Source organism: Rhizobium sp. CSW-27 (assembly GCF_018760785.1).
Taxonomy (GTDB): domain Bacteria; phylum Pseudomonadota; class Alphaproteobacteria; order Rhizobiales; family Rhizobiaceae; genus Neorhizobium.
The window spans coordinates 223,606-281,276 of the sequence record NZ_JAHHZO010000005.1 but is presented as its reverse complement, the minus strand read 5'-3'; the positions used below and the strand labels follow the sequence as shown (position 1 = coordinate 281,276).

The following is a 57,671-nucleotide window of genomic DNA, read 5'->3' as shown; positions in this document are numbered from 1 at the left end:
CGCATCGGAATAGATGATGAGGCCGGGAATCTTGGCCCCCAGCGTGCCGAGCGTCGCCCAGTTGGACATGTAGCCGGAATTGAAGATGAGGGCGGAATCCTTGCCGTGCAGATCGGCAAGTTCCTGCTCCAGAAGCACGTGGTAGTGGTTGGTGCCAGAAATATTCCGGGTGCCTCCCGCACCCGCGCCACAGTGATCGATCGCCTCATGCATGGCGGCAACCACGGCCGGATGCTGGCCCATGCCGAGATAATCGTTGGAACACCAGACGGTGACGTCGCGTTTGCCTTCCGGGGTGTGGCGGGTCGCGCGGGGAAAATTGCCGCGATGCCGCTCGAGATCGGCGAACACGCGATAGCGACCTTCCTGATGAAGGCTGTCCAGTTCGCCTTTGAAAAATGCCTCGAAATCCATTCTCACACTCCAGAACCTGCGCCTTTTGTGGGTCGCAGCTGCTTTGGCGTCAACCCCGACGGGTGCAAATCACAGTCCCTGCGGCATTTGGCCCATTTTTTTGAACAATTCCAATTTGAATTTATGACAGCATCGATAAGAGAAAGTTGATTCACATCAAGACCACGGCGAAAAGAGCAAAAAGGGGGCGGCCGAAGCCGCCCCAGTTGCTCGCCTTGGAACTTTCAGAGCGATGCCAGCACCGCCCGCTTGGCCATGACCCGCACCAGATTGGCGCGATACTCGGCCGTGGCATGCAGATCCGACATCAGCATCGCGGGATCGACGGAGACGCCCGCGACTGATTCGGGCGACCAGGCGGCGGAAAGCGCCGCCTCCATCTCCGCCACCCGGAAGACGCCGCTCGAACCGGCACCGGTGACGGCAACACGCGCGCCATCCGCTGTCTTCGCCACGAAGACGCCGGTGATGGCATAGCGGGAGGCCGGGTTCGGGAACTTGGCATAGCCCGCCTTTTCCGGCGCCTCGAAACGGATGGCGGTGATCATTTCCGCCTCCTCCAGCGCCGTGTCGAACATGCCGAGGAAGAAATCGTCGGCCGCGATCTCCCGCCGGTCGGTCACCACGGTGGCGTTCAGCGCCAGCACGGCGGAAGGATAATCCGCCGCCGGATCGTTGTTGGCGACCGAACCGCCGATCGTTCCCATGTTGCGCACATGCGGATCGCCGATCATGCCGGCGAGCTGGCAGATCGCCGGACAGACAGCGCGAAGCGCCGCCGACGCGGCGACATCCGCATGGGGTGTCGCGGCACCGATCCTGACGGAACGCCCCTCGACGGAAACGCCCTTCATATCCGCGATGTGGCGCAGGTCGATCAGGTCCGACGGGGCGGCAAGACGCTGCTTCATCGTGGCGATCAGCGTCATGCCGCCGGACACATAGCGTCCCTCGTCATGCGAGGCGCGCAGATTGACCGCTTCGCCGACGGAGGATGCACGGTGATAGCTGGTAGCATACATGATGGTCTCCTCCTCTTTGCTATTCGGCGGCCATCGGCATGGCGGCGCCCTGCAGGGCGCTCCACACCTTCAGCGGCGTTGCCGGCATGGTCAGGTCATTGGTGCCGATGGCATCGGTGATCGCATTCATGAGCGCCGGCGGCGAACCGATGGCCCCCGCCTCGCCGCAGCCCTTGATGCCGAGCGGATTGCCGGGGCATGGCGTATTCTGGTGCGAGAGCGTGAAGGACGGCAGGTCATCGGCACGCGGCATGGCATAATCCATGTAGCTTGCCGTCAGGATCTGGCCCGTCGCCTCGTCATAGCGCACCTCTTCCAAAAGCGCCTGGCCGATGCCCTGGGCAAGGCCGCCATGCACCTGGCCCTCGACGATCAGCGGGTTGATGATATTGCCGAAATCATCCGCCGCGACGAACTGGATGATCTCCGTCTTGCCGGTTTCCGGATCGACCTCGACCTCCGCAATGTAGCAGCCAGCCGGGAAGGTGAAGTTGGACGGATCGTAGAAGGCGCTTTCCTTGAGGCCCGGCTCCATGCCGGCCGGCAGGTTGTGGGCGGTATAGGCGGCCAGTGCCACCTGGAACCAGGGCAGCACCTTGTCCGTGCCTGCCACCTTCAGCTCGCCGTTCTCGATGACGATGTCGCTCTCGTCGGCCTCCATCAGGTGGGCGGCGATCTTCTTTGCCTTCATCTCCACCTTGTCGAGCGCCTTGACGATGGCCGACATGCCGACGGCACCGGAGCGGGAACCATAGGTGCCCATGCCCATCTGCACCTTGTCGGTATCGCCATGCACGATATTGACGCTGGAAATCGGCACGCCGAGGCGATCGGCCACCAGCTGGGCAAAGGTGGTTTCATGGCCCTGGCCATGACTGTGCGAGCCGGTGAGCACTTCGATGGTGCCGACCGCATTGACCCGGACTTCTGCCGACTCCCACAGGCCGACACCGGCGCCGAGCGAACCGACGGCTTGAGACGGCGCGATGCCGCAGGCCTCGATGTAGCAGCTCATGCCGATGCCGCGTTTCTTGCCGCGCGCTTCCGATTGCGCCCGGCGCGCCGGGAAACCGTCCCAATCCGCCGCCTGCATGGCAGCCGACAGCGAGGCTTCGTAATCGCCGGCATCGTAATTCATGATGACAGGTGTCTGATAGGGGAAGGAGCGGATGAAGTTCTTGCGGCGAAGCTCCGCCGGCGAAATGCCGAGTTCGCGTGCCGCCGTTTCCATCGTCCGTTCCAGGAGATAGGTCGCTTCCGGCCGCCCGGCGCCGCGATAGGCATCGACCGGCACCGTATTGGTGTAGACAGTGCGGACATTGGCGTGGATGGCCGGGATGGCATACTGGCCAGACAGCAGCGTCGCATAGAGATAGGTCGGCACCGCCGACGAGAAGAGCGACATGTAGGCGCCGAGATTGGCGATCGTATCGACCTTCAGGCCGATGATGCGGTGGTCCTTGTCGAAGGCCATCTTCACCTTCGACACATGGTCGCGACCATGCGCATCGGTGAGGAAGGCTTCGGTGCGGTCCGAGGTCCACTTGACCGGCACGCCGGTCTTCTTGGACGCCCAGAGACAGACGATCTCTTCCGGATAGATGTAGATCTTCGAGCCGAAGCCGCCGCCGACATCCGGGGCGATGACGCGCAGCTTGTTTTCCGGCGCGACATTATAGAAGGCGCTCATGACGAGGCGCGCCACATGCGGGTTCTGGCTGGTGGTGTAGCAGGTGAAGTGATCCTCGGCGCTGTCATAGATGCCAAGCGTGGCGCGCGGCTCCATCGGGTTCGGCGACAGGCGATTGTTGTGGATCTCGATCTCGGTGACATGCGCCGCCGCGGCAATCGCCGCGTCGGTTGCGGCACCATCGCCGATCTGCCAGTCGAAGATCAGGTTGCCCGGCGCTTCCGGGTGGATCTGCGGCGCGCCGTCCTGAAGGGCGGCAATCGAGGTCGTCACGGCGGGCAGTTCATCATAATCGACGATGACGGCTTCCGCCGCATCGCGCGCTTCGGCAGCGGAATCCGCCACGACGATTGCCACCGCATCGCCGACATAGCGCACGGTGTCGACGGCGAGCGGCCGCCAGGCGCCCATCTTCATCGGCGAGCCGTCCTTCGAGTGGATCATCCAGCCGCAGATCAGATTGCCGATGCCATCGGCTTGCAGCTGCCTGCCATCCAGCACGTCGATGACACCCGGCATGGCCTTCGCCGCCTCGGCATCAATGCCGGTGATTCTTGCATGTGCATGGGGGCTGCGGACGAAATACGCGAACTTCATGCCCGGAACGACCATGTCGTCGGTGTAGCGGCCCTTGCCGGTGAGGAAGCGCTTGTCTTCCTTGCGGGCCACGCGTGCACCAATACCTTCCATTCCCATTATCGTCTCCTCCAGAAACGAGCGAATAGTGAGTAGCGAATAGCGAATAGGGGAGTGAGAACGCGACGGGCCACGTAGCGGCCAACTATTCGCTATTCGCTACATCCTATTCGCTTCTGTCTATTCGGCGGCCTGCCTTGCGGCGCCGTGCATCTCTTCATTGGCGGCAAGCACCGCCCTGACGATGTTGTGGTAGCCGGTGCACCGACAGATATTGCCTTCCAGCTCGTGGCGCACCGTCGCCTCGTCGAGCGCACCGCCGTGGCGGGCGATCATGTCGACGGCGGTCATCACCATGCCCGGCGTGCAGAAGCCGCATTGCAGGCCGTGATGCTGGTTGAAGGCCGCCTGCACCGGATGCAGTTCGCCCTGTGCGGCGATGCCCTCGATCGTCGTGACGGTGGAGCCGGAGGCCTGCACCGCCAGGATGGAACAGCTTTTGACAGATCTGCCATCCATGTGCACGACACAGGCGCCGCACTGGGTGGTGTCACACCCCACATGCGTGCCGGTCAGCCCCAGCTTCTCGCGGATGAAGTGCACGAGCAGGGTGCGATCGTCGCACTCGCCCGACATCGTCCGGCCATTCACCGTCAACGTCACTTTCGCCATATTGTCCTCCTCCTGCCCCTGTCGACAGGGGCGCGTGTCTCCTCAAACACAGTGCCCATCATTTGCCTTTTTTGGCGGGGGATCAACAGTTACTTTCCGGGCAATTCCCATTTGTCAGGGCACGAGATTGCCATTTTGTTAAGCGAAAGCTGAAAGATGCGTCTGGACTTACGGTTTTCGAATCTTATCCTCCCTTGGAAGCGGGGTTACCTCAGGTGGCCGCAAATCGGGAGCGACCAGTTTCGGAACGGCCAACGCGCACAGCAAAATGGAGAGAGAATGATGAAAAAGGCTTTGGTACTTCTGGTGATGGGCCTCACCGTGGCTGGCTGCACGCAGACGGAAAAGGGCGCGGGCATCGGCGCGGGCACCGGCGCCATCATCGGTGGCCTGGCAACCGGCAATGTGCGCGGTGCAGCCGTGGGTGCGGCCGTCGGCGGCGTGTCCGGCGCGCTGATCGGTTCTGTGTCGGAACAGCCCGGCCAGTGCTACTACCGCGACCGCTACGGCAACCGTTACGTCGACCGTTGCCCGAACTGATCGACGCTCCCTGCCCGGGCGGATCCCGCGGGCACAATAACGGGCCCCGGAGGCAACTCCGGGGTCTTTTCATCGGACCGTGGCAGGATTCCGATATTCAATCGCTGAATACACTGGTAAATTAGCGGGATATCAATCGGGCAATGAACGCCCGCAGGGTGGGAACGCCAACACTGAATACGCGTAACGACATGCAGGGGCCGCCGGGCGCGCGCGCGCTTCGAAGAGCCGCAGTCGCAGCTTTCCTTGCAGCGGGCCTTCTGTCGTGGCCCGGATTCGTGGCGCAGGCGCACGCCTTCAAGCTGTTCGGAATCACCCTTTTCGGCAGCGAGGAGGAGGAGACGGAAGTGATCGATCCCGTTTCCTACAGCGCAACCCTCAGCGCACCGGGCGCAGGCAAGGAACTGGCCGAGCGGCTGGAAAACACCGCAACGCTGGTGCAGGACGCGGAAGAGCCGGTCTCCGGCGATCTCGGCCTGGTGGTGAAGGCACGCGAGGACCGCGAGCGGCTGGTGGCGGTCCTTTACGAGGAAGCCCGTTATGGCGGCGTGGTGCGCATTGCCCTTGCCGGCACAGATCTCGATGAGCTGCCGCCCATCCCACGCTTCGACCACAGCCGGCCGGTTTCCGTTACCATCACCGTCGAGCCCGGTCCCGTCTTCACGCTGGGCTCCGTGCGGCTGGAAGGCGATGCGGCCCGGCTCGATCCGGCAACCTATGGCCTGGTGCCGGGCGGTGCGGCGGGTTCGGTGCGTATCATCCAGGCCGGCGAGCGCATCGTGCGCGACCTGAAGGCGGAAGGGCGACCGCTTTCAAGGCTGACGACGCGTGACGTGGTGGCCGACCATGCCACCCGCACCGTCTCCGTGACGCTTGCCGCCGAAAGCGGCCCGGTCGCCTCGCTCGGCACGGTCAGCGTCAAGGGTGCCCGCGCCGTCTCCTCCGATTTCATCCGCCGCTATTCGCGGCTCGATGACGGCCAGCCCTATTCCCCGGAGCAGTTGAAGAAGGCGGCAGAACGGCTGCGGGCGCTGAGCGCCCTGTCCAGCGTCACCGTGCGCGAGGCCGATCATCTGGCACCCGACGGGTCGCTGCCGCTGACCATCGAGGTTTCGGAGGGCAAGTTCCGCTATTTCGGCGCGGGTGCCGAATATTCCTCGATCGACGGAGCCGGACTTTCCGGCTACTGGGGTCACCGCAACCTGTTCGGCGAGGCCGAAACGCTGCGCATCGAGGGAAAGGTTTCCGGGCTCGGAGCCACCACCGACTACACATCCTTCGACTATACGGCCGGCATCTATTTCACCAAGCCCGGAGCGCTTCTGCCGCGCATCACCTGGGATGCAAGCCTGGTCGCCAAGCGTGAGACGCCCGATACCTATACCGCCAACTCGCTGACGGCGCTTTCCAAGCTGTCCTATGAACTGAACGACCGCGACACCGTGAGCGGCGGGGCCGAGATCGCCTTCAGCGAAAGCGAGGATGCGTTCGGCACCAATACCTATCTCACCTTCGCGCTGCCCTTCACCTTCGAACGCGACGCCCGCGACAACAAGCTGGACCCGATCGAGGGCTTTCGCCTGACCGCTGCCGTCACCCCCAGCTACGAGGCCCTTGGCGGCACCGTCTTCTCCTCCTTCGAGGGTTCGGCCTCGGGCTATGTCGGGCTTGGCGCCGATGACCGGCTGGTGCTGGCGGCCCACCTGGCGGCAGGCTCCGTTGTCGGCGGCGACGGCCTGGAGGACATCCCGACCACCCGGCGCTTCTTTGCCGGCGGCGGCGGCTCGGTGCGCGGCTATGCCTATCAGGAGATTTCGCCCTACAACAATCAGAACGAGGCAACGGGAGGCAGATCCTACACGGTGGGATCTCTTGAAGCGCGTTTCAAAGTGAACGAAAAGATCGGCATCGTTCCGTTTTTCGACGTCGGAACCGTCTCGACCGAAATCGTGCCCGATTTCTCGGATATTCGTATGGGCGCCGGCCTTGGCCTGCGCTATGCGACGCCGTTCGGCCCTCTCCGGCTGGATGTCGCGTTGCCGCTGAACCGCTTTGATGGCGGCAGCCGATACGGTATCTATGCGGGCATCGGACAGTCATTCTGATGTCGCGCGCAAACGAAGATCAGGATAAGCAGAGCCAAGAGGCATCCAAGAGTGAACCCGCGTCCATGACGTCACCATCCCGCACCAGGAGAGGGATCTTCCGCATCGCGCTCGGCGCGGTGACGGTCCTGCTCGTCCTGCTGCTGGCGGCGGTGCTGTTTCTCGGCTTCGTGCCGGCCGGCAACCGGCTGGCGGGACAGGCGATCTCCTCGCTGATCTCCTCGCCGTCGCAGACGATCGAGCTGTCGGCGCCGAAGGGCCTGCTGACCGGCAGGCTGCGCATCGAGAGCGTGCGCCTTTCCGACCGCGACGGCCTGTTTGCCACGGCCGAAGGCATCGCAGTGGACTGGTCGCCGCTGGCGCTTCTCTCCGGCACCTTCCATGCCGACCTCATCGCGATCGACCGGCTGGCGCTGGAGCGGCCGCCGGTGCCCCCGCAGACGCAGCAGAGCAGCCAGACCGCCTCCGGCAGCCGTTTCTCGCTGCCGGTCGCCATTGACATCGACAGCCTGCAGCTGCCCGACATCAGCATCGAGCCCGCCGTGACGGGCCGGCAGTTCGAACTGGCCGCGACCGGGGCGCTGAATGCGACCGACGAGCGCGTCGCGCTGGCGCTGACCGCCCATCGCAAGGACACGCCGAACGCCATTGCCAAGGCAGACATCCTGTTTGCCCCGGCCCAGAACGAACTGAAGCTCGAGGCGCTGGTTTCCGAACCGCAGGGCGGGCTTCTGGCGCGCCTGCTGCATCTGCCGGGCGCCCCCGCCGTGGCGCTGGCGCTCGACGGCTATGGGCCGCTTTCCAACTGGAACGGCCAGCTGCGCGGAACCGTGGACGGCAGGCCGGTGATCAGCATGGACGGCCAGCACATGCTGACCTCCGAGGGCGGTCACCGGGTACAGATCGAAGGCGGCGGCCAGCTGGCCGAACTGATGCCGCCGACGCTTCGCCCGCTGTTTGCCGGGCGCACCGACATCAATCTCGGTGCCGTGATCGGCCGCAACGGCCGCATCGAGATCCGCAAGGGCGAATTCGTGACCGGGGCGATGAAGGTGGCGGCCTCCGGCACCTTCGATCCCTCCGGCGACAACAGCCTGACGGCAAGCGTGACCGCCACGAATGGCGCCGTGGCGATGGAATGGCCGCTGCAGGGCGAACCCCTGCGCTTCGGGCTGGACAACCTCAACTTCACCCTGACGGGGCCTACGGCTTCATCTCGTTTCAACGCAACGGCGGCGCTGCGCTCGGTCTCTGCCTTCGACGCAAGTTTCGGGCAGGTGCGCCTGCAGGCGGAGAGCGAGGATCTCAACCTCTCGGCCTGGAGCGGCAGCATCCGCACCCGTCTCAGCGCCGCACAGGCCCGCTTCGCCAATCCGGATCTCGACCGGCTGATCGACGGACCGATCCGCCTCGACGCGCCGATCCGCCTTGCGCCGCCCGCCATCGGGCTCGACGCGGCCACCTTCGAAAGCGCCAATATTTCCGGGACGATCAGCGGCGCCTACAACCTTTCGCAGAAGACGGTGACCGGCAATCTGCGCATGTCGCTCAATCCGGACGGCCTGCCGGAAATGGTCGGCGACTACGTCAACGGCATGATCGGCTTCGAAGGCTATGTGGATGCCACCATCGGCGGGCGCATGAGCCTCGAAAATCTGGTGGTGAAATCGAGCGTGATCGAGGGCCACGGCAATGTGCTGCTGAAGGACGGAAAGCTGGAGGCCAGTCTTGCCGGCCGCATGCCGGACCTCGCCAAGCTGCGCCCCGATGCCAAGGGAGCCATCGGCTACGACATCCGGATGAACGGGCCGCTCGACGCGCTCACGGCCTCCGCCCAGGTCAATACCGCCGAGGCGCGGCTCAGCGGCCATCTTTTCGAGGCGATCAATCTCAAGCTGCAGGGCGGCATGGCCAATGGCCAGCCGGCCGGCAACGTGACCGCGACCGGCCGCGTCGATGGCAAGCCGATCCATGTGGAAAGCGAGGTTCGCACCGCCGACGGGCTGGTGTCGCTGCCGAAGCTGTTGCTGGAGGCGGGCGGCAACCGGGTGACGGGTGCGCTGTCTTTCTCCGCGGACTACCTGCCCGCCGGCGATCTGCAGTTCCAGCTGCCGGATATCGGCCTTCTGTCGGCGCTGGCGGGCCAGCAGGTGCGCGGCGACCTGACGGGAACGCTGAGGCTTGCCAATGCGGACGGTACGCTTTCCGCGACGCTTGACGCCGGAGGCCAGACCCTGAGCGCCAACGGCATAAGCCTTGCCGCACCGCAGATCGCGCTGAAAAGCGGCGACCTCATGCAGGCACGGATCGCGGGCCGCATCGGTGCCGCGACCGTGGAAGCCGCCGGCCAGCGCGTCGAGGCGCCGCTTCTCACCCTGACCGAGAACGGCGCGACCACCGGCTTTTCCCTTGATGCCCGCTATGCCGAGGCACCGCTTGCAATCGCGGGCGGGCTGACCCGGCAGGACGACGGCATGGCGATCGCGCTTGACCGCTTCACCGCAGCCCCCGCCGGCATTGCGCTGTCGCTCGCCGAGCCCGCCACGATCCGGCTTGACGCAGGGCGGGTGGAGCTTGCCGACCTTGCCTTCACCACCGGCAGCGGACGGGTGGTCATCGATGGCAGCGCCGGCAGCCAGATCAACATCGCGCTGCGCGCCAGCGATGTTCCGGCCGCCATCGCCAACAGCGTTCTGCCCGATCTCGGTGCGGCGGGCGAGATCGGCGGCGCGGTGACGATCGGCGGCACACCGGCCGCACCCGTGCTGCGCTACAGCCTGACGCTGTCGGATGCCTCCGTCGCCGTCCTGCGGCAGCGCGCCATCGCGCCGGTCTCGCTTTCCGCCCGCGGGCGTTTCGAAGATGGCACCGTGACCATCGAGCAGGCCGACCTCGACGGCGAGAACGGGCTCAGCCTCTCCGCCAGCGGCACGATCGGCACCGGCGCACAGCAGCAGATCGTGCTGGGCGTGGATCTCACATCGATCCCGGCAGCCCTTGCCAATGCCCCGCAGCCGGGGCTTGCGGCGCAGGGCACGCTCAGCGGCCGTGCCACGGTGACCGGCACCCTGGCCGCGCCTGTCGCCGATCTTTCGCTTTCGCTCGCCCGCGGCTCGACCGCGCAGACGCGGGCTGCGGGGCTGGGGGCACTGACGGGCAGCGCGAGCGGCCACTTCGAAAACCAGACGCTGCGACTGAATGCGCTGCAGATCGGCGGATCGCGGGGGCTGTCGCTCAGCGCCAGCGGCATGCTCGGCCTGGCGGGCGAGCGTGCCCTTGCCGTCGATGCCCGCTTCTCGGACATTCCGGCCAACCTCCTCGATCTGGTGCGCCCGGATCTCGCGGCCGAAGGCAACCTGTCCGGCACGGCCCGCATCGGCGGCACGCTCGCTTCGCCGACCGCAAGCTTCGACCTGCAGCTCGGCGCGCTCAGCCTTGAACCGACACGTGCGGCGGGTCTTGCCCCGATGCGACTGACGGCGACCGGCCGTTACGGCGAACGGGTTCTCACGCTGGAACAGGCCCGCCTTGCCGGGCAGGACGGGCTTTCGCTCGATGCAGGCGGCACCGTTTCGCTCGGGGAAGCTCCGTCGCTCGACATCTCCGCCCGTTTCGAGGCACTGCCGGCCGCGCTTGCCAATATTGCCCGTCCGGGCCTTGCCGCCAGCGGCACGGCCAGCGGAACGGTTTCCGCCAGGGGCGCCCTCTCCTCGCCGACCGTCGCCTATGACGTCACCGTCAGCGACATCGCCACCAGCCAGAGCCGCGAGGCGGGCTTGCGCGCGCTTGATCTTCGCGCCCGCGGCTCCTTCGAGAACGGTGTGCTGACGCTCGGCGAAACGCGCCTCAGCGATCCGTCCGGCCTGTCCGCCACCGCGGCCGGCCGCATCATCCTCACCGGCCCTCAGGCCCCGGCGCTTGATCTGAACGCCGAGATTGCCGCACTTCCCGCCAATCTCGCCAATGCCGTGCTGCCGGATCTCAATGCCGGCGGCACCGTGTCCGGCACGATCTCCTCGACCGGATCGGCACAGGCGCCGGCGGCACGTTTCGATCTGCGCTGGCGCAATGCCCAGACGCGGCAGACACTGAATGCCGGTCTCGCCGGCCTCACCGTCACGGCGCGCGGCACCCTGCAGGCGGGAACGCTGACGCTCGATGCGGCGGAACTTGCCGGCCCTTCCGGGCTTTCGGCCTCGGCGAAGGGCAGCGTGGCACTGTCGGGCGAGCGGGCGCTGGATCTGACGGCCGCGCTCACCAGCGTTCCGGCCAGCCTGATTTCCGGCTTCGTGCCGAGCCTGGAGGCCGGCGGCACCGTATCCGGCTCGGCGACCATTGCCGGCACGCTCGCGGCACCTGCGCTACGCTACGACCTGCAATGGGCGAACGGTGAAATCCGCCGCCAGGGCGATGCGGGCCTGTCCGGCCTCAACCTGAAGGCCAGCGGCAGCTTTGCCGACGGGCGGCTGACACTCAACCAGACCCGCCTCAGCGGGCCGCAGGGCCTGTCGCTGACGGCGCAGGGCTCCGTGGTGCCCGTCGGCCCGCAGGGACCGGTGCTCGATGTGACGGCCGACATCCACGCCCTGCCGGCGTCGCTGGCCAATGCCTTCGTGCCCGGGCTCGGCGCCACGGGGCGCATTTCCGGCACCGTGACGGCACTGCCGGGCGGCACTGCCAACGGCGCACGCTTCGATCTTTCCTGGGAGGAGGCTTCGCTGGAAAAGACGCGCGCGGCAGGGCTTTCCTCCTTCCGCCTGTCTGCCAGCGGCAGCTATCAGGGTGACCGCCTCACCCTGCAGAAGGCGGAGCTTGGCGGCGCAAGCGGCCTGTCGGTCAGCGCCAGCGGCTCCGTCGGCGTGACGGGCGAGCGGCCGCTTGACGTGAAGGTGTCGGGCGAGGTGCCCTTCGCGCTGCTGGCGGTGCCGCTGGCCGATCAGGGTTTCGTGCTGGAAGGCTCCGCTCGCACCGGCATCACGGTGACCGGCACGGCCACCGCACCGTTGATCGAGGGCAGTCTGACCACCTCCGGCGCCCGGTTGATCGACGTCAAACGCAATCTCGCCATCAACGACATTGCCGGCACGGTGACCTTCAATCGCGACCGGGCGATGATTTCCAGCCTGTCGGGCAACCTGTCGCCGGGCGGTCGCATCGCGCTGCAGGGCTCGGTCGGCATCGGCGGCGATTTCGCGGCCGACCTGCGCCTTGCCCTCAACGAAGCGACCTATGTGGATGGCAACCTGCTGACGGCGACCGTGAACGGCGATCTGACCCTGAAGGGACCGCTGCTTGCAGGCCCGGTGCTCGGCGGACGGCTGACCGTGCTGCGCGCCAACATCACCGTTCCCTCCAGCCTGCCGGCCTCTCTGGCCCAGCTGAATGTGGAGCATGTGCATGCGCCGGCCGATGTGCGCGCACTGCTGGAAAGCATCAGCCCCAAGGACACCAACGGCACCGATGCCGGTATCGGCCTTGACCTGACGCTGGTGGCCCGCAGCAATATCTTCGTGCGCGGGCGCGGCATCGATGCGGAACTCGGCGGATCGCTGACGATTGCCGGCACGGCCGCCCAGCCGAATGTTTCCGGCGCCTTCGAGATGCGGCGCGGCCGCATCGTCATCCTCACCCGCCGGCTCGATTTTTCCACCGGCAAGATCACCTTCGGCGGCAGCCTCATTCCGGTTCTGGATCTTTCCGCCTCCAACACGGTGGACCAGACCACGGTGACCGTTTCGGTGAGCGGGCCGGCCAACGATCCGCAGATCGGCTTCTCCTCCGCGCCGGCGCTTCCGGAAGACGAGGTGCTGGCCCGCCTGATCTTCGGCCAGTCGCTGTCGCGCCTGTCTCCGCTGCAGATCGCGCAGCTGGCGGACGCCGTGACCCAGCTTGCCGGCGGCAGCTCAAGCTCGCTGCTGCAGACCCTGCGCAGCAGCCTCGGCGTCGACGATCTCGACATCAACACCGATGCCAGCGGCCAGACCACGGTTTCCGTCGGCCGCTATCTCAACAACCGTACCTATTTCCAGCTGGAACAGGGCGGCAGTGGCGGCGGCGCGCGGGCCTCGATCAATCTGGATGTCGGGCGCGGCGTGAAGCTGAAGGGCTCGGCCGGCAGCGAAGGCGGTTCCGCCGGCATCTTCTACGAGCGCGAATACTGAGCGGCGAGCCCTGCCCCCTGCCCGCCGCCTGCCAGAAATCGCTGCAAGAACTGAGGCTGAGCGTTCAGCTTTGGGAAACGTTCTTTCATTAGACTTTTCTTCGCGTAAACCCGATGCACGCCCGTCGCATGCCCGGCACGCTCACTCATGGCCAAGGTCGCAAGCGCCAACCGGGGCAGCCAAGGCATCGAAGAACTGGGAAACACATGATGGCTACGACGATCACCACGACAAGCTTCAGCGGCGAGACCCTCGAAATCATCGCGTTCCGGCTGCACGACCAGGAATTCTGCGTGAAGACGACCACGATCCGCGAAATCCGCGGCTGGGCGCCGTCGACGCCGATCCCGCATGCCCCGGCCGACGTAATCGGCGTGATGAACCTGCGCGGCTCCGTCATTCCGATCATCGACCTCGCCTACAAGCTCGGCATGCGCAGCACGGTGGCCAACGAGCGCTCCGCCATCGTGGTCGCAGAGGTGCACAACATGGTGATCGGCATGCTGGTCGATCGGGTATCCGATATCCTGACCATCTCGTCGAGCCAGATCCAGCCGGTGCCGGAAGTCTCCGCCTCCTTCGACAAGTCCTTCTCCGAAGGCATCATCGCCAGCGAGAACGGCATGATCTGCTTCCTGAACCTTTCCAAGATGTTCAAGGGCGCCGACCTGGACGATCTCGCCGCCTGAGCGGCACCGGGAACGGCAGCGACACTGACAGGCAGCGGCAAACACCGCTGCCTTTTCGCATTTCGGCGGACGTGGCGGCGGCGGTTGATCTGGTGGCGGGCTTGTCCTAGGAAGCAGCACCCTGCATGTTACGGAGAGGTCCCATGCGTCTGCTTCTCATCCATACCGGCGGCACTATCGGCATGGCGCCCGGACCGGGCGGCCTTGCGCCGATCAGGGGACTGGTGGAAGGCGCGCTGGCAGAACGGCTGCCGGCCGCGACGACGCTGGAAACCCATGTCTTCGCCCCCCTGCTCGACAGCGCCAATGTCGGCCCGCATCACTGGAACGAAATGCTGTCGGTCATCCGTCAGCATCCCGGCCTGCCGGTGATCATCACCCACGGAACCGACACGATGGCCTTCACCGGTGCCGCGCTGTCGCAGGCGCTGGCGGGCGAGGAACGCCGCGTCATCCTGTGCGGCTCGATGGTGCCGCTTGGCGAAGGTGGCGATGCAGAAGGCAATCTCGACCTGGCGCTCGCGGCCGCCCTGGCGCCGGGGGCGGGCATTCACCTGGCCTTTGCCGGCCGCCTGCTGCCGGCCGCGGGCCTGGTGAAGCACGACAGCCATGCCGCAGACAGTTTTCGCGCCCAGCCGCAGGCGCAGGCTGTTGCGCCTCGCCGGAGCAGCTTCGATGCGGCACGCCGGCTGGCGATCCTGACGCTGTCGCCCGGCATGCCGGCACCGCTTCTGTCTGCCGCGCTGTCGGTTCTGGACGGCGCGGTGCTGCGGGTGTTCGGCTCGGGCACGGCGATGGAGGATGCCGCCATCCTCGCGGCCTTGGGCGAAGGGGTCGCCGCCGGAAAGCGCCTGCGCGCCGTCAGCCAGTGCGAGGCCGGCGGCCTTGCCCCCGGCACCTATGCCGCCGGCGCCGGCCTGTGGAGCACCGGGGTGGAAAATGGCGGCCTGGAGACACCGGAAGCCGCCCTGATCCACCTCTGGCTGAACTGATGTCAGCCCCCTGACATGAGCCGGAAAGGCGAAAGGCGGCCCGAAGACCGCCTTTCCCGTGCAACTCCCCTCGACAGAGAGAGGCGGTCTAGCCGAAAATCGCCAGGCTGTTTCTCAGCGTGACCCACACCCCCCACAGCAACGGCAGACCGACAACCGCCCAGGCCAGTGCGGCCCTGGCATCAAGCCCGCCCTTGCCGATGCCGAAGGAGCCGGTCGGGCCGGCATTGGCTGCAGCGGTCTTTGCCTGCAGGGCCGCGACCTCTGCATCCGACATGAACCACTTGTCCGACAGCGGCTTGACGAAGGCATTGGCGATGAGTCCGACGGCGAGCATGCCGGCGAGGATGTACATCGTGCTGGTATAGAGAGCCGGACCCGGCGCCACACCGGCGGCGATCTGCGCCTCGCGGATATAGTTCACCACGAAGGGACCGGCGATGCCGGCCGTTGCCCAGGCCGTCAGCAGCCGCCCGTGGATCGCGCCGACGAACTGCGTGCCGAAAATATCGGCCAGATAGGCCGGGATGGTGGCAAAGCCACCGCCATACATCGACAGGATGATGCCGAAGGCGAGCACGAACAGCGCCTTGGACCCCATCAGCGCCAGCGTGGGTGCGAGCGCATAGAGCACGATGCCGAGGATGAAGAAGCAGAAATAGGTGTTCTTGCGGCCGAGCTTGTCGGACATCGAGGCCCAGAAGAACCGGCCGCCGATGTTGAACAGCGAGAGCAGACCGGTGAAGCCGGCGGCGATCGCGGCAATCTGCGCCTTCTGGCCTGCATCAAGCTGCGCGAAGGCAACGCCGGGCAGACCGATCAGCGAACCGGCGAAGATCTCCTGCAGCATGGGGGAAGCCATGCCGATGACGCCGATGCCGGCGGACACGTTGAGGCAGAGCACGGCCCAGATCAGCCAGAACTGCGGCGTCTTGTGCGCATCGCGCAGATGCACGTGGCGATGGGTGATCATGGTGCTCTTGGCAACCGGCGGCGTCCAGCCATCCGGGCGCCAGCCGGCGGGCGGGATGCGGTAGCCGAAGGCGCCGCCCATCATGAAGACGAAATAGACGAGCGCCATCACCACGAAGGTCTGCCAGACGCCGACGGAAGTGTCCGTCTTGAACGTGGTCATCAGCAGGTTGGCGAGCGGTGCACCGATCATCGCGCCACCGCCAAAACCCATGATCGCCATGCCGGTTGCCATGCCGCGCCGGTCCGGGAACCACTTGACCAGTGTCGAGACCGGCGAGATATAGCCGAGACCGAGGCCGATGCCACCAATCACCCCAGCGCCGAGCCACATTAGCCACAGTTGGTGCGTCATGACACCCAGTGCCGCAACGAGAATGCCGCCGCACCAGCAGCAGGCGGACACGAAGCCCGCCTTGCGCGGGCCGACCCGCTCCAGCCAGCCGCCCCAGATGGCGGCAGAGCAGCCGAGCAACACGAAGAACAGCGTATAGATCCAGCCGAGATCCGCGACGCGCCAGTTGCAGGCGGTGGTTGTTAGCGCTCCCATCAATGTCAGGCCGGAGCAGCTCGGATCGGTAGCGGGCAATGCCTTGGAAAGCGGCAGCCAGAACACGCTGAAACCATAGGCCATGCCGATGCACAGGTGAATGGCAAGTGCCGCGGGGGGCACCAGCCAGCGATTGAATCCGGGTCTCGCTATGATCCGCTCCCGATCGAGAAGACCGGTACCGGCCAGATCCCCTCCACTTACGCCTGCAATTGCCATTGACGAACTCCTCCCTCTTGGACTGTCAGGACAATGAAATCACCCGCCCGCACACAGGATGCGCGGGGTCAGGCATGACGTGCGACTGACGACCTCTCCGCCACCAGTCCGCTCAGCATGTAATGCATCGACCGGCCTGTCCGGACCTTTCCGGGCCGGAACCGATCACACGACGCCCGCCGGAACGCTTTGTTCCGACAGGGATTCGCCAGCAGCCGGGCCCTTGCCGCCCGGCGCTCCCCTTGCCGCGTCCGCCCCAAGCCCGACCGCATTGGTGGTTGGGTTGCCCGGACGCTTGATCTTGTTCGAGGCCGCAATCACCAGCGGCAGGAAACCGCCGATCCCGGCATCGATCATCTCGAAGAACCGGCGGCGCATCCGTGGCTCCCAGAATTTGTTGATGTGGGTCGCAACACCATCCACCCTGACCGCTTCCGGCTGCGAGGCAAAAAACGTGGCGATCTGGTTTGCCATGCGGACGAGTTTCTCGTCGGTATGATCAAGCGACATGACTGGTCTCTCCCGTCGTCAGACGATCAGGCCTGGTGAACACTTCAAATTCATCGCCGCGGGCAATGCCGATCAGCGTGATGCCGGCCCGTTGCGCGGTTTCGATCGCAAGCGCCGTGGGCGCCGAGATCGCGATCAGATAGGGGCAGCCGAGCAGCGCCGTCTTCTGCACCATCTCCACCGACAGCCGGCTGGTGACGACCACCGCCCCCTCGCCTGCCGTGAGCGAGGCGCGGAGCACCGCACCGACCAGCTTGTCGAGCGCATTGTGGCGGCCGACATCCTCGCGGATTGCAAAAAGACCCTTGCCCGGCCGATAAAAGCCTGCGCCATGCACCGCCCGGGTTTCCCGGTTCAGCACCTGGCCATCGCCGAGAAGCCGGGCGGCTTCCGCCACCATGGCCGGCGTCAGCCGGAAGCGGGCCTCGGACACGCTCGCCACGTCGCGTGCCGCCTGCTCGATCGATTCGATGCCGCAGAGACCACAGCCGACGGGGCCCGCCATGCGACGGCGACGAGCGGTGAGCGCATCGGCGGTCGCATCCCTCAGGCTGATCTGCACATCGATACCGGCACCGGCCTCGACCGGTTCGACGTCGAGAATGTCCGCGGCCGAGGTGATGATCTCCTCGGCCAGCGAAAAACCATAGGCGAAATCGATCAGATCGGACGGTGTTGCCATCATCACCGCATGGGTCGAGCCGCCGTAGGAGAGCGCAATCGGCACCTCTTCCGGCACGATGCGATGGCCGTCTGCCATCTGCCCCTGCCGGAAACGCCATTCCTGAACCGTACGGCTTTGGCTGTCCGTCATCACCTCGTCCTTACTCCGCCGCTTCCAGTTTGCCGACGATACGGCGGGAGCGGCGGCTGAGTTCCTCGTAATCCTCCTGCCAGTCCGTCGGGCCGTTGGAGGGCGAAATCTGCACGGCCGTCACCTTGTATTCCGGACAGTTGGTCGCCCAGTCGGAGAAATCCGTGGTGATGACGTTCGCCTGCGTGTTCGGGTGGTGGAAGGTGGTATAGACGACGCCCGGTGCGACGCGATCGGTGATCAGCGCACGAAGCGTCGTTTCACCGGCGCGGCTGGCAAGCTTCACCCAATCGCCATCCTTGATGCCGCGCTGTTCGGCATCATGCGGATGCAGTTCCAGCCGGTCCTCCTCATGCCAGACGACATTCTCGGTGCGGCGCGTCTGCGCGCCGACATTGTACTGGCTGAGAATGCGGCCGGTGGTGAGCAGCAGCGGGAAACGCGGGCCAGTGCGTTCGTCGGTCGCGACATATTCCGTACGGATGAACTTACCTTTGCCGCGCACGAAACCATCGACATGCATGATCGGTGAGCCATTGGGGAATTTTTCGTTGCAGGGCCACTGCACCGAACCCTTTTCCTCCAGATAGGCATAGGACACGCCGGCAAAGCTCGGGGTCGTTGCGGCGATCTCATCCATGATCTGCGATGGATGGGTGTAAGCCCAGGCAAGGCCCATGGCCTGCGCCAGCTTCTGGGTCACTTCCCAATCCGCATAACCGTTCTTCGGCGTCATGACCTTGCGCACGCGGTTGATGCGGCGCTCGGCATTGGTGAACGTGCCGTCCTTTTCCAGGAAGGTGGAGCCCGGCAGGAAGACATGCGCGTAGTTCGCCGTCTCATTGAGGAAGAGGTCGTGGACGACGACGCATTCCATGGCGGCAAGACCGGCCGAGACATGCTTGGTATCGGGATCGGACTGGAGAATGTCTTCGCCCTGGATGTAGATGCCCTTGAACGTGCCGTCGACGGCGGCATCCAGCATGTTGGGAATACGCAGGCCCGGTTCGTTGTTGAGCGTGACACCCCAGAGTTTTTCGAAGGTTTCGCGGGTGGCATCGTCCGAGATGTGGCGGTAACCCGGCAGTTCGTGCGGGAAGGAGCCCATGTCGCAGGAGCCCTGGACGTTGTTCTGGCCACGCAGGGGATTTACGCCGACGCCGGGGCGGCCGATATTGCCGGTCGCCATGGCGAGGTTGGCAATCGCCATGACCGTGGTCGAGCCCTGGCTGTGTTCGGTGACGCCGAGGCCGTAATAGATCGCGCCGTTGCCGCCCTTGGCGTAAAGACGGGCGGCACCGCGCAGATCTTCCGCCGGGACGCCAGTGAATTTTTCCGTCTCTTCCGGCGAATGCTGCGGCTCGGCGACGAAGGCCGCCCAGTCCTCGAATTCCGACCAATCGCAGCGGGTGCGGATGAAGGCTTCGTCGAACAGGCCTTCGGTGACGATGACATGGGCGAGCGCCGTCAGCACCGCGACATTGGTGCCGGGTTTCAGCGGCAGGTGGAAGGCCGCTTCCACATGCGGGGTGCGGACCAGATCGATGCGGCGCGGGTCGATGACGATCAGCTTGGCACCCTGGCGCAGCCGCTTCTTGAGCCGCGAGCCGAAAACCGGGTGGCCATCGGTCGGATTGGCGCCGATCACCAGCACCACGTCGGAATGTTCGACGGAGTCAAAGTTCTGCGTGCCGGCAGACGTGCCGAAGGCCTGACCGAGACCATAGCCGGTCGGCGAATGGCAGACGCGGGCGCAGGTATCGACATTGTTGTTGCCGAAACCGGCGCGGATCAGCTTCTGCACGAGATAGGTTTCTTCATTCGTGCAGCGCGACGAGGTGATGCCGCCGATCGATTCCCGGCCGTACTGGTACTGGATCCGGCGGAATTCCGAGGCGACATGCGCAAAGGCCTCTTCCCAGGTGACTTCGCGCCAGGGATCGGAGATCTTCTCGCGGATCATCGGATTGAGGATCCGGTCCTTGTGGCTTGCGTAACCGTAGGCGAACCGACCTTTGACGCAGGAATGGCCGCGATTGGCCTGGCCATCCTTCCACGGCACCATGCGCACCAGTTCTTCGCCGCGCATTTCCGCCTTGAAGGAACAGCCGACGCCGCAATAGGCGCAGGTGGTGACGACGGAATGTTCCGGCTGGCCGATGGCGATGACGGACTTTTCCGTCAATGTGGCCGTCGGGCAGGCCTGCACGCAGGCGCCGCAGGAGACACATTCGGATTCGAGAAAGGCCTCGTGCGCGCCAGGCGAGACGCGGCTGTCGAAACCACGGCCCTCGATGGTCAGCGCAAACGTTCCCTGCACCTCTTCGCAGGCCCGCACGCAGCGCGAACAGACGATGCATTTGGAGGGGTCATAGGTGAAATACGGATTGCTCTCGTCCTTCGGCATCCACTGGGCGTTGATGGTGCCGGTGGCGGAGCGCGCCTTCACATGGTTGTCGCCCTCATAACCATAACGCACATCGCGCAGGCCGACGGCGCCCGCCATGTCCTGCAGCTCGCAGTCACCGTTCGCGGCGCAGGTCAGACAGTCGAGCGGATGGTCGGAGATATAAAGCTCCATCACACCCTTGCGGATCTGCTTCAGCCGTTCCGTCTGGGTGTGGACGACGAGGCCGGGGGCAACCGGCGTAGTGCAGGAGGCGGGCGTGCCGTTGCGGCCCTCCACCTCGATCAGACAGAGGCGGCAGGAGCCGAAGGCATCCACCATGTCGGTGGCGCAGAGTTTCGGCACCTGAATGCCGGCCTCCATCGAGGCCCGCATGATCGAGGTGCCCTCGGGGACCGTGATCGCGCGGCCATCGATGGTGAGTGTCACCATCTTGTCGGAGCGCGAGGCGGGCGTGCCGTAGTCGATTTCAGGAACGAGGGGCATGGATGGCCTCCTGTCGGGTTTTCTGAACAAAGGGTTGGCCACGGCGCGAGGAGTTACCCCCCTCTGCCCTGCCGGGCATCTCCCCCTCAAGGGGGGAGATCGGATTGGGGGCGACCTCGCCGGCTACCATGAACCTCGTGAAGCCAGGCCAGGTCATCCGACGAGTGCTTCTGGTCGAAGCGATTGCCACTTGCCGATCTCCCCCCTTGAGGGGGAGATGTCCGGCAGGACAGAGGGGGGTATTTCGGATGCTGAGCGATATGTCGTGCATTACTCCGCAGCCTCCCGGACCGGCACCGGCGCAAAATCATCCGGGAAATGCGTCATGGCGCTCATGACCGGATAAGGCGTGAAACCGCCGAGCGCACAGAGCGAGCCGAATTTCATGGTGTTGCAAAGGTCTTCAAGCAGCACCTTGTTCTTCTCAGGCTCGATGCCGCGGGCGATCTTGTCCACCGTCTCGACGCCGCGCGTCGAGCCGATGCGGCAGGGCGTGCACTTGCCGCAGCTTTCGACCGCACAGAACTCCATGGCGAACCGCGCCTGGTTCAGCATGTCGACCGTATCATCGAACACCACGATGCCCGCATGGCCGATGAGACCACCGGCAGCGGTGAAGGCCTCGTAATCGAAGATGGTGTCGAACAGCGACGGCGGGAAATAGGCGCCAAGCGGTCCACCGACCTGCACCGCCTTGACCGGGCGCCCGGAGATGGTGCCGCCACCGATCTCGTTGATCAGCTGGCCGAGCGGCAGGCCGAAGGCGGTCTCGTAAAGCCCGCCATGCTTCAGATTGCCGGCAAGCTGGATCGGGATCGTGCCATGTGAACGGCCGACGCCGAAATCCCGGTAGAACGAAGCGCCGCGGTCCATGATGACGGGGATCGTGGCGAGCGACATGACATTGTTGACGACGGTCGGTTTGCCGAACAGGCCCTGCAACGCCGGAAGCGGCGGCTTGGCACGCACGATACCGCGCTTGCCTTCCAGGCTGTTCAAAAGCGAGGTTTCCTCGCCGCAGACATAGGCACCGGCGCCCATGCGGACTTCCATGTCAAACGCGTAAGCCGAACCCAGCACGGACGGACCGAGGATCCCCTCGCGCCGGGCAATTGCAATCGCCTCTTCCATGATGGCAAACGCATGCGGATATTCGGAACGGGTGTAGACATAGCCCTTGGTGGCGCCGACTGCGATGCCGGCAATCGCCATGCCTTCGATCAGCACGAAGGGGTCGCCCTCCATGATCATCCGGTCGGCAAAGGTGCCGCTGTCGCCCTCATCGGCATTGCAGACGATGTATTTCTGATCGGCCGTGGCATCGGCCACCGTCTTCCACTTGATGCCGGTCGGAAAGCCCGCGCCGCCGCGGCCACGCAGGCCGCTGTCGGTGACTTGGCTGACGATCTCGGCCGGCGGCATGGCAATCGCCTGTTCCAGCCCTTTCAGCCCCTGGTAATGGCGGTAATCCTCGAGCGACAGGGGATCCGTCACGCCACAGCGCGCGAAGGTCAGCCGGGTCTGTCCCTTCAGGAACGGAATCTCCTTGGTGAGCCCGTGGCCGAGCGGATGAGCGCCGCCGGTCAGAAATCCGGCCTCGAACAGGGAAGGCACGTCCTTCGGCGTCACCGGGCCATAGGCGACCCGGCCCTGCGCGGTGCGCACCTCGACCAGCACTTCCAGCCACAGCATGCCGCGTGAGCCGTTGCGGACGATATGGACATCGAGATTGCGGGCCTTGGCCTCCCGCTCGATGGCCGCCGCCACCTTGTCGGCACCAACGGCAAGGGCTGCCGCATCCCGGGGAACGAAGACAGTGATGGTTTCGGTCACGCTCATGCCCGCACCTCCGCCACGATGTCGTTCAGGCAGTCTTCGTGCAGGCGGGCATACAGTTCACCATCCAGCATGGCAGCCGGCGCCTGGGCGCAGAGGCCGAGACAGAAGACCGGCTCCAGCGTCACCGATCCATCGGCCGCCGTCTCATGCCAGTCGAGCCCGAGTTTCGCCTTTACCTGCTCTGCCAGCGCATCGCCGCCCATGGATTGACAGGCTTCGGCGCGACAGAGCTTGAGACAGTGGCGACCGGCCGGATGATCGCGGAAATCATGATAGAAGGTGACGACGCCGTGCACCTCGGCGCGCGACAGATTGAGTGCCTGCGCGATAATCTGCTTGGCCGCTTCCGGGATGTAGCCGAACGCCTCCTGCACCTTGTGCAGGATCGGCAGCATCGGGCCTTCCAGATGACGACAGTCCTCGATGATGGACGAAATACGGGTTGCCTCATCCACGGCAACCACCCGAACATTCATGGTCAGTCCTCCCAAACCGACGCCCGACAAGCTCTTCAGCCGGCTGACCGGAGGCTTGCCTCTTGCAGACCTTTACGATCCAGGCGCCGCCATCAGAAACAGCAAACAGTGCCTATGCAGGCAAGGATGGCGAGGATGCATACATCAGGTCAATATCGACGTCTCGTTGTGCGATAGAAAAAATCTATCAAAAGCGGATGCTGCAACGCGGGATCTTGCCTCGTGCAGCAGGGCCGACACGAGGGGCGTGTGCGGTTCACGATGCGTGGCAACCAGGCCCACCAGATGCTCCGCATCCGGTTCCGTGATCGGGATCATCCGGATCTGTTCAGGAAATCCGAAGGATTCCGCCACGTTACGCGGCATGATCGAGGCCCATTGACCGGTGCGGATATGGGAAAACAGCACGATCATCGAATTGGATTCCAGCGTCGGCTTGGCCCAGACACCAGCTTCCGCCATGTGTTTGTTGATGATCCGTCGGTTCTGCATATCAGGCGTCAATAGACAAAGCCGAAGACCGGAAACCTCCTGCCAGGTGACGTTTTGACGATCCGCAAGCGGCGTGCCGGCTGCGGTAATCAGGTGATAGCGCTCTGAATACAGTGGCACGGTGGTGACGCGACCGAGCGGTTCGTTGTCGAGATAGGTGATGCCGGCGTCGATCTCGAGGTTTTCCAGCTGGCTCAGAACCTGCAGCGAGGTGCGCGAGGTGACGGAAAAGGTGACGTTCGGGTGGCGCGCCTGGAAAGGCTCCGTCAGCTTCGGCACCATGGCGAGCGCGGTCGGGATGACGGCCAGCCGGATATGGCCGGCAAGCCCCTTGCGGGCAGCGCGCATTTCCTCGCGCATGGTGCGGGTATCGCCGACGATGCGGCGTGCCCATTCCAGCACGCGCTGCCCCTCCGGCGTCAGCCCCTGGAAACGGGAGCCGCGCACCACCAGCACCACGCCAAGCTGATCCTCCAGCTGGCGGATGGCAGCCGATAGCGTGGGCTGCGAAATGCCGCATTCCTCCGCCGCGCGGCCAAAATGCCCGGCTCCGGCAAGCGCGATGAAGAATTCCAGCTTGTCGATCATGATGTGCCTCCCCGGAGCCTGAAGCCTGCTGTTGTGACCGCTGCGGCCACGACCCGTCAACCCGCCCTGTCCGGCATGCATCCACATGCCCGTGGAACCAAAGCCCAGGGCTCTCCATTTATGGCCGGGGAGGCAAAAAGCACGATGGGCACCGTGACGAGGCAAGACACACTCTCCTTTCTCCAGGGCGGCGGCCGCTCGGCCGGAATCATGCACGACATCGACTGGAGCCGCACGCCGCTCGGCCCGATGGAACGCTGGCCGGTGGCACTGAAGACGGCGGTCGGCATGGTGCTGACCTCGGGCTTTCCCGCCACCATCGCCTGGGGTCCGGATCTGACGATGATCTACAACGATGCCTTCCGGCCGATCCTCGGCCGCAAGCCGGAAGCGATGGGCCAGCCGTTCGGCGCGGTGTGGTCGGAAGTCTGGGCGGAGATGGCGCCGGTCGCGCGCAAGGCACTGGCAGGCGAAGCCACCTTCGTCGAGGATTTTCCGCTGACGGTGCAGCGCAACGGCTATGCGGAGGAAGCCTTCTTCACCTTCTCCTACAGCCCGCTGCGCGACGATGACGGCCGGATCGTCGGCCTGCTCGACACGGTGATCGAGACGACGGCGCGGGTGGCCAGCCAGCGGCAGGTGCGGCTGATGAATTCCGAACTGCAGCACCGCATGAAGAACATGTTCGCCATGGTGACCTCGATCGCCAGCCAGACGCTGCGGGTGGCGCATTCGGTGGAGGAAAGCCGTGCGCTTCTGCTGCAGCGGCTTGCCGCCGTCGCCAATGCCCATGCGCTGGTGACGGATGCACCGAAGGGCGACGTGCCGGTGGCACAGGTGCTGGAAACGGCACTTGCCGCGCACCGCACCGTCTCCGGTCAGGTCCAGCTGCAGGGGCCGAAGGTCATGCTCAGCGAAAAACAGGCCCTGTCCCTGTCACTGGCCATCAACGAACTGACCACCAATGCGATGAAATATGGCGCGCTCTCGGTCGAGAACGGCCGGGTCGAGGTGTCGTGGCGCGGCAATGGCCACGGCCCCTTCGAGCTGCACTGGCACGAACAGGGCGGACCACCAGTGACGAAACCTTCGCGCCGCGGCTTCGGCACCACGCTGATGGAACGGGTGGTGCCGCATGATTTCGGCGGCAGCGCCGAACTGACCTACGCGCCGGAAGGACTGTCCTACCGGATCATCTCGCCGGCCCTGAAACGCTGAGGGCCGCCGGATCAGAGGTGAAGCGAGGCGGTCTTTTCCTTCAGCAGTGCAGCGCTGCGGGCCAGACCGGCATGTTCGGCGGCATCGAGTTCCGGAAACAGATCGACGATCACGCCGGAGGCGCCCACGACGCGGGGAATGGACAGCGCCACATCCGCAATCCCCTCCACTTCCGGCGTCAGCATCGAGACGGAGAAGACGGCGCGCTGATCGAGCGCGATCGCCTTCACCAGGCGCGCCAAGCCCGCGCCGATACCGTAATAGGTCGAGCCCTTGCCCTCAATGATCCGATAGGCGGCATTGCGGACATTGTCATCGATCTCGGCGCGGACCGCCGCCGTCAGTGGCCGCCCCACCTGTTCGGCGAAGGAAGCGACAGAGACGGACCCGGCCAGCGCATTCGACCAGGTGAGCACCTCGCTATCCCCGTGTTCTCCGAGCACATAGGCATGGACGGACTGGGGGGAGATGCCGAGATGGCGTCCGAGCAGGCTGCGGAAGCGGGCGGTATCGAGGATCGTTCCCGAACCGATGACACGATGCGGCGGCAGGCCGGACAGCCGCGTGGTGATCTGCGTCATGATATCGACCGGGTTGGAGGCGATCAGCAGGATCGCATCCGGCGCGACGGCCAGCACGGCGCCGACCACCTGGCGGAACACGTCGGCATTGCGCTCCAGCAGCGCCAGCCGACTTTCGCCCGGCTTCTGATTGACGCCGCAGGCGAGGATGACGACGCCGGCGCCGGCCAGCGCCGCGTAGCCGCCGGCACTGACCTTGGTCGCCGAATGAAACGGCGTGGCATGCGCGATGTCTTCTGCCTGGGCAATCGCCAGCTTCTCGCTGAGATCGACCAGCACCACTTCGCTCGCCGTTCCGGTGAGGGCCAGCGCATAGCCCGCCGAGCTGCCGACCATGCCGGCGCCTACAATTCCGACCTTCATTCTTCCCTCCGTGGCTGAGTTCGACCTCAGGTTACACCAGGTTACAGTGGGACGCGCACCGCATCATGACATGGCTCAATCCGCGGGCTCAATCTGCGGGCTCAGTCATGCGGGGCAAGCGGTGGAGGAGACGGGCGGAAAAACAGGGTGACGATGCAGCACGCCATCTGTTTATATGCCGGCAGACGGGGGGCCCTGCATGCGACGGTTGCCGGCGCTGACAGCGATGAAGGTGTTCGAGGTGGTGGGCCAGACCCGCAGCTTCACCCGCGCGGCCGAGCGGCTGAACCTGACCCAGAGCGCGGTCAGCCGGCAGGTGCGCAATCTGGAGGACCGGCTGGGCGAAAAGCTGGTGATCCGCCACCACCATCATCTGGAACTGACGCCTTCCGGCGCGGAACTTTATGCCAGCCTGCAGAACGCCTTCCATTCGGTGGAGCTGACGGTGCGCGGCATCATGGAGAAAAGCAACCGCCACCGGCTGCGCATCAACGTGCCGCCCACCTTCGCCAAGCGCTGGCTGCTGCCCCGACTGTCGCGCCTGCGCGCCGCCCTGCCGGATATCGACATCAGCATCACCACCGATCTTGCCGACAGTCTCGCCGAGCGCAGCCTGCTGGATTGCGCGATCCGCTTCGGCGATGGCGAATGGCCGATGCTCGCCTCCGAGCGGTTGATGACGGAACGGCATATCGCCGTCTGCGCCCCGCATCTTCTACCCGAAAATGGCGCCATCGATCTTTCCCGCCTCACCTTCCTGCATGTGCTGGCCTCTGCCGACCAGCGTTATCTCACCTGGCAACGCTGGCTGGATGCGGCGGGCCTGAGCCACACCGATACGCCCGGTGGCATGGAATTCGACCTGCTGGATCTCGTCATCGAGGCCGCCTGCAGCGGACTCGGCGTCGCGGTGGCCGACAAGGCGATGGTGGCGCCGCTGATGGCAGCCGGCCAGCTGGCACAGGTGCTCGATGTGGAGGTGGAAGGGCATGAGGCCTACTGGCTGGTGACGCGCAGCAACCAGCCGCCCTCCCGACGCGTGGCAACCTTTCGCGACTGGCTGCACGGCGAGCTGGCCGGTGACGGCAAGGCCGCGTCAGTGGCTCAGCCTGGCTGAACCATTCCATTTTGGAATGATCGGGCCGAAAATTCCTCGCTTGCAGCACGGCCTGCCCCTGACGTCTCCTTGCAGCCAGAAGCAGGGAGGACCCCATGCGCGTCTATCGCAATTTCATTGCCGGACAGTTCGTCGAGGCCGGGACCGCAGAGAAGATCGAGGTTCGCAACCCGGCCACCGGCGCCGTGTTTGCCGAGGTGCCGGCCGCGACCGATGCCGAGGCGATCGAGGCCGTGCTTCGGGCCGCCGCCGCGCAGAAGGCCTGGGGCCGAAGGCCGGCCATCGAGCGCGGCGAGGCGCTGCGCCGGCTGGCCGAGAGCCTGCAGAAGCGGGCCGTGCTCATCGGTGCGGCCCTTGCGGAGGAATCCGGCAAGAGCCTTGCCGATGCGACGGCGGAAGTCGGCTACGGGGTGGAACTGATGCGCTACCATGCCGAATGGGCCCGCCGCATTGAGGGAGAGGTGATCGACAGCGACACGCCGAATGAAACGCTGCTGCTGCTGCGGGTGCCGATCGGCGTGGTGGCCTGCCTGATCCCCTTCAACTTTCCGATCTACACGCTGGTGCGCAAGATCGCCCCGGCGCTGATCGCCGGCAATGCGGTGGTCGTGCGCCCCAGCAACACGACACCGACCTGCGCCTTCGCCTTTGCAGAAGCGGTGGCGGAAGCCGGCCTGCCGGAGGGTCTCGTCAGCATCCTGACCATGACGCATGACGTGGCGGCGACACTCTGCACGCGGCCGGAAATCGGCATGATCACGCTGACGGGAAGCGTGACGGCGGGCCGCGCGGTGCTGGATTTCTGCAAGGAAAACATTGCAAAGCCCTCGCTGGAGCTTGGCGGCAAGACGCCGGTGATCGTCGAGCCGGATGCCGATCTCGATGCGGTGGCGCGCATGGTGCTTTCCGCCAAGACCGCCCATTGCGGTCAGGTCTGCACCTCGGTGGAGCGGCTCTATGTGCATGCCTCCATCCATGACGCGCTTCTCGCCCGGCTGAAGGCCGGCTTCGCCGGTCGCGGCTTCGGCAACCGGGCGACCGATGCGAGCCTGATGGGGCCGCTTGCCTCCGAGGCCGCACGCCGGCGCGTGCATACCATGGTGGAGCGCGCCGTGGCCGAGGGCGCGGTGCTGGAGGCCGGCGGCGTTCTGCCGGAAACGAGCGGCTATTTCTATCCGCCCACCCTTCTTTCCGGCTGCCGGCAGGAGATGGAGATCGTGCGGGAAGAAGTGTTCGGCCCCGTGCTGCCGGTGATGGCCTACAGCGACTTTGACGAGGCGCTGCGGCTGGCAAGCGACAGCCAGTATGGCCTCGCCTCCGTGGTGTTTTCCAACGACTACCGCAAGGTGATGCAGGCGGCGACGGCAATGGAGGCGGGCGAACTCTACATCAACCGCTTCCCGGCCGATCCCTATCAGGGCTACCACGCCGGCTGGAAACGCTCCGGCCTGGGCGGCGACGATGGCAGGCACGGAATGCTGGAATTCACCCAGACACGGCTCGTGATCCTGAACCACTGAGGAACAGACCGATGAAGCTTGCCGCACTCACCACCCATGTCGTCGCAGTCCCACCGCCGCATATCGGCGGCATGTACTGGATCTTCGTCGAGCTGGAAACCGCCTGCGGCATTCGCGGCCTGGGCGAGATCTACGCCACCGCCTTCGATCCGAATGCGCTGGTGCCGCTGATCGAGGATGTCTTCCGGCGCCATCTGGAAGGCCATGATCCGCACCGGATCGAACGCTTCTGGCGCGCCGCCTATTCCAGCGGCTTCACCCAGCGCCCGGACCCGACGATGATGGGCATCGTCTCCGGCCTGGAAATTGCCTGCTGGGACATCATCGGCAAGGCGGCGGGGCGACCGGTCGCCGATCTGCTGGGCGGCACGGTGCATGAGCGGCTTCGCGCCTATACCTATCTGTATCCGAAGAACGCGGCCGGCGAGTACGACTACAACGACCCGGACCTCGCCGCCGAGGAAGCGGTGCGCATGGTGGAGATGGGGTTTACCGCGCTCAAATTCGATCCGGCCGGCCCCTACACGCAATATAGCGGCCACCACCTGTCGCTCGGCGTGATGGATCGTTGCGAGACTTTCTGCCGCAAGATCCGCGAGGCGATCGGCGCGAAGGCCGACATCCTGTTCGGCACGCATGGGCAGATGGTGCCGGCCTCCGCAATCCGTCTCGCGAAACGGCTCGAAAAATACGATCCGCTGTGGTTCGAGGAGCCGGTACCGCCGGGACAGGAGGCGGCGATGGCGACGGTGGCACGAGCGACCTCCATTCCGGTCTCGACCGGCGAGCGGCTGACCACCAAATACGAGTTCCAGCGCGTGCTGCAGGAAGGGGCGGCCTCCATTCTGCAGATGAATGTCGCCCGTGTCGGGGGTCTGCTGGAGGCGAAGAAGATCGCCGGCATGGCGGAAAGCTTCTACGCGGAAATCGCCCCCCATCTCTATAACGGTCCGGTCGGTGCGGCCGCCAGCATCCAGCTTGCCGCCGCCACGCCGAATTTCCTCATCCATGAGGCGATCATGGATTTCTCCGGCTTCCACGCGGAGGTGCTGAAGAGCAAGCTCGTCGTCGAGGACGGTTATCTGATCCCCTCGCGCGAGCCGGGGATCGGGGTGGAGCTGAACCATGCGGTGGTCGCCGCGCACACGCCCTATCGCGGCGAGCGGCTGCACCTGCAGATGGCGGCGGAGCCGGCCGATGTGAAACAGTTCGCGCCGGCCAAGGGGTGATCCGTCGATGCAGTTCGACTTCATCATCGTCGGTGCCGGATCGGCCGGCTGCATTCTGGCGCACCGCCTCAGCGAGGACGGACGCCACAGCGTTCTGCTGCTGGAGGCCGGCGGCGGCGATCGTTCGCTGTGGCTGAAGATCCCGGTCGGCTATGCCAGGAGCTATTACGACCCGACCGTCAACTGGATGCACTGGAGCGAGCCGGAACCGGGGCTGAACAATCGCCGGGTCTATGTGCCGCGCGGCAAGGTGCTGGGCGGTTCCGGCGCGATCAATGCCATGGTCTTCGTGCGGGGTGCCGCCAGCGATTTCGAGGACTGGAAGGCCGCCGGCAATCCCGGCTGGGGGGCGGACGACGTGCTGCCCTGGTTCAGGCGGCTGGAAACCCATGCCGATGGTGCATCGCGCTGGCATGGCGACGACGGGCCGATCCACGTGACCCCGATGCGCGATGGCATCCATCCGGTAAGCCGCGCCTTCCTTTCGGCCTGCGCGGAACTGGGCTATCCCCTCAATCCGGATTTCAACGGTGCGACCATCGAAGGGGCCGGGATCTACGACATCAATACGAGACGCGGCCTGCGCTCGCATTCCGGCGCCGAATATCTGCGCCCGGCGCTGAAACATCGCAATCTGCAGGTGGAACAGCAGGCCTTTGCCGAACACCTCCTCTTCGATGACAACGGACGGGTGAGCGGTGTCGCCGTGCGCCAGAACGGGCAACGGCGACTGTTTACGGCACGGCGCGAGGTGATCCTCGCCGCCGGTGCCGTGCAGAGCCCGGCACTGCTGCAGCGTTCGGGTCTTGGCGATGGCGCGCAATTACAGGCGCTGGACATTGGCGTGCGCCATCACCTGCCGGCGGTCGGCCAGAACCTGCAGGACCATCTCTGTACCAGCTTCTACTATCGCTCCCGCCGGCCGACGCTGAATGCGATGTTCGGCAGCCTGACCGGCCAGGCGCTCCTCACCCTCCGATATCTCCTGACGCGCCAGGGGCCCTTTGCCATGAGCGTCAACCAGGCCGGCGGCTTCTTTCGCGGCAGCGAGGCGGCCGCGCGGCCCAATCTGCAGCTCTATTTCAACCCCCTCTCCTACCGCATTCCGGTGAGCCCGAAGGCCGGCCTGAAGCCCGAGCCCTATCACGGCTTCCTGATGGCGATCAGCGCCTGCCGGCCGGCAAGCCGCGGCGAGATCAGGCTTGCCTCACCGGACCCGTCGACGGCGCCCGTCATTGCGCCGCGCTATCTTTCGGCCGATCGCGATGTGGAGGAAGCACTGCAGGGCATGCATCTGATGCGGCGCATCGCCACCGCACCGGCGCTTGGCGACTGGCTGGAGGCAGAGGTATCGCCCTCTCCGGCCGTTCAGGACGATGCCGCCCTCATCGACTATTTCCGCGACAACAGCGGCTCGATCTATCATCTCTGCGGCAGCTGCGCGATGGGCCCGGACTCACGCGGGAGCGTCGTGGATCATTCGCTGAAGGTGCATGGTGTGAGCGGCTTGCGGATCGCCGACGCCTCGGTCTTCCCCAACATCACCGCCGGCAACATCAACGCACCGACCATGATGGTGGCGGAAAAGGCGTCGGCGATGGTTCTTGCGGATGCGCGGTGACGCGATTGCGGGCTTGAACAGCCCGCCAGGATCTGCCGGGACGACGGTCAGCCAGAGGGATAAGGAATCGGCCACCTCTGGCTTCATACGGGCACGAAAAAGCCGGGCACAAGACCCGGCTTCGATCGTCTGTCCTGCGAGCCCGGTCAGGCGGGCAGGATCGAATGATTGAGATGCGTGAGTTCGCCGAGCATGTGCTCCAGCTTGGTGCGGTGCTCGTCGGTCGGCGCATCGGAAATGTCCTGGCGCAGTGCGTCGATCCGCTTCTGGAACAGGTCGCGATTGGCCTCTTCCTGCGGAACGGCGGATTCGGCCAGCAGCGTGCAGCCGGTCGGCAGGATGTCGGCGAAACCGCCAAACACCACGTACTTCTTCACGCCACCGGAAGCCAGCTTCACAGTGACCACGCCGGCCTTGATGGTCGTCATCGTCGGCGCGTGCTTCGCCATCACGGTCATTTCACCGAGCGTCGCCGGGATCACGACTTCCGTCACCTTTTCCGACAGGAGAAGGCGTTCGGGCGAAACCAGTTCAAATTCGAAAGAGTCGGCCATGACGGTCCACTTCTTTGGGCGTTATGCGGAAAGGAAGAGCGCCCGGTTTCCCGGGCGCCGGTCCGTCTGAGATCAGGCGCCAGCGGCCAGCTTCTTGGCCTTCTCGATGGCTTCCTCAATGGAGCCGACCATGTAGAAGGCGGCTTCCGGCAGGTGGTCGTATTCGCCGTTGACCAGGCCCTTGAAGCCCTTGATGGTGTCTTCCAGCGAAACGAGCTTGCCCGGCGAGCCGGTGAAGACTTCGGCAACGTGGAACGGCTGCGACAGGAAGCGCTCGATCTTGCGGGCGCGGGCAACCGTCTGCTTGTCTTCTTCCGACAGTTCGTCCATGCCGAGGATGGCGATGATGTCCTGCAGGGCCTTGTAGCGCTGCAGCGTCGACTGAACCTTACGGGCCACTTCGTAGTGCTCTTCGCCGATGATCATCGGGTCGAGCATGCGCGAGGTGGAGTCAAGCGGGTCAACGGCCGGGTAGATACCCTTTTCAGCGATCGAACGCGACAGAACGGTCGTTGCGTCCAGGTGGGCGAACGAGGTTGCCGGTGCCGGGTCGGTCAAGTCGTCGGCCGGAACATAGATGGCCTGAACCGAGGTGATCGAACCCTTGTTGGTGGTGGTGATGCGCTCCTGCAGGGCGCCCATGTCGGTTGCGAGCGTCGGCTGATAACCAACGGCCGACGGGATGCGGCCGAGCAGAGCCGACACTTCGGAACCGGCCTGCGTGAAGCGGAAGATGTTGTCGACGAAGAACAGAACGTCCTGGCCCTTGTCGCGGAAGTCTTCAGCGATCGTCAGACCCGTCAGAGCAACGCGTGCGCGGGCGCCCGGCGGTTCGTTCATCTGGCCGTAGACCAGTGCGCACTTGGAACCGGCAGCAGAACCGTTGTTCTCATGCGGGTCCACGTTGACCTTGGACTCGATCATTTCGTGGTAGAGGTCGTTGCCCTCACGGGTACGCTCACCGACGCCTGCGAACACGGAGTAACCGCCGTGTGCCTTCGCGACGTTGTTGATCAGTTCCATGATGAGAACGGTCTTGCCGACGCCGGCGCCGCCGAACAGGCCGATCTTGCCGCCCTTGGCGTAGGGAGCCAGCAGGTCGACGACCTTGATGCCGGTGACCAGGATCTGGGCTTCGGTCGACTGCTCGACATATTCCGGAGCCGACTGGTGGATCGCGCGGCGGGCCTGCGTCGGGATGGCACCCAGTTCGTCAACCGGCTCGCCGATGACGTTGATGATGCGGCCGAGCGTTTCGTCGCCGACCGGAACCGAGATCGGAGCGCCGGTGTTGACGACCGGCTGACCGCGGACGAGACCTTCGGTCGAGTCCATGGCGATCGTGCGGACCTGGTTTTCGCCGAGGTGCTGGGCAACTTCCAGAACCAGACGATTGCCGTTGTTGTCGGTTTCCAGCGCGTTCAGAATCGCCGGCAGGTCGCCCGTGAAGGCAACGTCGACGACGGCGCCGATAACCTGAGTGACGCGTCCGACGGACTCGCTCGTGCTGCTCGCAGTGGTATTCAGGGTCGCTGCTCTAGCCATGTGTTCTTACCCTTCTTCTCTGGGCCTTCAGAGCGCTTCCGCGCCCGAAATGATTTCGATGAGTTCCTTCGTGATCTGCGCCTGACGCTGACGGTTGTAGGACAGCGTCAATTTGTTGATCATCTCGCCGGCGTTGCGGGTCGCGTTGTCCATTGCGGACATCTGCGCGCCGTAGAAGGAAGCGTTGTTTTCAAGGAGCGCGCGGAAGATCTGTACCGCGATGTTGCGCGGCAGCAGGTCTTCCAGGATTTCCTGTTCGCTCGGCTCGTATTCGTAGAGCGCATCCGCCGACGACGCCTGCGCATCCTGGTCGAACTTGGCCGGGATGATCTGCTGTGCCGTGGCGATCTGCGAGATCACCGACTGGAAGCGTGCGTAGAACAGGGTGGCCACGTCGAATTCGCCGGCGTTGAACAGCGCCAGAACCTTCTGCGCCACCTCGCTGGCATTGACGAAGCCGAGCTGCTTCACTTCGCGGAACGTCACGTAATCCACGATGTTTTCGCGGAAGGTACGGCGCAGGATGTCGTTACCCTTGCGGCCGACGGTCAGGATCTTGACGGTCTTGCCTTCGGCGATGAGCTTCAGCGCATGGTCCCGCGCGAGGCGGATGATCGAGGAGTTGAAGCCCCCCGCCAGGCCGCGCTCGCCGGTCGCAACGATCAGAAGGTGGGTCTGGTTCTGGCCGGTGCCCTTGAGGAGCAGCGGTGCCTCTGCATTTTCAGCATTGGCAGCGCTGAGGCTGGCCAGAACGCGGTTCATCCGTTCCGCATAAGGACGCGCCGCTTCGGCCGCCTCCTGCGCACGGCGCAGCTTCGCCGCGGCGACCATTTTCATCGCCTTGGTGATCTTCTGCGTCGCCTTGACGGAGGCGATCCGGTTTTTCAGATCCTTAAGTGAAGGCATCCGTTATCGGTCCTTGAGCTTATCCGTTCAGGCGAAGGTCTTGGAGAATGCGTCCAGGGCCGACTTCAGCTTTGCACGGGTATCATCCGACAGCTGCTTTTCGGTCCGGATCGCGTCGAGGATGGCCTTGCCTTCGGTACGCAGGTAGTTCAGCAGGCCCTGTTCGAACTTGCCGACCTGAGCGACCGGAAGCTTGTCGAGGTAGCCGTTGACGCCGGCGAAGATCACCGAAACCTGTTCTTCCGTCTTCAGCGGCGAGAACTGCGGCTGCTTCAGGAGTTCGGTCAGGCGGGCACCGCGGTTCAGGAGGCGCTGCGTGGAGGCGTCAAGGTCCGAGCCGAACTGCGCGAAGGCCGCCATTTCGCGGTACTGCGCGAGTTCGCCCTTGATGGAGCCTGCAACCTGCTTCATGGCCTTGATCTGCGCGGCAGAACCAACGCGCGAAACCGACAGACCAACGTTCACGGCCGGGCGGATGCCCTGGTAGAACAGGTCGGTTTCGAGGAAGATCTGGCCATCGGTGATCGAGATCACGTTGGTCGGAATGAAGGCGGAAACGTCGTTACCCTGGGTTTCGATGACCGGCAGAGCCGTCAGCGAACCGGCGCCACGCTCGTCGGAGAGCTTTGCGGCGCGCTCGAGGAGACGCGAGTGCAGGTAGAAGACGTCGCCCGGATAGGCTTCGCGGCCCGGCGGGCGGCGCAGCAGCAGCGACATCTGGCGGTAGGCAACAGCCTGCTTCGACAGGTCGTCGTAAGCGATCAGGGCGTGCTGGCCGTTGTCGCGGAAGTATTCGCCCATGGCGCAACCGGCAAACGGAGCGAGATACTGCATCGGAGCCGGATCGGAGGCGGTCGCAGCAACCACGATGGAATACTGCAGCGCGCCGCGCTCTTCGAGAACCTTCACGAACTGGGCAACGGTCGAGCGCTTCTGGCCGATGGCCACGTAGACGCAGAACAGCTTGTCGTTTTCCGGGCCGTTCTCGTGGATCGGCTTCTGGTTCAGGAAGCTGTCGAGAATGATCGCGGTCTTGCCGGTCTGACGGTCACCGATGACCAGCTCGCGCTGGCCACGACCAACCGGGATGAGGGCGTCGATGGCCTTGAGGCCGGTCGACATCGGCTCGTGAACCGACTTGCGCGGGATAATGCCCGGAGCCTTCACGTCAACGCGGGCGCGGCGGCTTGCATTGATCGGGCCCTTGCCGTCGATCGGATTGCCGAGCGCGTCGACAACGCGGCCGAGCAGTTCCGGACCAACCGGAACGTCCACGATGGCGCCGGTCCGCTTGACGGTGTCGCCTTCCTTGATGTCACGGTCGGAACCGAAGATAACCACACCGACATTGTCGGCTTCGAGGTTCAGCGCCATGCCGCGGATGCCACCCGGGAACTCGACCATTTCGCCGGCCTGAACATTGTCCAGACCATAGACGCGGGCGATACCGTCACCGACGGAGAGCACCTGGCCGACTTCGGAAACCTCAGCCTCCTGGCCGAAGTTCTTGATTTGATCTTTGAGAATTGCGGAAATTTCCGCGGCGCGGATATCCATCAGCCAACCTCTTTCAGTGCAAGCTTAAGGGTGGAAAGTTTGGTGCGGAGAGACGTATCGATCTGACGGGAGCCGACCTTGACGATCAGGCCACCGAGGATCGACGGGTCGACAGTCACGTCAACCGCGACCTGCTTGCCCGTTACGCCATTCAGCGCCGACTTCAGTTCTTCTTCCTGCGCCGCAGAGAGCGCATGGGCCGAGACGACCTCGGCGGTAACTTCGCCGCGATGGCGAGCAACGGTTTCGCGATAGGCCCGGATCATGCCCGGCAGCGCGAAGAGGCGGCGGTTCCCCGCAACAACCTTGAGGAAATTGGCCACGAGACCCTTGATGCCGGCCTTGTCGCACAGGGCGGCAATGGCGCGGGCCTGATCGCCGGACGAAAAGACCGGGCTTGCGATCAACCGCTTCAGGTCGTCGCTTTCGTCGATCATTGCCTGAAAACGGTCAAGATCTGCGCGCACCTGATCGATCGCACCAGCTTCGAGCGACAGCTCGAAGAGGGATGAGGCGTAACGGTCGGCAACGCCGGAAGTCCGCTGGGATGTGTCTGCCACGGGCACAATTTCCCTGATTTTCATCCAAGCATTCGGCCTGTTTTCGGAGCCCAGACAAATGCTTGAATTTGCTTCTTTTTCTCAACAGTACCGAAGAAGGGCTTCGGTCTTTTTCCGAAATTCGCGGTTCGTCTAGCATAGGATGTTGGGACTCGCAACACGCGTGACGGCGGAAAGAGCCTTCTCTGCAAGGGCTTGAACCGATTTTATGTCATTTTGCGAAGAAATCCCCCGGGACGCCTCCCTCCTGCGTCCTACAGCCCGGAGAGGTAGCCCAGGACATAGCCGAGAGGCAATGCGCCAAGCACAACCTCAAGCAGCAAAAATGCGATATTGTGCGGCGTGAAACCGCGGTCCGCAAAGAGGGAAACGAGGCGGCCGAAGGCGGCCGAAAGCAGTGCAGCACCCAGTGTCAGATAGGTCCAGTCCTGCGCCAGAAACAGGGCGGAAAGGCCGAGGCCAAGATGCAGGCCGCCGGTGGCGCGCGTCGCGCCATAGCCGCTGGCGGTGATTTCGCCCACGGCAAAGCCCGCGAGTTTCAGCGCCCTGCCGGGCAGGATGAGGACAAGCAGGCCAATGAGAGCGACGAGGGCGGCGGCGATGAAGGCAAGCTGTTCGGGGCGTTCTGCGGGAAAGTAAAGTTCCATGGCCGGCTCCTGATTCGGAATAAAGGCAAGTCAAGGGCAAGGGCTGCCAAGATCAAGGCAGCCGCATCAAAGAAAGCTTTGCGGATCGACGTCCAGCTGCACATGCACCGTGCCGCGCACCTTCGGCCCGGCGGCCAGCATGCTGCGCAGGTAGGCCTGCATGTCGCTGTTGCGGCGCCCGTGCACGAGAAGGCGGAAGCGGTGGCGGCCGCGCACCAGCGCCAGCGGCGCTTCTGCCGGGCCCAGAACCGTGATGCCGGACACTTTCGGCGCGGCGGCACGCAGACCCCGTGCATGGGTTTCGGCATCGACACGGGTATCGGCCGAGACGATGATCGAGGCCAGACGCCCGAACGGCGGCAGAAGCGCCTTCTCCCGCTCGCCGATCTCGCGCTCGTAGAAGGCGGAGGCATCGCCGGAGACGATCGCCTGCATGACCGGATGCTGCGGCTGATAGGTCTGCAGCAGGCCGTGGCTCTTCAGGCCGGTGCGGCCGGCGCGCCCGGTGACCTGGCTCAGCAGCTGGAAGGTGCGCTCGGCCGCGCGCGGATCGCCGTTCGCCAGCCCGAGATCGGCATCGACGATGCCGACCAGCGTCATCAGCGGGAAGTTATGGCCCTTGGCGACCAGCTGCGTGCCGATGACGATGTCCGCCTCCCCCTTGGCGATCGCCTCCAGTTCGAGGCGCATGCGCTTGACGCCGCCGAGCAGATCGGACGACATGACGATGGTGCGCGCTTCGGGAAAATGCTTTTCCACCTCTTCGGCAATACGCTCAACGCCCGGCCCGCAGGCGACCAGATGGTCAAAGGTGCCGCATTCCGGGCAGGCTTCCGGCGTCTTTTCCGCATAGCCGCATTGATGGCACTGGATCTGGTCCTTGAAGCGGTGCTCCACAAGCCAGCTGGAGCATTGCGGGCACTGGAAACGGTGGCCGCAGACGCGGCAGAGCGTCAACGGCGCATAGCCGCGCCGGTTGAGGAAGAGCAGCGCCTGCTGCCCCTTCTCGATGGTCTTCTTGACCGCCCTCAGCATGACCGGCGACAGAAAGCCGCCGCGTTCCGGCGGATGCCGGCGCATGTCGATGAGGTGCAGGTCGGGCATTGCCGCCTCGCCGAAGCGCGTCGGCAGATGCACCAGATGATAACGCCCGCTGAGCCCGTTGACCTGACTTTCGACCGAAGGCGTGGCCGAGACCAGCACGACGGGAAACTGGCCGATGCGCGCGCGCACCACAGCCATGTCGCGGGCATTGTAGAAGACGCGGTCTTCCTGCTTGTAGGCCGGATCGTGTTCCTCGTCGACGATGATGAGGCCAAGCTCCTCGAAGGGGAGAAACAGCGCCGAGCGTGCGCCGGCCACGACCCGCACCTCGCCGGTGACGACGCCGCGCCAGACCTTTTCGCGCATGCGGGGGGCGAGATCCGAATGCCATTCGGCAGGCTTTGCGCCGAAACGATCCTGGAAGCGCTCGAGAAAGCTCGCCGTCAGCGCGATTTCCGGCAAGAGGATCAGCACCTGCCGGCCCTGGCGCAAGGCTTGCGCGATCGCCTCGAAATAGACCTCCGTCTTGCCGGAACCGGTGACGCCATCGATGAGGGAGGCGGAAAAGCCTCCGGCCTGCATGGCCTCGACAATTTCCGAGGCTGCCTGTTTCTGCGGCCCTTCGATGCGTGGCGCAGTGTAATCGGGATCGGGCCGGGCGACGACCGGTGGCGGCGGCAGGAAGACCGTCTCGAACAGGCCCTGCTTCACCATGCCGTCGATGACGCTGAGCGACACGCCCGCCGCATGCGACAGGCCGCTGCGGGTGAACGGCACTTCGTCGCGCACCAGATCGAGCACGCGGGCGCGGGCCGGCGTCATCCGCTCCGGCTCGCCGCCGCGATAGCGCAGCGCCTCCACCATCGGCTCCGGTTCGAGCGCGGCCGGTGCCCTGACGGCCATGCGCGCCACAAGGCCGGGCGGCGAGAGCGTGTAGGCGGCCACCCAGTCGATGAAGCTGCGCATCTCCGGCGTCAGCGGCGGGCAATCGAAGACCTGGGTGATCGGCCGCAGCTTCTTCGGATCGAGGCGCGGATCGGGCTCGCCGTCCCAGACGACGCCGATCACCTGGCGGGGACCGAGCGGCACCTGCACGACCGAACCCGGCTCCAACGCCATGCCCTCCGGCACGGCATAGCTGTAGGCTTCCGGCACCGGCAGGGGCACCAGAACAGACACCACACGGGCCAGCGGGGGCGCATCGAACAGGGCGCCGAAGAGATCGGACGAATCTTTTCCCATGGTGCGGGACCATGCCCCGGCAGAGAACAAAAGGGAACCGAAATCAGGCCGCGGCCGAACGGATTTCCGACATGGCGAAGCGTGCCTCCGGATCCGCCGCCAGATCGAACACCGTGTGCTTCTCGAGCGCGCGCGTTACCTGCGCCGGATCGCCATCCAGCGCATCGGGCGGGATCATCTGGCCTATGGAGAAGTCGAACAGGTCGCCCTTCTTGTTGAGAAGCTCGTAGAAAACGGTCATGTCGCGCAGTTCCGTCGACCATTTGGCGAACCAGTAGAACAGGCCGGAATTGCGCGCCCGCATGTGCATGGGCAGGATCGGCAGATTGTACTTGCGGGCGAGACTGACGGCGGAGGTCTTCCATGGCCGCTCGTTCAGTCGGCCGTTTTCCCAGTAGGCAATGCGGCCGGAAGGAAACAGCACCGTTACCTTGCCGGTTTCGACCGCATGGTTGGTAAGACGCAGCGTCTCGCGCGCCTTCACCTTGCTCTTGTATTCCTCGCGCCATTCGACGGGAATGATCATTTCGGAAAAGCGCGGATTGACACGCACCGCGTCGCGGTTGGCAAAGAACATCATGTCCGGCCGGCGATCCTTCAGCAGGTCGAACACCGCCACGCCATCGGCAATGCCGGTCGGATGGTTGCTGACGAGGATGAAACCGCCGCTTTGCGGAATGCGCTCGGCATTGCGCACCCGCACATCCAGCTTCAGCAACTGGCTGAGATAGGAGAAGGATTCGAAGCCGGACAGGCCCTCGATGCGGTTGGTGAAGCGGATGGCGCTGCTGTAGCGCAGCAGGGAATAGAGAAAGGGCCGCATCACCGGCCAGAGCGGGTGCCGGACGATGCGCGTGCCGCGTTCGGCAATCAGCGTATCGACGATGTGGCCGGGTGTACCTTGGGAAACGAGGGCAATGGCCTCGGCAAACTGACCGATGGAAGACGTCAACTCACGCCGTTGCATGGAAACTCCCGCCTGCGCATCCTGACCTTATCGCAGCCGTCTGTGATCGAACTATGACAAACACCGCATCAGGCACGGTTAGCGATTTGGTAACGCGCTCCCCACAATGTGGAGCCATGACAGGCAAAATCAACGGGCATGCCGTGAGCGAAATTCTGATTCCCGCCTCCCCCGAGCTGATGGAAAAGCGTCGCCAGTGGCTGGAAAGCCTCAAGGGCGAGCGGCGGCTGGCGGCCAACACGCTGGAAGCCTATGAACGCGACACGCGGCAGTTCCTGACATTCCTCACCGGCCACCTGGGAGGCCCCGCCACGCTCGCCGATATCCACACGCTGCGCACGGCGGATCTGCGCGCTTTTCTCGCCCAGCGCCGACGCGATGGCGCCGGCGCCCGCTCGCTCGGTCGGCATCTGGCCGGCCTGCGCTCCTTCCTGCGCCATCTCGAACGCAAGGGTCTGGTGAATGCCGCAGCTGCCGGGGCCATCCGCGCGCCGAAGCAGCCGAAATCCCTGCCAAAGCCCTTGAGCGACGCACAGGCGCTGCAAGTGGTGACGCAGCAGGCGCAACTGCATGAAGAGCCCTGGATTGCCGCACGCGATGCCGCCGTGCTGACGCTGCTCTATGGCTGCGGGCTTCGCATTTCCGAGGCGCTCGACCTGAGGGCCGGCGACCTTTCCGCCGATGCCACCACGCTCCGGGTGACAGGCAAGGGCGGCAAGACGCGGCTGGTGCCGCTGCTGGCCGTGGTGCCGCAGGCAGTCGAAACCTACCGTGCCCTCTGCCCCTACCATCTTGCTCCGGAAGAGCCGCTGTTTCGCGGCGCGCGCGGCGGCAAGCTGAACCCCGCCGTGATCCAGCGCGAGATGCAGAAGCTGCGCGGCGCGCTCGGCCTGCCGGACAGCGCCACGCCGCATGCGCTGCGCCACTCCTTCGCCACCCATCTTCTGGCCGGCGGCGGCGATCTGCGCACGATCCAGGAACTGCTCGGCCATGCCAGCCTCTCCACCACGCAGGTCTATACCGGCGTCGATCAGGCCCGGCTGCTGGAGGTCTATGACCGGGCGCATCCGCGTGCCTGAAAACGGCGGGGCGGCGAAGGCCTTGCGCCATAATGCCGCCGAACCGCAGCGATTAACCATATTTCTTAAGACTTCATGCAGGCTGTGGCGCTAGGCATGAAACCGATGGCGGGGGACCGGCAGACCCCTGCCTTCCCTCGCAAAGCCGTTCGGGCGCCCTCGCCCGATCACCGGCTCGACATCACGGGTGCCCGACACCGGATACCTGTTTTGGCGTGCCCGCTGCCCCTGGAGCCCGATGCCGATGACCCGCTTCGCCTTCCGTTCCTTCCCGATGTCGTGCCGGCCCGGCGACCTTCTCCTGCGGATGCTTGCGACCCTGCATGTACTGGCGCTCCTCTCATTCCTGCTGGTGCTCGGATGGCTGCAGCCGGTCGCGGCAGCGGAAGACAGCTGCGGCGGCACCAACCTTGCAGCGCAGATGCAGGCAACGGACCCGGCCGCCTATGCACGGATCAGGGGCGAGGCCGATCGCGTCGCCAACGGCAGGTCGATCTTCTGGAAGATCGAGAAGCCGGGCCTTGCCCCCTCCTTTCTGCTCGGCACCATGCACCTGACCGATCCGCGCGTGCTCGCCATGCCGCAGGCTGCCATGCAGGCCAAGGCGGCGGCAAAGGTGATCGTGGTGGAATCGGACGAGATCCTCGACCCGCAGAAGGCCATGTCCAAGCTCATGACCAAACCGCAGCTGACCATGATGACGGATGGCAGGACGCTGCAGAGCTACCTCACCGCCGACGAGACGCGGCTGCTGGAGGCGAGCCTGAAGAAGCGCGGCATTCCGCTTGCCGCCGTCTCGCGCATGCAGCCCTGGATGCTCTACAGCTTCTTTGCCCTCTCCACCTGCGAAATGACCCGCAAGGCCCGGGGCGAGGCCTTCCTCGACCAGAAGATCGCCGAGGATGCGGTGCGCGCCGGAAAGCCGGTGAAGGGGCTGGAAACGCTTGAGGAACAGCTCGAATCCATGGCCGCCGTGCCGACGCAGCTGCACATGAAATCGCTGATGGAGGGCCTCGATCGGGACGACCAGATGGGCGACATCACCGCCACCACCATCGACCTCTATCTTGCCGGCGATATCGGCATGATCATGCCGCTGCTGAAGTCGGTCTCGCCCGATGGCGCCGATGGGGAAGGCTATGCGGCCTTCGAACAGCGGATCGTCACCGAGCGCAATCACCGCATGGCGGAGCGTGCCCTGCCCATCCTGAAGGACGGCGGCGCCTTCATCGCGGTCGGGGCGATGCACCTCGTCGGCGACGAGGGTCTGGTAAGCCTGTTGCGCAAGGCCGGCTATACGCTCACACCTGCTTCCTGACGCCGTGCGTCATGCGGGCCAGCACCTCCGTCTTCCAGTAGAACTGGTGGACCAGCGCGCCGGAGATGTGCACGACAAGAAGAATCCACATCAGAAGCTTCATCGGCCCGCCATGCACGAAGCCCGCCACTTCGACCCCGCCATAATAGGCGGCAATGCCTGAGAGCGGCATCGCGAAGAACAGAAGATAAAGCAGGCCGTGCGTGATCTTGGCCGCGATCTTAAGCGCCGGCGGCTCCACGGCGGGCGCCTCCGGCACGCCCTGCAGGAAGCGCAGACAGAGCCGCAGAATAGCGAGCGCGAGGATCGATATCCCGACATAGGCGTGCAGATTGGCGCCGAAGAGATCATCCGCAGCCGGTGGAACGCCATCTTCAAGCGCATCGGCCACGTGTTCCATGCTTTCGGCAAACAGCAGGTTGAAGAGAATGAAGAGCGCCATGAGCCAGTGCACGGCGCGCTGGGGAATGGAGAAGGAGAGCGGAGACATCGGCATTGTCCTTGTGAGGCCACAGGCGGCCTTTTCAAGGATGAAACGGCCCCGCCTGACACGCAAGCGGGGCCGTAAAATCTGAACGATTTGTCATCCTGAACCTGACAAAGGTCAGGCTGCGGCGGCAATCACATATGGATCGGCTTGAAGAAGGTGGCCAGCGCCGCTTCCTTCACGGCCTCCGACATGGTCGGATGCGCATGGCAGGTACGGCCGAGATCTTCGGAAGAACCGCCGAATTCCATCAGGACGGCCGCTTCGTGGATCATTTCGCCGGCGCCGAAGCCGATGATGTGGACGCCGAGAACACGATCGGTCTCCTTGTCGGCCAGAACCTTGACGAAACCGTCGGTCGCCTGCATGGCGCGGGCGCGGCCATTGGCGGTGAAGGGGAACTTGCCGGCCTTGTAGGCGACGCCTGCAGCCTTCAGCTCTTCCTCGGTCTTGCCGACGGAGGCGACTTCCGGCTGGGTGTAGACGACGCCCGGAATGACATCATAGTTCACATGGCCGTGCTGGCCGGCCAGGATTTCGGCGAGCGCGACACCTTCGTCTTCCGCCTTGTGGGCGAGCATCGGGCCCTTCACCACGTCGCCGATGGCATAGATGCCCGGCACGTTGGTGGCATAATGGCCATCGATTTCCACCCGGCCGCGATTGTCGAGCAAGACGCCGACTTCTTCCAGACCAAGGCCTGCGGTGTAAGGCTTGCGGCCGGTGGCAACCAGCACGACATCGGCGTCGATCGTCTGGGCTTCACCACCCTTGACCGGCTCGAAGGTGACCTTGGCGCCGGTTTCGGACTTCTGAACGCCGGTAACCTTGGCACCGAGGTTGAAGACCATGCCCTGCTTGCCGAGGATGCGCTGGAACTGCTTGGAGACTTCGCCATCCATGCCGCCGAGAATGGTGTCGAGATATTCGACGACGGTGACCTTGGCGCCGAGGCGCATCCAGACCGAACCGAGTTCGAGGCCGATCACCCCGCCGCCGACCACGACCATATGGCCCGGCACCTTGTCGAGCGCGATGCCGCCGGTAGAGGAGACGATGACCTTCTCGTCGATCTCGACCGGAACGCCCGGAATGCCGGCGACGTCCGAGCCGGTGGCGATCACGATGTTCTTCGTTTCGATCTCCTGGACGGTGCCGTCTTCCGCCGTGACGGAGACCTTGCCGGCGGAAACGATCTTGCCGGTGCCGATGAAGCTGTCGATCTTGTTCTTCTTGAACAGGAAGGCCACGCCATCGACGTTGGACTTCACCGTCGCATCCTTGTGGCCCATCATCTTGTCGAGGTTGAGCGTGGTGCCGGAGACTTCGACACCGAGTTCCTCCATGCCGTGCTTGGCATGCGCGAAGACTTCCGAGGCATGCAGCAGGGCTTTAGAGGGAATGCAGCCGACATTCAGGCAGGTGCCGCCGAAGGTGGCGCGCTTTTCGACCACGGCCACTTTCATGCCGAGCTGAGCCGCCTTGATGGCGCAGACATAACCGCCGGGGCCGGTTCCGATTACAACAAGATCATAAGCCATGGATAAGTCCTTCGTTCTGGGCGGTCTATCTGCCGCCGCTGACATTCATGATGGCACCCGTCACGTAGGATGCCTGTGGCGACAGGAGGAACAGCACCGCCTCCGCCACTTCATCCGCCGAGCCGGCGCGTTGCATGGGCACCGACGGTGCCAGATCCCGTGCGCGATCCGGCAGGCCGCCGGAGGCATGGATATCGGTATCGATGATGCCGGGCCGGATCGCATTGACGCGGATACCTTCCGCCGCGACTTCGCGCGACAGCCCGATGGTGAAGGTATCGACCGCACCTTTGGCCGCCGCATAATCCACATATTGCCCGCCGCTGCCGAGGACAGCCGCCATGGACGAGATGTTGACGATGACGCCACCCTTGCCGCCATGGCGGGTGGACATGCGCCTGACCGCCTCGGAGGCGCAGCGGATCTTGCCGATCACGTTGATGGCGAACATACGATCGAGGCGTTCGCGCGACATCTCGTCGACACGGGCCGTCTGGTCGACGACGCCGGCGTTGTTGACCAGACCGTCGAGACGACCGAACTCCCGGTCAACGGCGTCGAAGATGGCGGCAATGCCCTCTTCCGTGCCGGTATCCCCCTGGACGATGCGCGCCGTGCCGCCAGCCTGCGCGATCTGCGTTGCGACCGCCCCGGCGGCTCCAGCATTGGACAGGTAGTTCACGATCACGGCCCAGCCGGCGGCGGCGGCCTTCACGGCAACGGCTGCGCCAATGCCGCGGCTGGCACCGGTGACGAGCAGAACGGGCTTTTGATCCATCGGCATGGTTCCTCCCTTACGACGCCTTCTGAACGGCAAGCTTCAGGCCGAGCGCAATGAACACAAGGCCGCTCGCCCGATCGATCCACTGGCTGGCACGCGAGAAAGCGGCGCGCATGCGCGGCGTCGTCATGAAGATGCTGACGCCGACGAACCAGGCGATCAGGCAACTCGCCATGACAAGGCCGTAGCCGAATTTCACCAGCATCGGCGTATGGGCGCTGACGGCGGTGGAGAAGATCGACAGGAAGAAGAAGACAGGCTTCGGGTTCAGCGCATTGGCGGCAAAGCCGAGGCCATAGGCGCGCAGGCCGGACTGGCGGGACGGATCGGCACCATCAACCTGGACGGAGAGATCCGCCTTGCCGGCGCGCAGCGCCTTGATGCCGATATAGAGGAGATAGGCGACGCCGCACCATTTGACGATATTGAAGAGGGTGATCGACTGGGAGATGATCAGCCCGAGACCGAGGATGGTGTAGGTGACATGGAACATCAGCGAGGTGCCGATGCCGAAGCTGGTGATGATTGCCTGGCGACGCCCATGCACCAGCGACTGGCGCATGACCATGGCAAGATCGGCGCCCGGCGAAACGATCGCGAAGGAGAAGATCGCCATCAGCGAGGCAAGTTCGACCAGATAGGGATGCATCACACGAACAGCCCGATTATCATGAGACCGATGCCGACAAGCGAACCCAGCCAGACCAGCGAACGAAGATAGGGAATGCCAGCCAGATAAAGCGGCAGATAGACGACGCGGCAGGTGAGCCACAGCCAGCCGCCGATCAGGCCCCAGCCGGCCGGATCGCCATAGAAGGCAAGCGCCAGAAGCAGGCCGACCACGGCCGGATAGGTTTCCCGGTAATTTGCCGAGGCCCGCTCCGCGCGCCCCGCGAGCGGCGATTTCGGCTTCCGGCCTTCGTCACGCGGCCCGGCATTCCACTGGGAGCCCAGCTCGCGCGTGGCGAGAAAGCCCTGCAGCATGATGTGGAGGACGAGAAGCACCACGGAAATGACCAGCAGCGCGACATAGGGCGTGGCAAGTGCAGCAACCTGGTCCATCCCGTCCTCCTTTTGTCTTGATTAGAGATCGAGAACCAGACGTTCCGGATCTTCCAGGCTTTCCTTGACGCGCACCAGGAAGGTGACCGCTTCCTTGCCGTCAACGATGCGGTGATCGTAGGAGAGCGCGAGATACATCATCGGACGGATGACGATCTGGCCGCCGACGACGACCGGACGGTCCTGGATCTTGTGCATGCCGAGGATGCCGGACTGCGGTGCGTTCAGGATCGGCGAGGACATCAGCGAACCGTAGACGCCGCCATTGGTGATGGTGAAGGTGCCGCCCTGCATGTCGGCCATGCCGAGCGAGCCGTCACGGGCTGCCTTGGCAAGGCGGCCGAGTTCCTTTTCGACGCCGGCGATCGACAGCTGGTCGGCATCGCGGATGACCGGAACGACGAGACCCTTGTCGGTGCCGACGGCCATGCCGACGTGACAATAGTTCTTGTAGATGATGTCGGTGCCGTCGATTTCGGCGTTGACGGCCGGCAGTTCCTTGAGCGCATGCGTGACGGCCTTGGTGAAGAATCCCATGAAGCCGAGCTTCACGCCGTGCTTCTTCTCGAACACGTCCTTGTACTTGTTGCGCAGGTCCATGACCGCCTTCATGTCCACCTCGTTGTAGGTGGTCAGCATGGCAGCCGTGTTCTGGGCGTCCTTCAGGCGCTTGGCGATCGTCTGGCGCAGGCGCGTCATCTTCACGCGCTCTTCACGAACGGCATCTTCCGTGGTGGACGGCGCACGCGGGGCGGCCGGAACGGCCGGAGCAGCAGCGGCAACCGGGCCCTTGGCGATGGCGGCGAGAACGTCACCCTTCAGCACCTGACCACGCTTGCCGGAACCATCGACATCCGCGGTGTTGATGTTGTTGTCGGCAGCGAGCTTGGCGGCAGCCGGAGCGGCCGGCATGGCCGAGGCGGCAGCCGGTGCCGGTGCTGCGGCCGGAGCCGGAGCGGCAGGGGCAGCCGGTGCAGGCGCTGCGGCAGGAGCGGAGGCGCCAGCGGAACCGGCAGCGCCTTCGGCGATCTGGCCGAGCAGTGCGCCGAGGCCGACGGTTTCGCCCGCCTGGGCAATGATTTCCGTCAGGACGCCGGCTGCAGGCGCCGGCACTTCCACGGTGACCTTGTCGGTTTCCAGCTCGACGATCGGCTCGTCAGCCTTGACCGTGTCGCCAACCTTCTTGAACCAGGTGCCGACGGTTGCCTCGCTGACGGATTCGCCGAGGGTGGGGACGCGAATTTCGGTGGCCATGATCTGTTTCCGTTTTCAATCCGATATCGTGTTGCGCAGGTGAGGACGGGGCGGCTGAAATCAGCCGCCGAGCGCGTCTTCGAGGAAGGCTTCGAGCTGGGCGAGATGCTTCGACATCAGGCCGGTTGCCGGCGAGGCGGCAGCCGGGCGGCCCGTGTAGCGGACGCGCTGATACTTGGCATCGATATGCGCCAGAACCCATTCCAGGTACGGGTCGATGAAGGCCCAGGCGCCCATGTTCTTCGGCTCTTCCTGGCACCAGACCATTTCGGCATGGCGGAAGCGGGAAAGCTCGTTGATGAGCGCCTTGGCCGGGAACGGATAGAGCTGTTCGATGCGCAGCAGGTAGATGTCGTCGATGCCGCGCTTTTCGCGCTCTTCCAGAAGGTCGTAATAGACCTTGCCGGTGCACATCACGACGCGACGGATCTTGGCATCCTTCTGCAGCTTGACCGGGCCGTCCTTGATCACTTCCGCATCGTCCCACAGCAGACGGTGGAACGAGCTTTCGCCCGCCATTTCCGCAAGCGTCGAGGTGGCGCGCTTGTGACGCAGCAGCGACTTCGGCGTCATCAGCACGAGCGGCTTGCGGAAATCGCGCTTCATCTGGCGGCGCAGGATGTGGAAGTAGTTGGCCGGCGTCGTGACGTTGGCAACCTGCATGTTGTCTTCGGCGCAAAGCTGGAGGAAGCGCTCCAGACGGGCCGAGGAGTGTTCCGGACCCTGACCTTCATAACCATGCGGCAGAAGGCAGACGAGACCGGACATGCGCAGCCACTTGCGTTCACCCGAGGAGATGAACTGGTCGAACACCACCTGTGCACCGTTGGCAAAGTCACCGAACTGGGCTTCCCACAGCGTCAGCGCATTCGGGCGGGCGAGCGAATAACCGTATTCGAAGCCGAGAACCGCCTCTTCCGACAGCATCGAATTGATGACTTCGTAGCGTGCCTGGTTCGGCGCGAGGTTGGCGAGCGGGATGTAGCGCTCTTCGGTCTCCTGATCGTAGAGAACCGAATGACGCTGCGAGAAGGTGCCGCGTTCGCAATCCTGGCCGGACAGGCGAACCTTGTGACCTTCGGTGACCAGCGAACCGAAGGCGAGCGCCTCGGCCATGGCCCAGTCGATGCCTTCGCCGGTCTCGATCATCTGCGCGCGGTTTTCCATGAAGCGCTTGATCGTGCGGTGCGCATTGAAGCCATCCGGAACCGTGGACAGCTTGCGGCCGATCTCCTTAAGGCTCTTCATCGGCACGGCGGTCTTGCCGCGGCGCTGCTCGTCGGCATTGTCGGCCGAACGCAGGCCGGACCACTGGCCGTCGAGCCAGTCGGCCTTGTTCGGCTTGTAGCTCTGGCCGGCTTCGAATTCCTGCTCCAGATGCGCGCGCCAGTCGGCCTTCATCTTCTGGAATTCGCCGTCGGTGATCAGGCCTTCGGAGATCAGGCGCTCGGCATAAAGCTCGGTCACCGTCTTGTGGGCGCGGATGACCTTGTACATCTTCGGCTGGGTGAACGCCGGCTCGTCGCCTTCGTTATGGCCGAAGCGGCGGTAGCAGAACATGTCCACCACGACCGGCTTGTGGAACTTCATGCGGAATTCGGTGGCGATCTTGGCGGCATAGGTGACCGCTTCCGGATCGTCGCCATTGACGTGGAAGATCGGGGCCTCGATCATCTTGGCCACATCCGACGGATAGGGCGAAGAGCGCGAATAGGCCGGGTTCGTGGTGAAGCCGATCTGGTTGTTGATGATGACGTGCATCGTGCCGGCAACGCGGTGGCCGCGAAGGCCGGACAGGCCGAGGATTTCGGCAACCACGCCCTGGCCGGCGAAGGCCGCATCGCCATGGATCAGCAGCGGCAGAACCTTGGCGCGCTCCTTGAGCGGAATGACATCGCCATCCCACACCTTGGCCAGCATGTCCTGCTTGGCGCGGGCCTTGCCCATGACGACCGGGTTGACGATTTCCAGATGCGAGGGGTTCGCCGTCAGCGACAGGTGAACCTTGTTGCCGTCGAATTCGCGGTCGGACGAGGCACCGAGATGGTACTTCACGTCGCCGGAGCCTTCGACTTCATCGGGCTTGAAGGAGCCGCCCTTGAATTCATGGAAGACGGCGCGGTGCGGCTTGTGCATGACGTTGGTCAGGACGTTCAGGCGGCCGCGATGGGCCATGCCGAGAACGATCTCTTCCATGCCGTCCTGGCCGCCGCGCTTGATGATCTGTTCCAGCGCCGGGATCAGCGATTCGCCGCCGTCGAGGCCGAAACGCTTGGTGCCCTTGTACTTGACGTCGATGAACTGCTCGAAGCCTTCGGCCTCGACCAGCTTCTGCAGGATCGCCTTCTTGCCGTTCGGCGTGAATTCGACGCCCTTGCCGGGGCCTTCGATGCGCTCCTGGATCCAGGCCTTCTCCTCGGGGTTGGAGATGTGCATGAATTCGACGCCGAGCGTCGAGCAGTAGGTGCGCTGCAGGATGTCCAGCATTTCGCGGATGGTCGCGTATTCGAGACCAAGCACGTTGTCGATGAAGATCTTGCGGTCGTAATCGGCTTCGGTGAAGCCATAGGCCGTCGGCGACAGCTCGTTATAGTCCTCGACCGGTGCGGCCAGACCCAGCGGGTCGAGCTTGGCATGCAGGTGGCCGCGCATGCGATAGGCGCGGATCATCATGATGGCGCGCACGCTGTCACGCGTCGCCTGCAGCACGGCGGCCGGATCGACCGGCTTGCCGGCGGCGGCAGCAGTTGCCTCGGCCTTGGCCTGAACCTTCTTCTCGATGGCCTTCTCGACTACCGGCCAGTTGCCGTCGAGCGCCGAGACGAGTTCGCCATTGGCCGGGATCGGCCAGTTCTTGCGCTGCCAGGAGGCACCGGTCGCCGCCTTCTTCACGTCGTCCGGATTGTCGCCCAGCGCCTTGAAGAAGGATTGCCATTCGGGACCGACCGAATTGGGATCTTCCTCGTACCGAGCATAGAGCTGCTCGATATAGGCCGCATTCGCGCCGTCGAGGAACGAGGTGATGAGAAACTGCTCGTTGGCTTCTTGCCGTGCCATGATCTTCATGCGGGCCTGAACGCCCGCCTCCTGACGTAATTGGGGGCCGGATCTTGGAAAGCGCCGACCGTCGCTTGCATTCGTCATCGCCACGCCGGAAGGACGAACCATTCCCACTTGCGACAGAGGCAGGCGAACCTTTCCTGATTCGCCTGCCCGGAGCTTATCAGCTCGTACTTATGTGGCCTCAGCCCTTGAGGACTTCAACCAGCGTCTTGCCGAGGCGCGCCGGAGAGGGCGATACCTTGATGCCGGCCGCTTCCATCGCGGCAATCTTGGATTCGGCGTCGCCCTTGCCGCCGGAGACAACTGCACCGGCGTGACCCATGGTGCGGCCCTTCGGAGCGGTGCGGCCCGCGATGAAGCCAGCCATCGGCTTCTTGCGGCCCTTCTTGGCTTCGTCGATCAGGAACTGTGCTGCATCTTCCTCAGCCGAACCACCGATTTCGCCGATCATGATGATCGAGGTGGTGGCTTCGTCGGCGAGGAACATTTCCAGCACGTCGATGAACTCGGTGCCCTTGACCGGGTCGCCGCCGATGCCGACAGCCGTCGTCTGGCCAAGGCCTTCGTTGGAGGTCTGGAAAACGGCTTCATAGGTCAGCGTGCCGGAGCGCGAAACGATACCGACCGAACCCTTGCGGAAGATGGAGCCCGGCATGATGCCGATCTTGCATTCTTCCGGCGTCAAGATGCCCGGGCAGTTCGGGCCGAGCAGGCGCGACTTCGACTTGTCGAGCTTGGCCTTCACGCGCACCATGTCCATGACCGGGATACCCTCGGTGATGCAGGTGATGAACGGGATTTCCGCATCGATGGCTTCGATGATCGCGTCGGCGGCGCCTGCCGGCGGAACGTAGATCACGGTCGCATCGGCGCCGGTCTTTTCCTTGCCTTCGGCAACGGAAGCGAAGATCGGGAGGCTCTCGCCCTTGGAACCAGTCCAGGTTTCGCCGCCCTTCTTCGGGTGGATGCCGCCGACCATCTGCGTGCCATAATAGGCGAGCGCCTGTTCGGTGTGGAAGGTGCCGGTCTTGCCGGTCAGGCCCTGTACGAGGACCTTGGTGTTCTTGTTAACAAGAATGGACATTGTCGCTCCGGTCCTTCAATTAGGCGTTGATCGCGGCGACGATCTTCTTGGCCGCATCGTCCAGGTCGTCGGCGGCCGTGATGGCGAGACCCGATTCGTTCAGGATCTTCTTGCCAAGCTCGACATTGGTGCCTTCCAGACGAACGACCAGCGGAACCTTGAGGCCGACTTCCTTCACGGCGGCGATCACGCCTTCCGCGATGACGTCGCACTTCATGATGCCGCCGAAGATGTTGACGAGGATGCCCTCGACCTTCGGATCGGCCGTGATGATCTTGAAGGCAGCAGCGACCTTCTCCTTGCCGGCGCCACCGCCGACGTCGCAGAAGTTTGCCGGCTCCTTGCCGTAGAGCTTGATGATGTCCATGGTCGCCATGGCAAGGCCGGCGCCGTTGACCATGCAGCCGATATTGCCGTCGAGCGCCACGTAGGCGAGGTCCCACTTGGAGGCCTCGATTTCCTTGGCATCTTCCTCGGTCTCGTCGCGCAGCGCCTTGACGTCGTCATGGCGGAACAGGGCGTTGCCATCGAAGGACATCTTGGCGTCGAGAACGCGCAGGTGGCCGTTGGTCATGACGATCAGCGGGTTCACCTCGAGGAGCGCCATGTCCTTCTCGTTGAAGGCCTTGTAGAGCGCCGGGAACAGCGACTTGGCATCCTCGGCGGCAGCGCCTTCGAGCGCGAGTGCAGCCGAGATCTTGGCGACATCATCGGCCGTGACGCCGGCTTCCGGGTCAATCGCGATGGTGTGGATCTTTTCCGGCGTATCGTGGGCAACGGCTTCGATGTCCATGCCGCCTTCCGTCGAAACGACGAAGGCAACACGACCGACCGAACGGTCGACCAGCAGCGAGCAATAGAGTTCGCGGGCAATGTCTGCACCATCTTCGATGTAAAGACGGTTGACCTGCTTGCCGGCTTCGCCGGTCTGGGCCGTCACCAGCGTGTTGCCCAGCATGTCCTTGGCGTGAGCGACCACTTCATCGATCGACTTGGCGAGACGAACGCCGCCCTTGGCCTCCGGGCCGAGTTCCTTGAACTTGCCCTTGCCGCGACCACCGGCATGGATCTGGCTCTTGACCACGTAGAGCGGGCCCGGAAGCTGCTTGGCAGCAGCTTCGGCCTCGTCGGCGGAGAGGATCGCCACGCCTTCAGCGACCGGCGCGCCATAGCCCTTCAGAAGAGCCTTGGCCTGGTATTCATGAATGTTCATCGTCTGGTCCTTGGGTTCTGGGCCTTGGGGCGCGATTACTTGAGAACGGGCGCGATCGTGGCGCAGGCTTCGCAGAGGCCGGCAACAGCACCGACGGACTTCTGGAAGGCCGCCTTTTCCTCGCCGTTGAGATCGATCTCGATGACGCGCTCGACGCCGCCGGCGCCAATGATGGTCGGCACGCCGACATACATGTCGTTGACGCCGTACTGGCCGGTCAGGTGTGCGGCGCAGGGCAGGACGCGCTTCTTGTCCTTGAGGAAGGATTCCGCCATCTCGATGGCCGAGGCAGCCGGGGCATAGTAGGCAGAGCCGGTCTTCAGCAGGCCGACGATTTCGGCGCCGCCGTCACGGGTACGCTGGATGATCTGCTCGAGGCGCTCCTCGGTGATCCAGCCCATCTTGACGAGGTCGGTCAGCGGGATGCCACCGATCGTGGAGTAGCGGGCGAGCGGCACCATGGTATCGCCATGACCGCCGAGAACGAAAGCCGTGACATCCTGAACCGAGACGTTGAACTCTTCCGAGAGGAACAGGCGGAAGCGGGCGGAGTCCAGAACACCGGCCATGCCGACAACCATGTTCTTCGGCAGGCCGGAGAACTTCTGCAGCGCCCAGACCATGGCATCGAGCGGGTTGGTGATGCAGATCACGAAGGCGTTCGGGGCGTACTTGGCAATGCCGGCGCCGACCTGTTCCATGACCTTGAGGTTGATGCCGAGCAGATCGTCGCGGCTCATGCCCGGCTTGCGGGGAACGCCGGCGGTGACGATGCAGACGTCGGCCCCTTCGATGGCTGCGTAATCGCTGGCGCCGGAGAGCTTGGCATTGAAGCCTTCAACCGGGCCGGACTGCGCGATGTCGAGGCCCTTGCCCTGCGGAATGCCGTCGGCAATGTCGAACAGGACGACGTCGCCCAGTTCCTTCAGGCTGGCCAGATGAGCCAGCGTGCCGCCGATCATGCCGGAACCAATAAGTGCAATCTTCTTGCGAGCCATCGAAATGCTTCCTCTCTATTGGAATGCACGGCCGGCATGCGATCTGTCGACCGGTTTCGGCCCATCGCATAGCCCTTGTGCCGAAAAATGGCAACCGATTATTTTGAGCGTAGCATTTTCAAACGGTTAGATACAAAAATTCTTACGTAAACGTAAGAATTTTGCTCAAGAAAACGTTAAGTTCCGCGCCGCTTTTCGTGATGCAGGCTCAGATAGTCCGGGCTGCGCATTTCGAACAGGCGGGAAATCGTCCGGTCAAACTCGAAGCCTTCGGTACCACGCCTTTCTGTCAGCAGTGCGTCAGGCGTGGCCGCCGCCGTCACGAAGAGACGCACCGTCTTGTCGTAGAGTGCATCGACGAGATTGATGAAACGTTTCGTCTGGTTGCGTTTTTCCGGACCCAGCAACGGCACGCCTTCGATGAAGACGACATCGTAGCGGGCGGCAATTTCGAGATAGTCGGCAGCACCCAGCGGATTTTCGCAGAGATCGGCAAAGCTGAAGCGCGCCGCACGACCGGCGGCACAGGGAACGCGGATGACGCGGCCCTTGCGCGGGATTTCGGAGGGCGCCGTCCTGGCACCGTCGGTCACCTGATGCCAGGCCGCCTCCATGGCGACCGAAGTCTCGCCGGTAAGCGGCGTCAGATAGACCGGCAGGCTTGCCAGCTTCTCCATGCGGTAGTCGGTCGGCGAGTCGAGCGTCGTGACATCGACATAGCGTTTCAGCAGATCGAGGAAGGGCAGGAACAGGCTGCGGTTCAGCCCCTCCCGATAGAGATCGTCCGGCGCCACATTGGAAGTGGCCACCAGCACGCAGCCGAGGGAGAAAAGCTCGGTGAACAGCCGGCCGAGGATCATCGCATCGGCGATGTCTGTCACGGAAAATTCGTCGAAGCACAGCAGTTCGGCCTCGGCAAACAGATCCGCCGCCACCGGAGGCACGGGATCGGCCTGCTTCGTCTCGCCCGCCTTCAGCTTCTGGCGATGGGCATGGATGCGGGCATGCACGTCTGCCATGAATTCGTGAAAATGGCAGCGGCGTTTCCTTGCCACCGGCGCCTTGGCAAAGAACATGTCCATCAGCATGGTCTTGCCGCGACCGACGGAGCCATAGACATAGAGGCCGCGAATGCCGGCCTCGCGCCGCTTGCTCTGCTTGGCAAACAGCCAGCCGAGAACGCTGCTCTTCTTGGCCGGCCGCTGTTCACGCAGTGCCGACAGCACCCGGTCGAGACGCTCCGCGACACCAAGCTGTGCCTTGTCGAGCGTCAGCGTGCCGGCGGCGACCATGGCTTTCAGCTCGTCGCCGACGCTGTGATTGTAATCGGGAAGGGATTCCATGCGACGCGCCCCTTGCGGCGGAAAGGCAGCGCCCTTCCGCCCGATGGCTTAGCGGGAGAGGCTGACGGGCTGTCCGGAATTGGTCGTGCCGTCGAAGCGGGTGTCGGCACTCTTGTAGACGCGGGCGATGACGTCGCCGGCGCGGCTCTTGAACAGGACGGTCTTGCCGTTGACTTCCCAGGACCCCATGGTCGTCAGGTCGCCGACGCAGCCGCGGGTACCGCCGCGCGATCCGCTGCCGAGATTGGTCAGCGTCAGGAACATGTCGCAGGTCGTGCCGGCGCTGGTGACGCGCCAGTTGCCCACCATGGATTCCTTGGTGACATCGAGTGCGGTTGCCGGGGCATCGGTGGAGCCGGGCGGCAGCGAGGCAACGGCCGTGTTGCTGCTGGGTGCGGCCGGGAACTGCGAAGGGTCACCGGCGACCGGTGCATCGAGCGTGCCCGACTGCACGGAGGGAACGGGCTGCGCCTGCAGCGGCGCCGGGCCCGGAAGGTTGCTGTAGGGATTGTAAGATGTACGCTGGCAGCCGGCCAGGGCAAGAGCAACCGCTACGCCGGTCACCACATATCTGAACTGCATCACAAAGCTCCCATACAACGAGCGCCGCACCCGGGCGCAACGGACGGCTGAATTATCGCCAAGAGGTGTGTCAAATCAAGCCGCGAAAGCCCGGCAACACGGCCGATCGGCCCCTTGCCCACGCAGATGGAACACATCTGCGCGAGGTCAAGGGTCGCATCGGTCATGCGTCAGACCCGGCGCTCCACCATCATCTTCTTGATTTCGGCAATCGCCTTGGCGGGATTGAGGCCCTTCGGACAGGTCTGGGCGCAGTTCATGATGGTGTGGCAGCGATAGAGACGGAAGGGATCTTCCAGATTGTCCAGACGCTCGCCCTTGGCCTCGTCGCGGCTGTCGATCAGCCAGCGATAGGCCTGCAGCAGCACGGCCGGGCCGAGGTAACGGTCGCCGTTCCACCAGTAGCTCGGACAGGAGGTGGAGCAGCAGGCGCACAGGATGCACTCGTAGAGGCCGTCGAGCTTCAGGCGATCCTCGTGGCTCTGCTTCCATTCCTTGGCCGGCGGCGGCGAGACCGTCTTCAGCCAGGGCTCGATGGAACGGTGCTGGGCGTAGAAATTGGTCAGATCCGGCACGAGGTCCTTCACCACCGGCATGTGCGGCAGCGGATAGATCTTCACGGTGCCGTTGACGTCGTCCATGCCCTTGGTGCAGGCGAGCGTATTGGCGCCATCGATGTTCATGGCGCAGGAACCGCAGATGCCTTCACGGCAGGAGCGGCGCAGCGTCAGCGTCGGGTCGATCTTGTTCTTGATGTAGAGCAGACCGTCGAGAACCATCGGACCGCAGTCATCGACGTCGATGAAATAGGTGTCGATGCGCGGATTCTGGCCGTCATCCGGGTTCCAGCGATAGATACGGAATTCCCGGAGGTTCTTGGCACCGGCCGGCTTCGGCCAGGTCTTGCCTTCGGTCATCTGG

Annotated in this window: 45 protein-coding genes (2 of these 45 only partly in view); 12 read left to right on the top strand and 33 right to left on the bottom strand. The window is 64.4% G+C overall.

What is annotated here, in order from left to right; translation table 11 throughout:
- The 4 genes from hemA to KLP42_RS12660 form a co-directional block, all read right to left on the bottom strand.
- Positions 1-414, bottom strand: partial view of a 5-aminolevulinate synthase gene (gene hemA / locus KLP42_RS12675; protein WP_215567095.1) — the start only. 801 nt of this gene lie to the left of the window's left edge; only the first 414 of its 1,215 coding nucleotides appear in the window; its start codon is at positions 412-414; the stop codon falls past the left edge of the window.
- 224 nt (positions 415-638) lie between these two features.
- A complete protein-coding gene (locus KLP42_RS12670) occupies positions 639-1,436 on the bottom strand; it encodes an FAD binding domain-containing protein (protein ID WP_215567094.1) in 798 nt (265 codons plus the stop codon).
- A 19-nt stretch (positions 1,437-1,455) separates the two neighbouring features.
- Complete coding sequence (locus tag KLP42_RS12665; protein WP_215567093.1) at positions 1,456-3,822, bottom strand: xanthine dehydrogenase family protein molybdopterin-binding subunit; 2,367 nt, start codon at positions 3,820-3,822, stop codon at positions 1,456-1,458.
- Positions 3,823-3,942: 120 nt separating this feature from the next.
- Positions 3,943-4,434 carry a (2Fe-2S)-binding protein gene (locus KLP42_RS12660; protein ID WP_215567092.1) on the bottom strand — a complete coding sequence of 164 codons (492 nt, stop codon included), beginning with the start codon at positions 4,432-4,434 and terminating at the stop codon, positions 3,943-3,945.
- Between the two features lie 282 nt (positions 4,435-4,716).
- On the opposite strand from KLP42_RS12660, the gene KLP42_RS12655 reads away from it, so the two are divergent.
- The 5 genes from KLP42_RS12655 to KLP42_RS12635 all read left to right on the top strand — a co-directional run bounded on the left by KLP42_RS12655 (position 4,717) and on the right by KLP42_RS12635 (position 14,921).
- On the top strand, positions 4,717-4,974 hold the full coding sequence (locus KLP42_RS12655) for a YMGG-like glycine zipper-containing protein (protein ID WP_215567181.1): 258 nt from the start codon (positions 4,717-4,719) through the stop codon (positions 4,972-4,974).
- A 191-nt stretch (positions 4,975-5,165) separates the two neighbouring features.
- Positions 5,166-7,079 (top strand): autotransporter assembly complex protein TamA, encoded by a 1,914-nt coding sequence (locus KLP42_RS12650; RefSeq protein ID WP_215567180.1) that lies wholly within the window; start codon positions 5,166-5,168, stop codon positions 7,077-7,079.
- 65 nt (positions 7,080-7,144) lie between these two features.
- Positions 7,145-13,240 carry a translocation/assembly module TamB domain-containing protein gene (locus tag KLP42_RS12645; RefSeq protein WP_215567091.1) on the top strand — a complete coding sequence of 2,032 codons (6,096 nt, stop codon included), beginning with the start codon at positions 7,145-7,147 and terminating at the stop codon, positions 13,238-13,240.
- 209 nt (positions 13,241-13,449) lie between these two features.
- Entirely contained in the window at positions 13,450-13,929 is a 480-nt protein-coding gene (locus KLP42_RS12640; protein WP_215567179.1) for a chemotaxis protein CheW, read from the top strand.
- Positions 13,930-14,072: 143 nt separating this feature from the next.
- The gene (locus KLP42_RS12635; RefSeq protein WP_215567090.1) at positions 14,073-14,921 is read left to right on the top strand and encodes an asparaginase domain-containing protein; all 849 of its coding nucleotides are present in this window, start codon (positions 14,073-14,075) and stop codon (positions 14,919-14,921) included.
- 88 nt (positions 14,922-15,009) lie between these two features.
- On the opposite strand, the gene KLP42_RS12630 is transcribed toward KLP42_RS12635, so the two are convergent.
- From KLP42_RS12630 to KLP42_RS12600, 7 genes are all read right to left on the bottom strand, one after another.
- Positions 15,010-16,662, bottom strand: a complete 1,653-nt coding sequence (locus KLP42_RS12630; protein WP_215567089.1) for an OFA family MFS transporter — start codon at positions 16,660-16,662, stop codon at positions 15,010-15,012.
- A gap of 165 nt (positions 16,663-16,827) precedes the next feature.
- Positions 16,828-17,172: a formate dehydrogenase subunit delta gene (locus KLP42_RS12625; protein WP_215567088.1), complete on the bottom strand. Its 345-nt coding sequence runs from the start codon at positions 17,170-17,172 to the stop codon at positions 16,828-16,830.
- Entirely contained in the window at positions 17,162-17,986 is an 825-nt protein-coding gene (gene fdhD, locus KLP42_RS12620; RefSeq protein ID WP_215567087.1) for a formate dehydrogenase accessory sulfurtransferase FdhD, read from the bottom strand. Before fdhD ends, KLP42_RS12625 begins: the two co-directional genes overlap by 11 nt.
- A gap of 10 nt (positions 17,987-17,996) precedes the next feature.
- A complete protein-coding gene (gene fdhF / locus KLP42_RS12615; protein WP_215567086.1) occupies positions 17,997-20,879 on the bottom strand; it encodes a formate dehydrogenase subunit alpha in 2,883 nt (960 codons plus the stop codon).
- 270 nt (positions 20,880-21,149) lie between these two features.
- Positions 21,150-22,718, bottom strand: coding sequence for a formate dehydrogenase beta subunit (locus tag KLP42_RS12610; protein WP_215567085.1), 1,569 nt, complete (start codon positions 22,716-22,718; stop codon positions 21,150-21,152).
- Positions 22,715-23,194, bottom strand: a complete 480-nt coding sequence (locus KLP42_RS12605; RefSeq protein ID WP_215567084.1) for a formate dehydrogenase subunit gamma — start codon at positions 23,192-23,194, stop codon at positions 22,715-22,717. The genes KLP42_RS12610 and KLP42_RS12605 overlap by 4 nt, the downstream gene beginning before the upstream one ends.
- A 144-nt stretch (positions 23,195-23,338) precedes the next feature.
- Positions 23,339-24,274: a LysR family transcriptional regulator gene (locus KLP42_RS12600; protein WP_215567083.1), complete on the bottom strand. Its 936-nt coding sequence runs from the start codon at positions 24,272-24,274 to the stop codon at positions 23,339-23,341.
- 153 nt (positions 24,275-24,427) lie between these two features.
- On the opposite strand from KLP42_RS12600, the gene KLP42_RS12595 reads away from it, so the two are divergent.
- Positions 24,428-25,492 (top strand): sensor histidine kinase, encoded by a 1,065-nt coding sequence (locus KLP42_RS12595; RefSeq protein ID WP_353844875.1) that lies wholly within the window; start codon positions 24,428-24,430, stop codon positions 25,490-25,492.
- Between the two features lie 11 nt (positions 25,493-25,503).
- Here KLP42_RS12595 and KLP42_RS12590 read toward each other — a convergent pair whose 3' ends face one another.
- Positions 25,504-26,436, bottom strand: a complete 933-nt coding sequence (locus KLP42_RS12590) for an L-lactate dehydrogenase (protein WP_215567081.1) — start codon at positions 26,434-26,436, stop codon at positions 25,504-25,506.
- A gap of 199 nt (positions 26,437-26,635) precedes the next feature.
- Between KLP42_RS12590 and KLP42_RS12585 the strand changes: the two genes are divergently transcribed.
- The 4 genes from KLP42_RS12585 (at position 26,636) to KLP42_RS12570 (ending at position 31,923) form a co-directional block, all read left to right on the top strand.
- Positions 26,636-27,553, top strand: a complete 918-nt coding sequence (locus KLP42_RS12585) for a LysR substrate-binding domain-containing protein (RefSeq protein ID WP_215567080.1) — start codon at positions 26,636-26,638, stop codon at positions 27,551-27,553.
- Between the two features lie 95 nt (positions 27,554-27,648).
- On the top strand, positions 27,649-29,073 hold the full coding sequence (aldA, locus tag KLP42_RS12580) for an aldehyde dehydrogenase (RefSeq protein WP_215567079.1): 1,425 nt from the start codon (positions 27,649-27,651) through the stop codon (positions 29,071-29,073).
- Positions 29,074-29,084: 11 nt separating this feature from the next.
- Positions 29,085-30,302: a mandelate racemase/muconate lactonizing enzyme family protein gene (locus tag KLP42_RS12575; protein ID WP_215567078.1), complete on the top strand. Its 1,218-nt coding sequence runs from the start codon at positions 29,085-29,087 to the stop codon at positions 30,300-30,302.
- A 7-nt stretch (positions 30,303-30,309) separates the two neighbouring features.
- Positions 30,310-31,923 (top strand): GMC family oxidoreductase, encoded by a 1,614-nt coding sequence (locus KLP42_RS12570; RefSeq protein WP_215567077.1) that lies wholly within the window; start codon positions 30,310-30,312, stop codon positions 31,921-31,923.
- A 146-nt stretch (positions 31,924-32,069) separates the two neighbouring features.
- Here the strand turns inward: KLP42_RS12570 and KLP42_RS12565 are convergent, their stop codons facing one another.
- From KLP42_RS12565 to KLP42_RS12530, 8 genes are all read right to left on the bottom strand, one after another.
- Complete coding sequence (locus KLP42_RS12565) at positions 32,070-32,477, bottom strand: F0F1 ATP synthase subunit epsilon (protein ID WP_215567076.1); 408 nt, start codon at positions 32,475-32,477, stop codon at positions 32,070-32,072.
- 72 nt (positions 32,478-32,549) lie between these two features.
- Complete coding sequence (gene atpD, locus KLP42_RS12560) at positions 32,550-34,022, bottom strand: F0F1 ATP synthase subunit beta (protein ID WP_215567075.1); 1,473 nt, start codon at positions 34,020-34,022, stop codon at positions 32,550-32,552.
- 27 nt (positions 34,023-34,049) lie between these two features.
- The gene (locus tag KLP42_RS12555) at positions 34,050-34,928 is read right to left on the bottom strand and encodes a F0F1 ATP synthase subunit gamma (RefSeq protein ID WP_215567074.1); all 879 of its coding nucleotides are present in this window, start codon (positions 34,926-34,928) and stop codon (positions 34,050-34,052) included.
- 27 nt (positions 34,929-34,955) lie between these two features.
- The gene (gene atpA, locus KLP42_RS12550) at positions 34,956-36,485 is read right to left on the bottom strand and encodes a F0F1 ATP synthase subunit alpha (RefSeq protein WP_215567073.1); all 1,530 of its coding nucleotides are present in this window, start codon (positions 36,483-36,485) and stop codon (positions 34,956-34,958) included.
- Positions 36,485-37,051, bottom strand: coding sequence for a F0F1 ATP synthase subunit delta (locus tag KLP42_RS12545; RefSeq protein WP_215567178.1), 567 nt, complete (start codon positions 37,049-37,051; stop codon positions 36,485-36,487). The genes atpA and KLP42_RS12545 overlap by 1 nt, the downstream gene beginning before the upstream one ends.
- A gap of 248 nt (positions 37,052-37,299) precedes the next feature.
- On the bottom strand, positions 37,300-37,692 hold the full coding sequence (locus KLP42_RS12540; protein WP_215567072.1) for an AGROH133_08824 family phage infection protein: 393 nt from the start codon (positions 37,690-37,692) through the stop codon (positions 37,300-37,302).
- 66 nt (positions 37,693-37,758) lie between these two features.
- Positions 37,759-39,978: a primosomal protein N' gene (locus KLP42_RS12535; RefSeq protein ID WP_215567071.1), complete on the bottom strand. Its 2,220-nt coding sequence runs from the start codon at positions 39,976-39,978 to the stop codon at positions 37,759-37,761.
- A gap of 43 nt (positions 39,979-40,021) precedes the next feature.
- Complete coding sequence (locus KLP42_RS12530; protein WP_215567070.1) at positions 40,022-40,945, bottom strand: GNAT family N-acetyltransferase; 924 nt, start codon at positions 40,943-40,945, stop codon at positions 40,022-40,024.
- A 116-nt stretch (positions 40,946-41,061) separates the two neighbouring features.
- Between KLP42_RS12530 and KLP42_RS12525 the strand changes: the two genes are divergently transcribed.
- The gene (locus KLP42_RS12525; protein ID WP_252192950.1) at positions 41,062-42,024 is read left to right on the top strand and encodes a tyrosine recombinase XerC; all 963 of its coding nucleotides are present in this window, start codon (positions 41,062-41,064) and stop codon (positions 42,022-42,024) included.
- Positions 42,025-42,268: 244 nt separating this feature from the next.
- On the top strand, positions 42,269-43,342 hold the full coding sequence (locus KLP42_RS12520) for a TraB/GumN family protein (protein ID WP_252192949.1): 1,074 nt from the start codon (positions 42,269-42,271) through the stop codon (positions 43,340-43,342).
- Here the strand turns inward: KLP42_RS12520 and KLP42_RS12515 are convergent.
- The 13 genes from KLP42_RS12515 to KLP42_RS12455 all read right to left on the bottom strand — a co-directional run.
- Positions 43,326-43,838: a cytochrome b gene (locus KLP42_RS12515; RefSeq protein WP_215567067.1), complete on the bottom strand. Its 513-nt coding sequence runs from the start codon at positions 43,836-43,838 to the stop codon at positions 43,326-43,328. The genes KLP42_RS12520 and KLP42_RS12515 overlap by 17 nt on opposite strands.
- Positions 43,839-43,963: 125 nt before the next feature.
- Entirely contained in the window at positions 43,964-45,370 is a 1,407-nt protein-coding gene (gene lpdA, locus KLP42_RS12510; protein WP_215567066.1) for a dihydrolipoyl dehydrogenase, read from the bottom strand.
- Between the two features lie 25 nt (positions 45,371-45,395).
- The gene (locus KLP42_RS12505) at positions 45,396-46,148 is read right to left on the bottom strand and encodes an SDR family oxidoreductase (protein ID WP_215567177.1); all 753 of its coding nucleotides are present in this window, start codon (positions 46,146-46,148) and stop codon (positions 45,396-45,398) included.
- Between the two features lie 16 nt (positions 46,149-46,164).
- Positions 46,165-46,800: a LysE family translocator gene (locus KLP42_RS12500; RefSeq protein WP_215567065.1), complete on the bottom strand. Its 636-nt coding sequence runs from the start codon at positions 46,798-46,800 to the stop codon at positions 46,165-46,167.
- Complete coding sequence (locus KLP42_RS12495; RefSeq protein WP_215567064.1) at positions 46,800-47,213, bottom strand: MAPEG family protein; 414 nt, start codon at positions 47,211-47,213, stop codon at positions 46,800-46,802. The genes KLP42_RS12500 and KLP42_RS12495 overlap by 1 nt, the downstream gene beginning before the upstream one ends.
- Positions 47,214-47,234: 21 nt before the next feature.
- Positions 47,235-48,467 (bottom strand): 2-oxoglutarate dehydrogenase complex dihydrolipoyllysine-residue succinyltransferase, encoded by a 1,233-nt coding sequence (gene odhB / locus KLP42_RS12490; protein ID WP_215567063.1) that lies wholly within the window; start codon positions 48,465-48,467, stop codon positions 47,235-47,237.
- A 60-nt stretch (positions 48,468-48,527) separates the two neighbouring features.
- Positions 48,528-51,524 carry a 2-oxoglutarate dehydrogenase E1 component gene (locus KLP42_RS12485; protein WP_215567062.1) on the bottom strand — a complete coding sequence of 999 codons (2,997 nt, stop codon included), beginning with the start codon at positions 51,522-51,524 and terminating at the stop codon, positions 48,528-48,530.
- A gap of 187 nt (positions 51,525-51,711) precedes the next feature.
- Positions 51,712-52,614, bottom strand: a complete 903-nt coding sequence (gene sucD, locus KLP42_RS12480; protein WP_215567061.1) for a succinate--CoA ligase subunit alpha — start codon at positions 52,612-52,614, stop codon at positions 51,712-51,714.
- Between the two features lie 19 nt (positions 52,615-52,633).
- Complete coding sequence (gene sucC, locus KLP42_RS12475) at positions 52,634-53,827, bottom strand: ADP-forming succinate--CoA ligase subunit beta (RefSeq protein WP_215567060.1); 1,194 nt, start codon at positions 53,825-53,827, stop codon at positions 52,634-52,636.
- Between the two features lie 35 nt (positions 53,828-53,862).
- The gene (gene mdh / locus KLP42_RS12470; RefSeq protein ID WP_215567059.1) at positions 53,863-54,825 is read right to left on the bottom strand and encodes a malate dehydrogenase; all 963 of its coding nucleotides are present in this window, start codon (positions 54,823-54,825) and stop codon (positions 53,863-53,865) included.
- 176 nt (positions 54,826-55,001) lie between these two features.
- Complete coding sequence (zapE, locus tag KLP42_RS12465) at positions 55,002-56,168, bottom strand: cell division protein ZapE (RefSeq protein WP_215567058.1); 1,167 nt, start codon at positions 56,166-56,168, stop codon at positions 55,002-55,004.
- Between the two features lie 48 nt (positions 56,169-56,216).
- The gene (locus tag KLP42_RS12460; RefSeq protein ID WP_215567057.1) at positions 56,217-56,750 is read right to left on the bottom strand and encodes a protease inhibitor Inh/omp19 family protein; all 534 of its coding nucleotides are present in this window, start codon (positions 56,748-56,750) and stop codon (positions 56,217-56,219) included.
- Positions 56,751-56,920: 170 nt separating this feature from the next.
- Positions 56,921-57,671: the 3' portion of a succinate dehydrogenase iron-sulfur subunit gene (locus KLP42_RS12455; RefSeq protein ID WP_215567056.1), read on the bottom strand. 29 nt of this gene lie beyond the right edge of the window; the window shows 751 of its 780 coding nt (coding positions 30-780); its start codon lies off the right edge, out of view — the gene reads right to left on this strand; it ends in the stop codon at positions 56,921-56,923.

What these genes read in the sequence shown, in the direction of transcription:
- KLP42_RS12670 (WP_215567094.1), bottom strand. Translation starts at nt 1,436, where the DNA reads ATGTATGCTACCAGCTATCACCGTGCATCCTCCGTCGGCGAAGCGGTC.
- KLP42_RS12665 (WP_215567093.1), bottom strand. Translation starts at nt 3,822, where the DNA reads ATGGGAATGGAAGGTATTGGTGCACGCGTGGCCCGCAAGGAAGACAAG.
- KLP42_RS12660 (WP_215567092.1), bottom strand. Translation starts at nt 4,434, where the DNA reads ATGGCGAAAGTGACGTTGACGGTGAATGGCCGGACGATGTCGGGCGAG.
- KLP42_RS12655 (WP_215567181.1), top strand. Translation starts at nt 4,717, where the DNA reads ATGAAAAAGGCTTTGGTACTTCTGGTGATGGGCCTCACCGTGGCTGGC.
- KLP42_RS12650 (WP_215567180.1), top strand. Translation starts at nt 5,166, where the DNA reads ATGCAGGGGCCGCCGGGCGCGCGCGCGCTTCGAAGAGCCGCAGTCGCA.
- KLP42_RS12645 (WP_215567091.1), top strand. Translation starts at nt 7,145, where the DNA reads ATGACGTCACCATCCCGCACCAGGAGAGGGATCTTCCGCATCGCGCTC.
- KLP42_RS12640 (WP_215567179.1), top strand. Translation starts at nt 13,450, where the DNA reads ATGGCTACGACGATCACCACGACAAGCTTCAGCGGCGAGACCCTCGAA.
- KLP42_RS12635 (WP_215567090.1), top strand. Translation starts at nt 14,073, where the DNA reads ATGCGTCTGCTTCTCATCCATACCGGCGGCACTATCGGCATGGCGCCC.
- KLP42_RS12630 (WP_215567089.1), bottom strand. Translation starts at nt 16,662, where the DNA reads ATGGCAATTGCAGGCGTAAGTGGAGGGGATCTGGCCGGTACCGGTCTT.
- KLP42_RS12625 (WP_215567088.1), bottom strand. Translation starts at nt 17,172, where the DNA reads ATGTCGCTTGATCATACCGACGAGAAACTCGTCCGCATGGCAAACCAG.
- fdhD (WP_215567087.1), bottom strand. Translation starts at nt 17,986, where the DNA reads ATGACGGACAGCCAAAGCCGTACGGTTCAGGAATGGCGTTTCCGGCAG.
- fdhF (WP_215567086.1), bottom strand. Translation starts at nt 20,879, where the DNA reads ATGCCCCTCGTTCCTGAAATCGACTACGGCACGCCCGCCTCGCGCTCC.
- KLP42_RS12610 (WP_215567085.1), bottom strand. Translation starts at nt 22,718, where the DNA reads ATGAGCGTGACCGAAACCATCACTGTCTTCGTTCCCCGGGATGCGGCA.
- KLP42_RS12605 (WP_215567084.1), bottom strand. Translation starts at nt 23,194, where the DNA reads ATGAATGTTCGGGTGGTTGCCGTGGATGAGGCAACCCGTATTTCGTCC.
- KLP42_RS12600 (WP_215567083.1), bottom strand. Translation starts at nt 24,274, where the DNA reads ATGATCGACAAGCTGGAATTCTTCATCGCGCTTGCCGGAGCCGGGCAT.
- KLP42_RS12590 (WP_215567081.1), bottom strand. Translation starts at nt 26,436, where the DNA reads ATGAAGGTCGGAATTGTAGGCGCCGGCATGGTCGGCAGCTCGGCGGGC.
- KLP42_RS12585 (WP_215567080.1), top strand. Translation starts at nt 26,636, where the DNA reads ATGCGACGGTTGCCGGCGCTGACAGCGATGAAGGTGTTCGAGGTGGTG.
- aldA (WP_215567079.1), top strand. Translation starts at nt 27,649, where the DNA reads ATGCGCGTCTATCGCAATTTCATTGCCGGACAGTTCGTCGAGGCCGGG.
- KLP42_RS12575 (WP_215567078.1), top strand. Translation starts at nt 29,085, where the DNA reads ATGAAGCTTGCCGCACTCACCACCCATGTCGTCGCAGTCCCACCGCCG.
- KLP42_RS12570 (WP_215567077.1), top strand. Translation starts at nt 30,310, where the DNA reads ATGCAGTTCGACTTCATCATCGTCGGTGCCGGATCGGCCGGCTGCATT.
- KLP42_RS12565 (WP_215567076.1), bottom strand. Translation starts at nt 32,477, where the DNA reads ATGGCCGACTCTTTCGAATTTGAACTGGTTTCGCCCGAACGCCTTCTC.
- atpD (WP_215567075.1), bottom strand. Translation starts at nt 34,022, where the DNA reads ATGGCTAGAGCAGCGACCCTGAATACCACTGCGAGCAGCACGAGCGAG.
- KLP42_RS12555 (WP_215567074.1), bottom strand. Translation starts at nt 34,928, where the DNA reads ATGCCTTCACTTAAGGATCTGAAAAACCGGATCGCCTCCGTCAAGGCG.
- atpA (WP_215567073.1), bottom strand. Translation starts at nt 36,485, where the DNA reads ATGGATATCCGCGCCGCGGAAATTTCCGCAATTCTCAAAGATCAAATC.
- KLP42_RS12540 (WP_215567072.1), bottom strand. Translation starts at nt 37,692, where the DNA reads ATGGAACTTTACTTTCCCGCAGAACGCCCCGAACAGCTTGCCTTCATC.
- KLP42_RS12535 (WP_215567071.1), bottom strand. Translation starts at nt 39,978, where the DNA reads ATGGGAAAAGATTCGTCCGATCTCTTCGGCGCCCTGTTCGATGCGCCC.
- KLP42_RS12530 (WP_215567070.1), bottom strand. Translation starts at nt 40,945, where the DNA reads ATGCAACGGCGTGAGTTGACGTCTTCCATCGGTCAGTTTGCCGAGGCC.
- KLP42_RS12525 (WP_252192950.1), top strand. Translation starts at nt 41,062, where the DNA reads ATGACAGGCAAAATCAACGGGCATGCCGTGAGCGAAATTCTGATTCCC.
- KLP42_RS12520 (WP_252192949.1), top strand. Translation starts at nt 42,269, where the DNA reads ATGACCCGCTTCGCCTTCCGTTCCTTCCCGATGTCGTGCCGGCCCGGC.
- KLP42_RS12515 (WP_215567067.1), bottom strand. Translation starts at nt 43,838, where the DNA reads ATGCCGATGTCTCCGCTCTCCTTCTCCATTCCCCAGCGCGCCGTGCAC.
- lpdA (WP_215567066.1), bottom strand. Translation starts at nt 45,370, where the DNA reads ATGGCTTATGATCTTGTTGTAATCGGAACCGGCCCCGGCGGTTATGTC.
- KLP42_RS12505 (WP_215567177.1), bottom strand. Translation starts at nt 46,148, where the DNA reads ATGGATCAAAAGCCCGTTCTGCTCGTCACCGGTGCCAGCCGCGGCATT.
- KLP42_RS12500 (WP_215567065.1), bottom strand. Translation starts at nt 46,800, where the DNA reads ATGCATCCCTATCTGGTCGAACTTGCCTCGCTGATGGCGATCTTCTCC.
- KLP42_RS12495 (WP_215567064.1), bottom strand. Translation starts at nt 47,213, where the DNA reads ATGGACCAGGTTGCTGCACTTGCCACGCCCTATGTCGCGCTGCTGGTC.
- odhB (WP_215567063.1), bottom strand. Translation starts at nt 48,467, where the DNA reads ATGGCCACCGAAATTCGCGTCCCCACCCTCGGCGAATCCGTCAGCGAG.
- KLP42_RS12485 (WP_215567062.1), bottom strand. Translation starts at nt 51,524, where the DNA reads ATGGCACGGCAAGAAGCCAACGAGCAGTTTCTCATCACCTCGTTCCTC.
- sucD (WP_215567061.1), bottom strand. Translation starts at nt 52,614, where the DNA reads ATGTCCATTCTTGTTAACAAGAACACCAAGGTCCTCGTACAGGGCCTG.
- sucC (WP_215567060.1), bottom strand. Translation starts at nt 53,827, where the DNA reads ATGAACATTCATGAATACCAGGCCAAGGCTCTTCTGAAGGGCTATGGC.
- mdh (WP_215567059.1), bottom strand. Translation starts at nt 54,825, where the DNA reads ATGGCTCGCAAGAAGATTGCACTTATTGGTTCCGGCATGATCGGCGGC.
- zapE (WP_215567058.1), bottom strand. Translation starts at nt 56,168, where the DNA reads ATGGAATCCCTTCCCGATTACAATCACAGCGTCGGCGACGAGCTGAAA.
- KLP42_RS12460 (WP_215567057.1), bottom strand. Translation starts at nt 56,750, where the DNA reads ATGCAGTTCAGATATGTGGTGACCGGCGTAGCGGTTGCTCTTGCCCTG.